Annotated in this window: 51 protein-coding genes (2 of these 51 cut by a window edge); 33 read left to right on the top strand and 18 right to left on the bottom strand. The window is 65.3% G+C overall.

What is annotated here, in order from left to right; translation table 11 throughout:
* The 16 genes from AZSI13_RS16245 to AZSI13_RS16175 all read left to right on the top strand — a co-directional run.
* Positions 1–96, top strand: partial view of a hypothetical protein gene (locus AZSI13_RS16245; RefSeq protein ID WP_109042226.1) — the final stretch only. The gene continues 135 nt to the left of window position 1, outside the view; the window shows 96 of its 231 coding nt (coding positions 136–231); its start codon lies beyond the left edge, outside the window; it ends in the stop codon at positions 94–96.
* A gap of 129 nt (positions 97–225) precedes the next feature.
* Positions 226–474 (top strand): hypothetical protein, encoded by a 249-nt coding sequence (locus AZSI13_RS16240; RefSeq protein WP_109042225.1) that lies wholly within the window; start codon positions 226–228, stop codon positions 472–474.
* On the top strand, positions 474–2,789 hold the full coding sequence (locus AZSI13_RS16235) for a hypothetical protein (protein ID WP_109042224.1): 2,316 nt from the start codon (positions 474–476) through the stop codon (positions 2,787–2,789). The genes AZSI13_RS16240 and AZSI13_RS16235 overlap by 1 nt, the downstream gene beginning before the upstream one ends.
* Before the next feature lie 10 nt (positions 2,790–2,799).
* Positions 2,800–3,465, top strand: coding sequence for a hypothetical protein (locus AZSI13_RS16230; protein WP_109042223.1), 666 nt, complete (start codon positions 2,800–2,802; stop codon positions 3,463–3,465).
* Positions 3,462–3,977 carry an HK97 gp10 family phage protein gene (locus tag AZSI13_RS16225; RefSeq protein ID WP_109042222.1) on the top strand — a complete coding sequence of 172 codons (516 nt, stop codon included), beginning with the start codon at positions 3,462–3,464 and terminating at the stop codon, positions 3,975–3,977. Before AZSI13_RS16230 ends, AZSI13_RS16225 begins: the two co-directional genes overlap by 4 nt.
* Positions 3,967–4,428, top strand: a complete 462-nt coding sequence (locus AZSI13_RS16220) for a hypothetical protein (RefSeq protein WP_109042221.1) — start codon at positions 3,967–3,969, stop codon at positions 4,426–4,428. Before AZSI13_RS16225 ends, AZSI13_RS16220 begins: the two co-directional genes overlap by 11 nt.
* Before the next feature lie 10 nt (positions 4,429–4,438).
* Complete coding sequence (locus AZSI13_RS17655) at positions 4,439–4,609, top strand: hypothetical protein (protein WP_165833590.1); 171 nt, start codon at positions 4,439–4,441, stop codon at positions 4,607–4,609.
* 12 nt (positions 4,610–4,621) lie between these two features.
* A complete protein-coding gene (locus tag AZSI13_RS16215) occupies positions 4,622–5,383 on the top strand; it encodes a hypothetical protein (protein WP_109042220.1) in 762 nt (253 codons plus the stop codon).
* Between the two features lie 9 nt (positions 5,384–5,392).
* Positions 5,393–5,725: a hypothetical protein gene (locus tag AZSI13_RS16210; RefSeq protein WP_109042219.1), complete on the top strand. Its 333-nt coding sequence runs from the start codon at positions 5,393–5,395 to the stop codon at positions 5,723–5,725.
* A gap of 111 nt (positions 5,726–5,836) precedes the next feature.
* Positions 5,837–9,358 carry a tape measure protein gene (locus tag AZSI13_RS16205; RefSeq protein ID WP_109042218.1) on the top strand — a complete coding sequence of 1,174 codons (3,522 nt, stop codon included), beginning with the start codon at positions 5,837–5,839 and terminating at the stop codon, positions 9,356–9,358.
* Positions 9,359–9,360: 2 nt separating this feature from the next.
* Positions 9,361–9,795: a hypothetical protein gene (locus AZSI13_RS16200; RefSeq protein ID WP_109042217.1), complete on the top strand. Its 435-nt coding sequence runs from the start codon at positions 9,361–9,363 to the stop codon at positions 9,793–9,795.
* Complete coding sequence (locus tag AZSI13_RS16195; protein WP_133247342.1) at positions 9,792–12,788, top strand: hypothetical protein; 2,997 nt, start codon at positions 9,792–9,794, stop codon at positions 12,786–12,788. Before AZSI13_RS16200 ends, AZSI13_RS16195 begins: the two co-directional genes overlap by 4 nt.
* 9 nt (positions 12,789–12,797) lie before the next feature.
* A complete protein-coding gene (locus tag AZSI13_RS16190) occupies positions 12,798–13,631 on the top strand; it encodes a hypothetical protein (protein WP_109042215.1) in 834 nt (277 codons plus the stop codon).
* A gap of 2 nt (positions 13,632–13,633) precedes the next feature.
* On the top strand, positions 13,634–15,712 hold the full coding sequence (locus tag AZSI13_RS16185) for a LamG-like jellyroll fold domain-containing protein (RefSeq protein ID WP_109042214.1): 2,079 nt from the start codon (positions 13,634–13,636) through the stop codon (positions 15,710–15,712).
* A complete protein-coding gene (locus tag AZSI13_RS16180) occupies positions 15,709–16,650 on the top strand; it encodes a hypothetical protein (protein WP_109042213.1) in 942 nt (313 codons plus the stop codon). The genes AZSI13_RS16185 and AZSI13_RS16180 overlap by 4 nt, the downstream gene beginning before the upstream one ends.
* Positions 16,647–16,976 (top strand): hypothetical protein, encoded by a 330-nt coding sequence (locus AZSI13_RS16175; protein WP_109042212.1) that lies wholly within the window; start codon positions 16,647–16,649, stop codon positions 16,974–16,976. Before AZSI13_RS16180 ends, AZSI13_RS16175 begins: the two co-directional genes overlap by 4 nt.
* Before the next feature lie 530 nt (positions 16,977–17,506).
* Here AZSI13_RS16175 and AZSI13_RS16170 read toward each other — a convergent pair.
* Positions 17,507–18,694, bottom strand: a complete 1,188-nt coding sequence (locus tag AZSI13_RS16170) for an FAD-dependent monooxygenase (protein ID WP_109042211.1) — start codon at positions 18,692–18,694, stop codon at positions 17,507–17,509.
* A complete protein-coding gene (locus tag AZSI13_RS16165; RefSeq protein ID WP_109042210.1) occupies positions 18,691–19,992 on the bottom strand; it encodes an aminopeptidase P N-terminal domain-containing protein in 1,302 nt (433 codons plus the stop codon). Before AZSI13_RS16165 ends, AZSI13_RS16170 begins: the two co-directional genes overlap by 4 nt.
* A gap of 119 nt (positions 19,993–20,111) precedes the next feature.
* Here AZSI13_RS16165 and AZSI13_RS16160 point away from each other — a divergent pair, with 119 nt between their 5' ends.
* The gene (locus tag AZSI13_RS16160; protein ID WP_109042209.1) at positions 20,112–20,369 is read left to right on the top strand and encodes a hypothetical protein; all 258 of its coding nucleotides are present in this window, start codon (positions 20,112–20,114) and stop codon (positions 20,367–20,369) included.
* A gap of 58 nt (positions 20,370–20,427) precedes the next feature.
* Here AZSI13_RS16160 and murU read toward each other — a convergent pair whose 3' ends face one another.
* Together murU and AZSI13_RS16150 are read right to left on the bottom strand one after the other, a co-directional pair.
* Positions 20,428–21,108 carry an N-acetylmuramate alpha-1-phosphate uridylyltransferase MurU gene (gene murU / locus AZSI13_RS16155; RefSeq protein ID WP_201262421.1) on the bottom strand — a complete coding sequence of 227 codons (681 nt, stop codon included), beginning with the start codon at positions 21,106–21,108 and terminating at the stop codon, positions 20,428–20,430.
* Between the two features lie 8 nt (positions 21,109–21,116).
* Positions 21,117–22,118, bottom strand: a complete 1,002-nt coding sequence (locus AZSI13_RS16150; protein ID WP_109042207.1) for an aminoglycoside phosphotransferase family protein — start codon at positions 22,116–22,118, stop codon at positions 21,117–21,119.
* 124 nt (positions 22,119–22,242) lie between these two features.
* Between AZSI13_RS16150 and lptD the strand changes: the two genes are divergently transcribed.
* The 3 genes from lptD (at position 22,243) to pdxA (ending at position 28,282) form a co-directional block, all read left to right on the top strand.
* The gene (gene lptD, locus AZSI13_RS16145) at positions 22,243–25,767 is read left to right on the top strand and encodes an LPS assembly protein LptD (RefSeq protein WP_235609806.1); all 3,525 of its coding nucleotides are present in this window, start codon (positions 22,243–22,245) and stop codon (positions 25,765–25,767) included.
* A gap of 8 nt (positions 25,768–25,775) precedes the next feature.
* Positions 25,776–27,080 (top strand): peptidylprolyl isomerase, encoded by a 1,305-nt coding sequence (locus AZSI13_RS16140; protein ID WP_235609805.1) that lies wholly within the window; start codon positions 25,776–25,778, stop codon positions 27,078–27,080.
* 176 nt (positions 27,081–27,256) lie between these two features.
* Positions 27,257–28,282, top strand: coding sequence for a 4-hydroxythreonine-4-phosphate dehydrogenase PdxA (pdxA, locus tag AZSI13_RS16135; protein ID WP_109042204.1), 1,026 nt, complete (start codon positions 27,257–27,259; stop codon positions 28,280–28,282).
* 105 nt (positions 28,283–28,387) lie between these two features.
* Here pdxA and AZSI13_RS16130 read toward each other — a convergent pair whose 3' ends face one another.
* The 3 genes from AZSI13_RS16130 to AZSI13_RS16120 all read right to left on the bottom strand — a co-directional run bounded on the left by AZSI13_RS16130 (position 28,388) and on the right by AZSI13_RS16120 (position 31,835).
* Complete coding sequence (locus AZSI13_RS16130) at positions 28,388–28,873, bottom strand: TssQ family T6SS-associated lipoprotein (protein WP_109042274.1); 486 nt, start codon at positions 28,871–28,873, stop codon at positions 28,388–28,390.
* 17 nt (positions 28,874–28,890) lie between these two features.
* The gene (locus tag AZSI13_RS16125) at positions 28,891–30,243 is read right to left on the bottom strand and encodes a serine/threonine-protein kinase (RefSeq protein ID WP_109042203.1); all 1,353 of its coding nucleotides are present in this window, start codon (positions 30,241–30,243) and stop codon (positions 28,891–28,893) included.
* Positions 30,244–30,371: 128 nt separating this feature from the next.
* A complete protein-coding gene (locus AZSI13_RS16120; protein ID WP_235609804.1) occupies positions 30,372–31,835 on the bottom strand; it encodes a DHA2 family efflux MFS transporter permease subunit in 1,464 nt (487 codons plus the stop codon).
* A 51-nt stretch (positions 31,836–31,886) separates the two neighbouring features.
* Here AZSI13_RS16120 and AZSI13_RS16115 point away from each other — a divergent pair, with 51 nt between their 5' ends.
* Entirely contained in the window at positions 31,887–32,390 is a 504-nt protein-coding gene (locus tag AZSI13_RS16115; protein ID WP_109042202.1) for a MarR family winged helix-turn-helix transcriptional regulator, read from the top strand.
* 97 nt (positions 32,391–32,487) lie between these two features.
* Positions 32,488–33,504 (top strand): sulfate ABC transporter substrate-binding protein, encoded by a 1,017-nt coding sequence (locus AZSI13_RS16110; RefSeq protein WP_201262416.1) that lies wholly within the window; start codon positions 32,488–32,490, stop codon positions 33,502–33,504.
* A 138-nt stretch (positions 33,505–33,642) separates the two neighbouring features.
* Here the strand turns inward: AZSI13_RS16110 and AZSI13_RS16105 are convergent, their stop codons facing one another.
* The 4 genes from AZSI13_RS16105 to ompR all read right to left on the bottom strand — a co-directional run bounded on the left by AZSI13_RS16105 (position 33,643) and on the right by ompR (position 36,493).
* The gene (locus AZSI13_RS16105) at positions 33,643–33,828 is read right to left on the bottom strand and encodes a hypothetical protein (RefSeq protein WP_109042201.1); all 186 of its coding nucleotides are present in this window, start codon (positions 33,826–33,828) and stop codon (positions 33,643–33,645) included.
* A gap of 132 nt (positions 33,829–33,960) precedes the next feature.
* Positions 33,961–34,437: a GNAT family N-acetyltransferase gene (locus tag AZSI13_RS16100; protein ID WP_109042200.1), complete on the bottom strand. Its 477-nt coding sequence runs from the start codon at positions 34,435–34,437 to the stop codon at positions 33,961–33,963.
* Positions 34,424–35,758: an ATP-binding protein gene (locus AZSI13_RS16095; RefSeq protein WP_109042199.1), complete on the bottom strand. Its 1,335-nt coding sequence runs from the start codon at positions 35,756–35,758 to the stop codon at positions 34,424–34,426. Before AZSI13_RS16095 ends, AZSI13_RS16100 begins: the two co-directional genes overlap by 14 nt.
* Before the next feature lie 3 nt (positions 35,759–35,761).
* Positions 35,762–36,493 (bottom strand): two-component system response regulator OmpR, encoded by a 732-nt coding sequence (ompR, locus tag AZSI13_RS16090; RefSeq protein WP_109042198.1) that lies wholly within the window; start codon positions 36,491–36,493, stop codon positions 35,762–35,764.
* A 293-nt stretch (positions 36,494–36,786) separates the two neighbouring features.
* Between ompR and AZSI13_RS16085 the strand changes: the two genes are divergently transcribed.
* From AZSI13_RS16085 to AZSI13_RS16055, 7 genes are all read left to right on the top strand, one after another.
* A complete protein-coding gene (locus AZSI13_RS16085) occupies positions 36,787–37,167 on the top strand; it encodes a hypothetical protein (protein ID WP_133247341.1) in 381 nt (126 codons plus the stop codon).
* Between the two features lie 513 nt (positions 37,168–37,680).
* Positions 37,681–38,370, top strand: coding sequence for a tRNA (adenosine(37)-N6)-threonylcarbamoyltransferase complex dimerization subunit type 1 TsaB (gene tsaB, locus AZSI13_RS16080; RefSeq protein WP_109042271.1), 690 nt, complete (start codon positions 37,681–37,683; stop codon positions 38,368–38,370).
* A 1-nt stretch (position 38,371) separates the two neighbouring features.
* Entirely contained in the window at positions 38,372–38,863 is a 492-nt protein-coding gene (gene rimI / locus AZSI13_RS16075; protein WP_109042196.1) for a ribosomal protein S18-alanine N-acetyltransferase, read from the top strand.
* Between the two features lie 17 nt (positions 38,864–38,880).
* Positions 38,881–39,750, top strand: a complete 870-nt coding sequence (locus tag AZSI13_RS16070; RefSeq protein WP_235609803.1) for a uracil-DNA glycosylase — start codon at positions 38,881–38,883, stop codon at positions 39,748–39,750.
* Positions 39,751–39,963: 213 nt separating this feature from the next.
* Positions 39,964–40,566 carry a LemA family protein gene (locus AZSI13_RS16065; RefSeq protein WP_165833589.1) on the top strand — a complete coding sequence of 201 codons (603 nt, stop codon included), beginning with the start codon at positions 39,964–39,966 and terminating at the stop codon, positions 40,564–40,566.
* 13 nt (positions 40,567–40,579) lie between these two features.
* Entirely contained in the window at positions 40,580–41,437 is an 858-nt protein-coding gene (locus tag AZSI13_RS16060) for a YgcG family protein (protein ID WP_109042195.1), read from the top strand.
* Positions 41,437–41,955, top strand: coding sequence for a TPM domain-containing protein (locus AZSI13_RS16055; protein ID WP_109042194.1), 519 nt, complete (start codon positions 41,437–41,439; stop codon positions 41,953–41,955). The genes AZSI13_RS16060 and AZSI13_RS16055 overlap by 1 nt, the downstream gene beginning before the upstream one ends.
* 29 nt (positions 41,956–41,984) lie before the next feature.
* Here AZSI13_RS16055 and lplT read toward each other — a convergent pair whose 3' ends face one another.
* Positions 41,985–43,250, bottom strand: coding sequence for a lysophospholipid transporter LplT (lplT, locus tag AZSI13_RS16050; protein WP_109042193.1), 1,266 nt, complete (start codon positions 43,248–43,250; stop codon positions 41,985–41,987).
* Between the two features lie 200 nt (positions 43,251–43,450).
* On the opposite strand from lplT, the gene AZSI13_RS16045 reads away from it, so the two are divergent.
* The 4 genes from AZSI13_RS16045 to radA all read left to right on the top strand — a co-directional run bounded on the left by AZSI13_RS16045 (position 43,451) and on the right by radA (position 49,834).
* Entirely contained in the window at positions 43,451–44,353 is a 903-nt protein-coding gene (locus AZSI13_RS16045) for a LysR family transcriptional regulator (protein ID WP_109042192.1), read from the top strand.
* 134 nt (positions 44,354–44,487) lie between these two features.
* On the top strand, positions 44,488–45,570 hold the full coding sequence (alr, locus tag AZSI13_RS16040; protein WP_109042191.1) for an alanine racemase: 1,083 nt from the start codon (positions 44,488–44,490) through the stop codon (positions 45,568–45,570).
* Positions 45,571–45,686: 116 nt separating this feature from the next.
* Entirely contained in the window at positions 45,687–48,434 is a 2,748-nt protein-coding gene (locus tag AZSI13_RS16035; RefSeq protein ID WP_165833587.1) for a PAS domain S-box protein, read from the top strand.
* A gap of 29 nt (positions 48,435–48,463) precedes the next feature.
* Complete coding sequence (gene radA, locus AZSI13_RS16030; protein ID WP_109042189.1) at positions 48,464–49,834, top strand: DNA repair protein RadA; 1,371 nt, start codon at positions 48,464–48,466, stop codon at positions 49,832–49,834.
* Positions 49,835–49,998: 164 nt separating this feature from the next.
* On the opposite strand, the gene AZSI13_RS16025 is transcribed toward radA, so the two are convergent.
* From AZSI13_RS16025 to AZSI13_RS16000, 6 genes are all read right to left on the bottom strand, one after another.
* On the bottom strand, positions 49,999–50,628 hold the full coding sequence (locus tag AZSI13_RS16025) for a DUF5610 domain-containing protein (protein ID WP_165833585.1): 630 nt from the start codon (positions 50,626–50,628) through the stop codon (positions 49,999–50,001).
* 766 nt (positions 50,629–51,394) lie between these two features.
* Positions 51,395–51,631 (bottom strand): hypothetical protein, encoded by a 237-nt coding sequence (locus AZSI13_RS16020; protein WP_109042188.1) that lies wholly within the window; start codon positions 51,629–51,631, stop codon positions 51,395–51,397.
* A 521-nt stretch (positions 51,632–52,152) separates the two neighbouring features.
* Positions 52,153–53,592, bottom strand: a complete 1,440-nt coding sequence (locus AZSI13_RS16015; protein ID WP_109042187.1) for an ATP-binding protein — start codon at positions 53,590–53,592, stop codon at positions 52,153–52,155.
* Entirely contained in the window at positions 53,579–54,289 is a 711-nt protein-coding gene (locus tag AZSI13_RS16010; protein ID WP_109042186.1) for a winged helix-turn-helix domain-containing protein, read from the bottom strand. The genes AZSI13_RS16015 and AZSI13_RS16010 overlap by 14 nt, the downstream gene beginning before the upstream one ends.
* A gap of 42 nt (positions 54,290–54,331) precedes the next feature.
* Complete coding sequence (locus AZSI13_RS16005; RefSeq protein WP_109042185.1) at positions 54,332–54,604, bottom strand: hypothetical protein; 273 nt, start codon at positions 54,602–54,604, stop codon at positions 54,332–54,334.
* Positions 54,601–56,536: the 3' portion of a bifunctional diguanylate cyclase/phosphodiesterase gene (locus tag AZSI13_RS16000; RefSeq protein ID WP_109042184.1), read on the bottom strand. 290 nt of this gene lie beyond the right edge of the window; the window shows 1,936 of its 2,226 coding nt (coding positions 291–2,226); the start codon falls outside the window, past its right edge — the gene reads right to left on this strand; its stop codon occupies positions 54,601–54,603. Before AZSI13_RS16000 ends, AZSI13_RS16005 begins: the two co-directional genes overlap by 4 nt.

The raw sequence follows: 56,536 nt of genomic DNA, 5'->3' as shown, positions 1-56,536 counted from the left end.
CTGCAAGAAGCCGAAGTCTGGGGCATCTCCAAGGCCGATCTTGACCTCAAGGGCTTCAACCCAGACAAGCTGCTGAAGGCGCCAAAAGCCGCCTGACACCTAGCTTTCACCGCAACAAGGCCGCCGAGTGCGGCCTTTGTTTTTCCTAAAAAGTTTTACTCGGCCACACCCGGCCCCCATCCCTAGGATGGCTCCTGTTCGTTGTTCAACCAACAGGAGCCATCCATGGGCACTCCCGCCACCTCCCCCCAAGCTTCCCCCACCTCCACCGCAGAGCAGAAGGCCTACAGCAAGGCCGAAGTCGTCAAGAAGGTCGTCCGTCTGGTACCCGAGACGGGCCCGGACGGCAAGCCCACCGGCAAGACCAAGAAGGTCCCCGTCTCCGCCGATGAAGTCCTGGACTTCGCAGTGTTCGAGGACTCCCGCGTTGTCGTGGTGACCCGCGACGGCCAGAAGCTGGAAGGGACCCTCTGATGTTCCCCCCGGCCGGCCTGCGGGGCATCGCACTCCGGGAAGCTGCCCCTGACCATATGCGGGTCATCAGCATCGTCCGCGCTGCCCTTGACGCCAAGATCAATGCCAACAAAGGCCCCTCTGCAGAGCGCAAGTGGTTCGAGCTGGAGGCGGTCTACGGCGACAAGGTGGTGATCGCCATCGACGGCAAGACCTGGTCCTACGCCTATACCCTCGACGGCGGCATGGTGACGCTGGAGGAGCCGGTGGAAGTCATGGAGACCTTCATCCCCATGAAGGAATCCACGCCCCTCCAGATGAAGGAAGCAGAAGGCCAGCCGGCCGGGGTTGAATTCAAGGCCGTGATCATCCGGGCCGGCCTGTCTTCCTCCAACGTTCTGTACCCCGAGACCCTGCTCAAGGAAGCCACCCCGCTGTTTGATGGGGTGCGGATCTACGCAATGAGCGATGAGGAGCACATCAAGGGCAAGGGCGGCCGGGACGTGCGGAAGATGGTGGGTTGGGTTAAGTCGCCGCGCTTCGTTGAAGCGAATGGGAACGAGCCCGCCCGCATCGAGGCAGACATCCGTCTGCCTGGTCTTCCTGAAAACACCCGCGCATTGATCGTTGATGCCATGGCCGAAGGCATGACCGACCTGCTGGGCCTGTCTATCGATGCCCGGGGTGCTGGTGCCACTCGAATGCTTGAAGGCAAGCGAGTGAAGGAAGCCAAGTCCATCACCCAGGTGGATTCTGTCGATCTGATTGTCGAGCCGGGGGCTGGGGGCCGCCTGATTCGACTCGTTGAGTCCGCCCCCACCCCCAACACCCATCAATCCCAGGAGGATTCCGACATGAATCTGCGTGAAAAGATGTTGCGCCTGGTCGAGGCCAAGAACCCCCAGGCCTACGCCAAGCTCAACCCCGAAACCGCCACCGACGACGAAATCGAGCTGGCCTACCGGGAAGCCCTGGTGCTGGATGCCAGCCAGCAGCGCCAGACCGCCACCCTGGATGCCGTCGCCCAGGCTGAAGAGCGCATCCGCATGGTGGAAGCCCGCGCCCAGGCCCGGGATGCCATCGCTGCCAGCACCTTGCCCCAGCCGGCCAAGGACCGCCTGCAGCGCGACTTCGCTGCCCGTGAGCGCTTCGTCGAAGCCGATGTGGCCACTGCCATCAACGCCGAGCGCGAGTACCTGGCCCGCTTCGTGGAAGGCAACCGGGTACGCATGGACCACTTTACGGATATCCAGGTCGGTGACCGTAGCGTTCAGATCGCCGGCATGCTGGATGCCTTCTTCGACCCGGCCCACCAGGACCACCGCAACGTCCAGTCCTTCCGTGAGTGCTACGTCGAGATCACCGGCGACCGCCGTGTGACCGGCCGCCTTGAAGACTGCGACCGTTCCCGCATGCGTGAAAGCCTGGGCGGCCGCTTCGCGGAAGCCGCAATGGACAGCACTACCTTTGCCCTGGCCCTGGGCGATTCAATCACCCGCCGGATGCTGGCCGACTACCGGGCACAGTCCCAGTACGACGTCTGGCGCCTGGTGGCCAACGTGGTACCGCTTACCGATTTCCGCACCCAGGAACGTACCCGCTGGGGCGGCTTCGGTGATCTGCCCGCTGTTGCCGAAGGCGCCGATTACCAGGATGGCGGTATCCCCGATGATGAAGCCGCGACCTACAAGGCTGCAAAGAGCGGCCGCCTGGCCCGGGTCACCATGGAAATGGTGCGCAACGACGATGTGGGCCTGATCCGCCAGATCCCGACCAAGCTGTCCCGGGCCGCCAAGCGCACCCTGGCTAAGTTCGTTCTGGACATGATGCGTGCGAATCCGACGATCTACGACGGCAAGGCCCTCTTCCACGTCGATCACGGCAACCTGGGCACTGCGGCCCTCAGCAGCACCGCCTGGTCCGCTGCCCGCAACGCAATGATGGCCCAGCTGGAAGCCGGCTCCAACGACCGCCTGGGCATCCCGCCGAAGTTCCTGCTGGTGTCCGCCGCCCAGGAAGAAGGCGCCTTCGAGCTGTTCAAGAACCGGGGAACCAGCAACGACCAGAGCTTCATCCAGACCCAGGCGCCCAACATCGTACCCGTCTGGTACTGGACCGACGCCAACGATTGGGTGGCCATGGCTGACAAGCTGGACATCCCCGGCATTGAAGTTGGCTTCTTGGACGGCAATGAAGAACCCGAGATCTTCGTCCAGGACAACCCCTCTGTCGGCAGCCTGTTCGCCAACGATTCCATCACCTACAAGATCCGCCACATCTACGGCGGTGCGGTGACGGACTTCCGCGGCGCTTACAAGGCCGTGGTGGCGGGCTAAGGGGACGGTCATGGCGCTGGCAGACGTGCAGGCCCTGGTGGCCGACCTGGTTCGGGATGACGGGGATCGCATTTCCCCGGAAGAACGGGATCGGGCTGTCACCCTGGCCGTGGCCCGCTACAGCGCCGACCGCCCCCGCACGGCTGTGCAGGATGTGGTGGCTCAGGGGGGCAGCATGTTGCCGCTGCCCCCTGCTTGGGAGCCCGATATTTCCCTGCTGACGGCCGTTGAAGTGCCGGTGGGGCAGGTTCCCCCGGCCTATCTCCCCGCCCGGAGCTTCTGGCTCTATGCCGCCCCCGGCGGGCTTTCCATCATGTTGGCAACCTCGCAGCCCCAGGGCCGCCAGGTGCGCCTCTCTTTCCTGGCGTCCCACGTCCTAAGCGACGTGGAGGACACCATCCCGACACTGCATCGTGAAGCCGTGGCCGCCTGGGCCGGCAGCATCCTGCTCGAGCAGCTGGCCAACCTGCACACCAACGACGGCGATAGCACCATCCAGGCCGACAGCGTTGATCGCCGTAGCAAGGGCGAGCAGTACGCCGCCCGGGCACGGGCCGCAGTGAAGCGGTACCGGGAGCTGATCGGCGTTGCCGACAAGCCGGAGCAGCTGCCGGCCGGTGTTCAGATCACCTGGGGCCCGGCCCGGCCGTTCGTGATGCCCCGGAGGCGGCTGTGACGACGGAAAACATTTTTTACCCGGCGGATATGGAGCGGCTGCTGAATCTGTTCGCCAAGGCGCCCACCGTCGTACAGCAGGAAACGCTGGTCTTCCTTGAAGGGGCCATGTCCCACCTGCGGGGTGAAGTGGTGGAGCGCACCCCGACGTCTTTCGGGCTGCTGCGCCAAAGTGTCATCGACGCCGTGCATGTCACCCCCAGCGGCATGCTGGGGGTGGTGGGTTCGCCCCTCGACTATGCCACCCCGGTGGAGCTGGGCAGCAAGCCCCACGGCGTCGGCAAGGCCGGCATCGAAGCCCTCACCGACTGGGCATCCCAGAAGTTCGGCGCTGGTCCCGTGGAGGCCGCCAACATCGCCCACGCCGTGGCCTGGAAGATCCGGCGCCACGGCACCAAGCCGGTTTTCATGTTCAAGCGTGCCCTGGAAGAAAACCGGGCCGAGCTGGCCGCCCAGTTCGCCGCAATGGTCCGCCGCATCGGCGCCCAGGTAGGGGGTCGAAATGATGCTTGAAGTGATTCGCCAGGCCATCCTGGACCGCATGAATCTGGTACCGGGCATCGGCAAATTCCACCGCTATGAGCGCTACGCCAAAGCCGAGAAGGAATTCCGTGCCCTCTATGCGGCAACTGATGGCCAGTTGCGCGGTGGCTACGCCCGCCGCCGGGCAACCCGGGAAACCACTTCAGACGGCTTCCCGGTGGAGCAGAGCCAGTGGGACATCCGCCTCTACATGGCCCTGGCCGACGGCGATGAATCGGAACTGGCCTTCGATGCCCTGATCGAGTCGGCACGCGATGCCTTCCGTGCCGACCCCACCCTGGGGCATGTCGTCATGGATCTGAACGGCCCGGAGGGCGTCTCCGGGCTGCAGCTGGAGGACTCCGTGCCCGTGATGTTCTGCGGCGTCCTGTGTCATTGCGCCAGGTTGGCGCTTTTTACCAATGTTGTTCGTTCCTCCTAGGAGACCTGACGTGGAAGTCACTTTGAAGAAGCACCACACACATGCCGGCGAGAAGAAGAAGCCCGGTGACAAGATCGACGTCGATGCCACCACCGCGAAGTGGCTGGCCGATTGCGGCGTGATCGACAAGGAAGAAATCTCCTCCGGCAGCGCCGGCAAGACTGTCGCTAACCCGAAATAAGGACAAACCACCATGAGCAAGCTTGTTTCTTACCCCTTCAAGGGCAAGGGCGACGTCTATATTGCCCCGATCAAATCTACCCTTGAAGCGACTCTGGCCGCGATGGCTATGTGGGGCAACGTACTGGACGCCAAGCTCGTGACCAAGGTGACAGAAGACAAGGTGCCTGACATGCGCCGGGGTGCCTCCGGTACTTACGCTTCCGTGAGCGAAATCGAAGAAGTGACCCTGGACATGACCTTCGTGGATTACTCCCCGGAAGTTATGGCTGCCAGCCTGAATGCCGATGTGTTCGATGTGCTGCCGGGCACGGTGACCGATGAAGTGGTGAAGTTCCGCAAGGGCATGATCCGCACCGCAAACATTGGGCCCAGTTCGGTTCTGATGACGAGTCAAGATGGCACAGAAACCTATGCCAAGGATGTGGATTACGGAGTTAGCGGCGCCGGCCTGATCGGCCTGGACGGTTCCGCCATCGCCGAAAACACCCCCATGAAGCTCGCCTATAGCTATCCGGCCCAGCACCGTGTTGAGATCGGAACCCAGGCATCTCAGGAATTCATGATCCTGATTGACGGCGCGAACTACGCCCTGGGCGGCATTCCCCAGGTCTTCGATTGTTTCCGCGCCAAGTTCAGTGCTGGCAGCGGTCTGGAGCTGATCGGCGACAAGATCGCCAAGCTGCCGCTGAAGGCCACTCTGCTGCCAGACAACAGCAAGCAGGGCACCGGGATCTCGAAGTACGCCCGCATCGTCGGCGTGAAGCCGAGCTAAGAGGTAGCTATGCGGGTCACCGAAGAAAAGGACTTCAGCGATGGCAATCGGGTTGTCAAACCAGTTGTCGTTAAGGAGCTGACGGTGGGCGAGATCCGGGCCTGGCACGCGAAGCTGGTTTCTACGCCGATTCCGGAGAAGGTTAATCCGGTCGACGTGGGCCTGTTTGAAGTTCCCATGCCTGACCTGGCCACCTTCTGCGACGTGAAGGACTTCGACGCCTACACCCAGTCCGAGATGCGGGAGCTGATCGAGGTGGCCCGCCGGCTGAACCCGGATTTTTTTCAGTATCTGGCGAGGTTTCTGGGGAATCCCTACGCAGCCTCGCCGAGTCCGCCCTGAGCAACCTGGAAGAGTCCCTCGCAACACTCTTCTGCATGGGGCACCCGCAGGCCGCCAGTTACCCCTGGCGGCTTTTCAAAGCCGTGATCAGCAAACTCAACGCCGCCGCCAGTGACAACTGAAAACCTCAAACTCGCCATCGTCGTCACCACCGACCCCGCCCAGGCCCAAGCCGGGTTGGCGGTGGTGCGGCGCTCCCTGCTTGAGAACCTGGCAGCACAGAAAGATGGCCTGGCGGCGGCATCGACAAAGCTGGCAGAGGCCCAGGCCCACGCCCAAGCGCTGGCCCAGGCCCTGAAGAACGATGGGGTGGCCGGCGAGTCGTTTGCCGCCTGGATGGATAAGGCCAGCCAGAACGTGCGGGTGGCCAAGGATGAGGTGGTGGCGGCCACCCAGGCCATGCAGCTCTCCCGCGCAGCGGCCCGGGAGAATGCCACCGCCACGGCCGCCGCCATTGCCGACCAGAAGGCCCTGGCCATCGCCCGGGCTGCGGCCAATGCCGACACCCTTGCCGCTGCCGCCAGCCGGGCCCGGGAAGAGGCCGCCACCCGCCTGGCCGCCGCTGCCCAGGCCGATTACGCTGCCCAGCTGCGCCGGCAGGCCACCGCCCGGGATGAGGCCCAGTCGAAAGCCACGGCCTTCGTTGCCGGCCTGCAGCGGGAAGTGGACACCATGGGCCTCAGCCGGGCCGAGATGATCCGCTACGAGGCCCGGCAGCAAGCCCTGACGGAAGGCCAAAAGCGCCTGGTTGAGCAGTTCGCCAAGCGCTTCGATCCGCCCAAGCTGCAGCCGGTGGACCAGGCCGGCCTGGAGGCATCCAACCGCGCCCTGGCCGACTCCCGGGCGAAAATGGAAGAAGCGGCCCGGGCCGCTGCTGTGCTGCGCTCCGCCGAGCTGCAACTGCAGGCGCAGTTCCGCGCTGGCCAGGTCACCCGCGCCCAGTACGTTGCCGCCACCAAGAGCCTGAAGGATGAGACGGCCGGCGCTGCCGGCAAGGTCCAGGAATTTCCCGGCATTCTCAAGCCCGTTGCAGCGGCGGTTGCCGGCGCATTCAGCGTCAGCGCCCTGGTGGATTTCACCCGCAAGCTGGTGGAGGCCAACCTGGCGGCAGAAGGCATTCGCCGTACCTTGAATTTCGGTGCAGGCGGCATGATCGCCGGCGGTCAGGACATGGAATACCTGCGCCAGCAGGCCAAGCTCCTGGGCCTGGAAATCAACACGGCCGGCAAGGCCTTCGCCGGGCTCAATGCGGCGGCCAATGGAACGCCCCTTGCCGGCCAGCCGGTGAAAGAGGTATTTGAGGCCGTGGCTGGCGCAGCCACGGTGATGGGACTTTCCGGGGAGCAGGCCCAGGGCGCCCTGCTGGCCCTGCAGCAGATGATGAGCAAGGGCACCGTGCAGGCCGAAGAACTGCGGGGCCAGCTCGGTGAGCGCATCCCTGGTGCCTTCGACATCGCCGCCCGGGCCATGGGAGTGACGACAGCCCAGCTCAACAAGATGCTGGAAGATGGCCAGGTACTGTCTGCTGAGTTTCTGCCGAAGTTTGCGGCAGAACTGAAGAAGACTATCGCTGCTGACCTGCCCGATGCGATGAGGGCTACCCAAGCGGAACTGAATCGCCTTAGCAATATCTGGGGGGCAACCCTGCAGAACATCGGTAATGCTGGTGCAAACGATGCTGTACGCGGCGGGGTGATGGCATTGACCGCCCTGATCGAAGGGCTGAATCAGCATGTGGATGCCCTAGGCGGTGTTGCCATTACTGCAGCCGGCGGCCTGGGGGTCCTGGGCAGCGCGGGAGTAATTGCCGGGATTTCTAAGTTGTTGCCCATGATCCAGGGTGTAGCAGCAGCCGCAATTGCGCTTGCAGCCTCCCCGCTTGGGCTAGTCCTGCTTGGCGTATCGGCAGCGGCGGGCGGTGCCTACTACGGCTTATCGCGGATGAACCGTGAGCTGGAAGCGCAAGGTGCCGAGGTCAAAAAGACCACCACCTTGATCCGCGACATGAAGCTGGCCATGCAAGCCCTGGAAGAAGCCAAGGCGCCGGAGGGCTACAAGCAAGCCATCCGCGAGATTGCAGCCGCCCACCGAGAAGGGAAGATCAGTGCAGACCAAGCGGCTCAGGCTGTCCGTTCTTACGTCAATTCTGCCCGCACCGAAGCGGGCAATCTTGCGGCGGCAAAATCACGCTTTGAAAGCTTCCTGCCTCCTGCTGACAAGGTGCAGAAAGCACTGAAGCTGCTAGAGGCCGACTACCAGGAGATGCGCTCTGCCGGACTGGCCAATGAGGCGGTGTATCAGCTGCGGCGCACCAAGATCATCGAGGAGTCGTTCAAGGACCAGATCAAGCTGCAGCAGGATCTTGCGAAAGACATTGCTGAAAAGGCACTGACCGAAGAGCAGCGCCAGATCCTGGCGATCCAGACCGAGAAGCAGAAGCGGATCACCCAGGCTTCCGGCAATGCCCAGCAGATTGCGGCGATTGAGCGTAGCTCGGTGCAGGCCGTGGCAGTGCTGGTTGCAGAGGGTGAGCGTTCAAGGCTGACTGTTGTGAAGAAAGGGGCCGAGGATCGCGTGAAAGAGACCGAGGCCGCTCTCGATAAGTCGCTCTCGCTTGAACGTGGGTTTGCAGATCAAATCAGTGCGCTGCAAGGCGCCATTCTCGGACGTCGTCAAGCCACGGACGAAAAGCTCCGAGATCTTGAGCGCAAGCGGATGTCTGCGACAGCTGCAGAAGCCGACAGGCAAGCCGAGGTCGCTGAAAAGCTCGCACAAGCCGATGACGCGCTGCGGGCTGGAAACCTTGAATCTGCAGCTGCAGCTGCAAAGCGTGCCGAATCCCTTGCAAATCTGAGCGAAAGCGTTCAGCTACAAGGGGAAACAGTACGTCGCGTTGGGGCGATTGAAGATGCAATCGACCAAAAGCGGATTGATAACGCCGAGCAGATGCTGCAAATGCAGCGTCAGAAATCGGAAGAGCTACGTAATCAGCTAGAGCGAGAGCGCTACGAAGTAGCGAAGGTTTCCGCCGAAGTCGACACACTCAACAACAAGCTGGCGGCACGGAAAGTTCTTGATATCGACACGTCCCAGGCGATGGCAAAGATCAAGGAAGTCGCCAAGGTATGGGATGAGGCCCTCAAGCGATCTGGGGCAACAAGCATTGACCTGGGCGGCTTCACGATCAATGCAGACGGAACCGAATACAGCCCGAGTACCGGGACTCGCGTTCGTCAGTACCGCGACGGTGGACGCCTGCAGGGCCCGGGCACCCCGACCTCGGACAGCCTGCTCATTCGTGCTTCCACCGAGGAATTCGTGATGCGGGCCTCGGCTTCCCGAAACATCGGGTATGACGTGCTGGACTTCATGAATCGCTACGGCCGACTGCCTCCAGCCCACGCCACCGGCGGACGGCCGGGAACGCCCGCGGTCATCGGCTCCCAGGCTACCAGCGGGTCTCCTTCTTCGGCTGCATCAGCCAGTGCCGATGGCGGCTACCACTTCTATATCGACAACCTGGTGTTGCCCAACGCGACGGACATTCAGTCCATCGCTAAGGGGCTTGAAGCCTGGTCGAAGACCACCCCGCTGCGCCTGAACACCGTTGCTGCCGGCGTGAAGAAAGGCTGACGATGCTGCGCTTTGCATATCACCTGAACGGTAAAGGCCTTTCTCATGCCGCGCTGCGCCGCTGGTGCCGGGGCGTTGTTGATGCCGGCCTGGCCGGTGTTGTCGCTCCGGGGGATGTCGTTGAGCTGACAACCCCGAGCCTTCCCTGGGCATTCGAGCAGTCGGTGGTTGCAGATGATCGTGTGAGCGAAGGGGGGAAAAGCTTTTCCCGGATCAAGTACACCGGCCGGGAAGGGGTCTGGACCTTTGCCAATGTGCAAGAGGCCGAGGTTCCGGCCTGGCGCAGCTGGTACCTTGCCACGGCCGGCGGCCGCTTACCGTTTGTTCTTGAATTTCGTGATGTGCTGCATGTAGTCGTCGCACCGGGGCCGTTCCCGCTTGTGATGCAGCGTGCCGAAATCTGGGCTGGCCAGCTGACGGTGAGGGAGGCGCTGTGACCGCATCCTTCAGCTTTCTTGTCATCACCCTGGATCTCGCCTCAGGCCGGTTGGTGCTGGCCGGACGTGGCTTGAACATACCGCGGGCTGTACTTGCGGTTGAAGCCTTCGGCGATGTGAAGCCGGATAGCACCAGTGTCTCCGTGATCGCTGCTGCTCTGCCCGCATGGGCTCGCCGAGAGTTTTGGTTGGGACGCTCTGCTGCTATCTACGAGTGCTCACCTGGTGAGGTCACTCTGTCATCAGCACGCATGGTGTTCTCTGGAATCGTCATCAGCGAGCCCGGCGAAGTGGACGGCATCCTGTCCCTGAGTCTCGAAACGCCGCAGCGGCAGGAGTCGCTGCTCCCAGCCGCTTCTCCCATCGACCAGACCCGTTATCCGGCCGCTCCTGCCGAGTCGCTCGGCCAGCTGCCGCCAACCATATGGGGTGATGTAGAAGCCGCACCCCTGATCCCGGTTATCGCCCAGCCAACCACGACCCTTGCCCAGACAGCCGCTGCCGGCGACACCTCCCTGTCGGTTAATGACGCAACCGGCCTGCCGGCCGCCGGCAGCCTGTGGCTGGATGGCATGGCCTACGACTACACAAGCCGGGCGGATGATGCGCTCTACGGCCTCACGCCGCCCGCCCTCCGCGAGCACAGGCAGGGCACTCTGGTGGCCCTGGCCGGTGACACGGTCTATCTCGCAGCTGGCCACGCAGTAACCGCCATCGACCAGGTCAAGGCAGATGGCAAGCTGCTGGCTGCGACTGTCGATCTGGCGGCATCTACCGTCACACTCTCCGGGCCGCCGGCACTCAGCGCCCGGGGAGAGCGAATGAACCTGCAGGCGCACTTTGACCAGGTGCTTCCGGCGACTACGGCCGCGAACCCGGCCAACGCGATCCGCGCGGCGCTTGGTACGCACACCCAAACCGCAATCAGCCTACCTATCGGCATCACGGCAGCTACCGACCCCGTTGCAGAAATCGTTTGGAGCCGGCCTCCTGATGGCTACCGGATCATCGGCGGCACCTACACCATCGGCTTTTTCGTGGCTGTCGGCCTGCAGGTCGGCAGAACCGAGGTGAGCATCGGTGGCCAAGTGGTCTATGTCTATGAGCCCGGCACCGGCCCCCTCTACATACAGAACCCGGCCGCCCTGCAGCTCGATGACGACACCGACCGGCTACCGGTCGAGGTGAAGGTAGCCGAAGGCGGCAACGCTGAAGTGACTATCTCAATCACAAGCGCCACCCGCCTGGTGGTTACTGGCAACATCGATGAGGCCAACTACGCCACCGTCGCACCCGGCAAGACTATCCAGGTCAAGCAGACCGACGTCTTTGCCGAGCGCGGCCCCATCGCCCGTGTCCAGCTCCTGGCCAGGTGGTTCGCTACGGCGGCCGGCCTGGGCGTTGCATCGGTCAAGATCAATGGTGCCGAGGTCGGTGTGTTGAAACAGACCCAGCTCTCGGATGCGAGCCTGACGAAGACCATCACCGTCGATGTAACCAGCCAGGGGCAAGCAAGCCTTCCCCAGCTGAGCGTCAGCACGTCGGTCTCCGGCGGTACCGCAGCAATGTCACACCTCTCTCAGGCCCAAGCCGAAAGCCTTTCGCCATCACTCAACGTTGTCGATACCGGCACCGGCGTGCTGCTGCTGCGGGGCTGGAGCCAGGCCCCGGTCTTTAACGGCTGGTCTGCCGGCGTGGATGGCGCCATGACTGTCGAGCTGGTGTTCACCGGCAAAACGCCGTTTCTCAACGAGGGCGTGGACTACGTCAAAGCGACGGTAAAAGACGCGGGCGGCGCGACGCTGCTCACGCTTGCGGCATCAAGTACTTCCTCGGCGACTGCCATTGCAACCAACACCTGGAAGGTGGCCGGAGTAATTTCTTCCGGCACCCCTGCGGCCGTGGAGTTCGAAGAGTTCTCCTTCAACGGTGCCACCGCCCTCAGCAGCCCGAACCGCATCAAGATTTCCAGTATGTCCATGCGCTGGAATGCCCGGATCACTTCCAATGCGGTGAGCCTCGCAAATACCCCCGCAAGCGGCAGCAGTTCTCCGATTTCAAGCCGCAACCTCTCGCACGCCGGCACGGCCGTTGCCGTCAATAACGGAAATATCAGCTTCTCGGTGCCGGCGCCGCCTCGGGTTGTCGATACCTTCATCCCGCTATCCGTTCGCCAGTGGGCCGACCTCACCGATCTGACTGCCGATGTATCGCTTGTCGGCGGCGCGCCAAGTGTCGCCCTGGTCGAAGTGAGCCTGCTTGTCGAGTACGACGCTCAAATCTACGAAGCGGCAGCCGGCCCGGTGACTGCCCGGATTATCAGCGGGTATGCCAACCCGGCCGACATCATCGCTGACCTGGCCGCCGCTACCGGTAGTGTTCTCGATGTCGGCAGCAAACGCCGCTTTGCCGACTGGTGCGATGCCAACAATTACCGGTTCGCCCGCCGCCTTGCAGACGCAACCGACGCCCTGCAGCTGCTGACCTATGCCATCGATCAGGCAAATGTGCAGCTATGCGAAGGGTCAGAGGGCGGGCGCCTAGTGCGCTGGTTTGATGTCTCGGGCCGGCCGATCCGCATTCACGATGAAGACCTGATGGCCCCGGCAGAGATCGCATGGGACGAGCGCATCGAGAACGCAATCACGCTGAAGTACCGCCAGGACTATGCAGGCGACGGCTTTAAAGCCGCTCTAGTTGCCGACCCCGACAACAACGCCTGGTGCCGGCGCTCGATGCGCGAGTGCGGCCAGCGCCGGCCCATTACGGTAGAGGCTGGCTGGATTCGTGACGATGCCACGGCCGCGCTGTTCCTAGCCGACTACGCCCGCCGCTATGCCCCGATGCGGCGGGTCGTTTCCCTTGAGTTGCCTTTCACCTATGCCCCAATTCGCCGGGGCTCCCTGCTTTTGTGGCGCCGCATGTGGCTCCGCGTTCTTGAAACCGCCTCGGACAACGGCTGGATCAGCCTGACTGCCGGGGAAATCCTCTAGGAGAAATCCATGCCCGGCTTGACCGACAATGCAGAAGGCCTGCTCATTGACCACCAGTTCCGTACCGCATCCTGGAATCCTCCCGGGACTGGTTATATCGCGCTCCTGAGCGCCGATCCTGGCGACCCCGGGAACGTCACGGAAATTTCCGGTGGCGGCTATGCCCGCGTCGCCGTCGCTGCTGCCGATGCGAACTGGACGGCGCCGGCCGTGGATGGAGCCGTGGATGGCCTGGGCCGGCAGCGTTACAAGGTTTCCAACGTCGCTGCTATCACGTTCCCTGCACCGAACGCCGCCTGGAACGGCGGCAACCCCATCACCCACTGGGCTTATATGGATGGTGCCTCCGGCGGTAACGCGATTTTCTACGCCCCGCTGACCAACCCGAAGACCATCTCGGCCGGTGGCGCCGCCCCCGAGTTCGCCGCCGGCGACCTGATCTTTTCCCTGGCTTCCCGTTCCGACTACGCAACCCAGAAAATCCTCAACCACATCCTGCGGACGACGAAGATGGCAAAGCCGGCCGCCATCCACTTCGCGCTCATGGCCTTGGTAGGCGGCAACTGGGTGGAAGTGGCGGGTGGCAGCTATCAGCGGGTTGTGGTGGCCACCGGAGACGCGAACTTCTCGGCCCCGGTGGGTGGCAATGGCCAGGCCTCAAATATCAACCTGGTGCAATTTGCACAGCCCACCGCGGACTGGGGCAACCTGGTGGGCTTCCGCGCCCTGGACCCGGCCGGCAACGTGTTGCACGAGCTGCCGCTGCCGGCACCGATCTACGTCAACAACGGCGACCGGGCGCCCCGCGTTCCTGCGGGCGGCTGGGTATATAGCCTGGATTGAGCATGGTCAACGCGGTCAAGTTCGACGGTACGATCGACTACCTGGCCCGTGGGGGTGACCTCACGGGCGTTGCGGATGGGAAGACCGGCATCCTTTCCGCCTGGGTCAGGCTGGATAGCTCTGACGCCTCGACCCAGCAAATACTGTTTGCTGAAGGTGGGTACTTCTATTTGACCCGCTATGGCGACAACAAGATCAAGGTGCGGGGGTATGACAGTGCTTCCACCTTGCTGCTTGAAATCTCGACGGTGGCGACGTATCAGGCTTCGGCGAAGTGGCTACATATCCTGGCATCTTGGGACTTGGCCGCAGGGGCTACACACCTCTATATCCTGGACGCAGCTGACAAAGTAACGTCGTCGGCGGTCAATGGAAACCTGGACTACACCCGGGGGGAGTGGCGGGTTGCGGCAAATAACGGTGCCGTGACGAAGTTTTCAATGGGGCTGTCCGAGCTGTACTTCGCGCCTGGCCAGTACCTCGACTTTTCCGTAACGGCAAACCGCCGCAAGTTCATCGATGCAGCGGGGATGCCGGTTTCTCTCGGCGCAGACGGCTCTACCCCTACCGGCACCGCTCCCGCGATTTATCTCCCGGGGGGGAAGGCTGACTTCCATGTAAATGCGGGCTCTGGCGGTAATTTCACGCTAAGCGGTTCCCTGGAAAATGCCAGCACCACGCCGAGCGACCCATCGGTCAATGCCGTGGATTTTGATGGGGCCAACGACTACCTTGCCAGGGGCGGCAATCTGACGGGCGTTGCTGCATCCAAGGCGGGAACGGTGTCCTTCTGGTTCAAGCGGGGGGATAACGTCGTAAACAACAATGTCCTGTCGATTGTTTCTGGTTCGACGGAACGGTTACATATTGGCTTCGGGGCGGGGTGGAATGGCCTATCGATATCTGGCTTCGACTCTTCCGGGGCCAATAATTTCTCCGTGGTTGCGCTTAATACCGGAGGTGTTGGTCCCAGCGCTGATTGGCATCACGCAATGGCGTCATGGGATATCAGCACGGGCAATACGACAAAGATTCATCTGTACATCGATGGGGTGAGTCGTGCGCAGCTCTACACACCCACGAACTCCAATATCGACTACGCCCCGGCGACCTCCCCGAACTGCTATATCTGCCAGGCCGTTGGCTCCAACATCAAGTACAAGGGGGCTATCTCCGAGCTGTATTTCGCGCCTGGCCAGTATGTTGACCTGTCGGTCCAGGCAAATCGGGAGAAGTTCAGAACTGCTGAGGGTAAGCCAGCCTCCCTGGGCGCAGATGGATCTACCCCCACTGGCATTGCCCCTGCGATTTACCTGCCGAACCGAGCTGCAAAGGTCGGGACAAACGCCGGATCAGGGGGTGGCCTTTCGATAAATGGGGCGCCGAAGGATTCACTAAGCACTCCCCTCTACTACTACGCCGAGCCCGTAAAGTTCGATGGCGCCACGGCTTATCTGGCCCGTGGCGGTGACCTGACCGGGCTGGCGGATGGGAAGGCCGGAACCCTGTCATTCTGGATGCGCATGGACGGCGGTGACGGGGTGCTGGTGCGGCTGCTCTCAAATATCGGTAGCGGCATCACCTTCCAGGTTCAGCGCCAGAGCAACAATACCGTGCGGGTTCTGGGCTTGAATGCAGCCCTCACCACCATCCTGAACATGGTTTCAACCACCAGCCATACAGCCTCATCTGGATGGGCACACATCCTGGCCGCATGGAACCTGGCAACCGGGGCTGGGCAGTTGTACGTGAATAACGTGGCGGCCCTGGCTGCATCTCCCACGCTGACGAACGACAACATTGACTACTCGGTTACGTCGGCAAACTGGGGGGTGGGGGGAACGTCTTCAGGTGGGGACAAGCTAAATGGAGCCCTAGCCGATCTATGGTTCCATCCGGCCTATCTGGATATCAGCCAGGCCGCCTCCCGCGCCTTGTTCATCGACCAGGGCTCTTTGCGGCCCGTTCCGCTTGGTGCCAAGGGAGAGCTTCCCTTGGCCGGAACTCAGCCCCTGCTTTACCTTGGCCGGGACTATGCGAACTGGGCGGCAAATCTTGGTAGCGGCGGGAGCTTCGCATGACGGGAACTATCACTCGGGCGAATACTTCGCCATCCGACGTTACCGCGACCCTCCCGGTCAAGTTCCAGGGCCGCTGCGATGCTGCAATCAGCGGAGCCATCACCACCACAGCCGGCGTGCTGCTGGCGGCCATCTGCAGTGCAGCCATCGGCGGCAGCGTCGATCTGGTGGCCGGCCGCGCCATGGCGGGCCGGGCCGATGCTGGAATCAGTGGCGTGGTGGCCATCGAAGCCGGCGCCAAGCTGCTGGGCCGGGCCGATACTGGAGTTGGCGGAAGCGTTGAAATTCTTGCGGCATCCCCATTCAACGGGAGAGCAGAAGCTGCCATTGATGGGGCTGTTGATGTTGTCGCCGGGCCGGCGATGGCGGGTAGGGCGGATTCCGGTATTGGCGGGGCGGTTGCCCTGCTGATTGCCGATCTGGCCGGTCACGCTGACAGCAGCATTGGGGGCTCGGTTGGCGTCGAATGCGGCACCCAACTGCTGGGCAGGGCCGATGCCGGCGTGGGCGGCACGGTAACGGTAACGGCAACAACACCGGCTGCAGGCCGTGCAGACAGCGGAATTTCCGGCGCCATCGCCCTGGATGTTGCCCGCCCCGTTTCCGGCCGGGCCGATGCCTCCATTGGTGGCCAGGTGACCGTGGCCACCGGCCTGCGGCTTTCGGGACGGTCTGATGTAACGGTAGGGGGATCGCTCTTCATTGAGCGTATTGAACCGATTGCGGGCCGTGCTGACACCAATATCGGCGGAAGCCTGGTACTGGATGCCGGCACCAGGCTGCAGGGCTTGGCCGGCGCCGGTATCGGTGGGAGCGTTACCTTGTGGGATGCCGCCGCCCACGCAAACGTCCGCGCCAGGTTCATTTCAATCAATACCCGTGGCCGCTTCGTTACGCCAACCGTGCGTGGCCGCTTCATTACAAAGGATGCAGCATGACCGAAGACAGTGTTCTGGCAATGCGCAAGGGTTCCACCGAGGCCATCGTTGTGGAGCTTTACAACCCCAAAACCGACCTGGCCATCGCCCTGACCGGCTATACCGATCTGAAGGCGGATGCCGTGGATGAGGACGGAACGAAAGTGGAAATTCCCCTGGTGACCTTCCAGGATGCAGCAGCTGGCCATGTGAAGCTGTCTGGCTGGGCGGAGGGGGCTTTTACAGAGGGACTCTGGAACTTGACCATCCGGGCAAAGAATCCGGCTGGGGAGGTGGTGGCTTACCCGAAGGAGGGAGGGCTGCTGCAGATTGAGGTTTTCCCCTAGGGGAGCGAGTTAAAGCGGCGGCTGGGCGCGCCCAGATGCAAAGTCCGTAGGGAATCAAGACCTGAAATCCACTGAGCCGGTATAGGCATGACGGCCAAGACAAAAAGGAACTCCAGGCCACGCCAGGGCAACCCTGGCCGCTTTGTTTCATGAGCTGGTGATAACGAACTATGAGCCCGAGGTGCTGGGAGGGTTGTTCTAGGGAATCCGGTATTTAGCGTAGTGAAAAAAGATTGCTTCCGTTGAAATTCTGATTGAAGCGATTTATCTCACAATCCCGCTTCAGTTTTCGCGCGGCGCTACACGCTTTCTTGTTGGTTACTTATTCTTGGCGAGACAAGAACAAGTAACCCGCGCGTCAGGCGCGGAACCCAGCGGTCAAATCACCCACCACGCCTGAAGAATCCACCAAGAACCGCCCGCAAACCTAGCATCCACGCGGCCATCCCCGAAACGCCGCATCCCGCTTGCCTTCCCGAGGCAACATTAGCAAGACCCGCGCCCCTATTGCCTCTCCGGCCGGTCTGATTTCAAGGCCAGGCCCGGGCGCCCCAGATCATGCGTTTGGCGACGAAATGGCGGGCGGGGGGGAAGATGTCCAGGGCGAGCAGGCCCAGGCCCCGGGCGAGGCGCAGGGGGGCGGTGTCGTTGGAGAAGAGGCGGACGATGCCGTCGGTGAACAGGGCGCTGCCCTGGCGGTCCGGCTGGCGGCCCCGGGCGTAGCGTTGCAGGGCCTCGGCGGCGCCGGGGTCGCGGCTGTGCTTGAGGATGGCGGCCAGTTCCCAGGCGTCCCGCAGGCCCAGGTTGAAGCCCTGGCCGGAGACCGGGTGCAGGGTCTGGGCGGTGTTGCCGACCCATACCGTGCGTTCTCCCAGGGTGTCGCCCCGCATACGCAGGGCGAGGGGGAAGCGGGCCCGGGGGCCGGTGCCGGTGAAGGTGAGGCGGCGGCTGCCGAACTGGGCTTGCAGGGCGGCGACGAAGGCGGCGTCGTCCAGGGCCATGAGCTGGTCGGCTTTGGCCGGCGGCACGGTGAAGACGATGGCGAAGCCTTGTTCCAGGGGCAGCAGGGCGAGGGGGCCATCGGGGGTGAAGCGTTCCCAGGCCTGGCGGCCGTGGTCTTCGGCAATGACCACTTCGGCGAGGATGGCGTGCTGGCGATAGTCCTGCACGCTGACGGCGGGGTCGTCGTAGGGGGTGCCTTCGGCGTGCACCAGCAGGCGGGTGTTGAGGTGGCGGGGGCCGTCGGCGGTTTGCAGGGTGACGGCCAGGCCGTCCCGGGTGGGGCGGCTATCCACGGCCCGGCTGTTCGTCAGCAGCCGGATGGCGGGGGTGGCGGCCACCTGCCGGGCCAGGGCGGCAGCCAGGTGGCCGTAGCGCAGGACGTAGCCGAGGGCGGGCAGGTCGTAGTCGCGGGCGGCCATGGCGGTGCGGCCGAAGCCGCCGCGCTGGGAGACGTGGATGTGCTCGATGGGCGTGGCGGCCCGGGCATCCCAGGCGGAGAGGCTTTCCAGCAGCTGCCGGGCGCCGTGGGAGAGGGCCAGGGCCCGGGGGTCGTCGGCGGCGGCGCCGGGTTGGGCGGCATCCACCAGGGTGACCCGATGGGCGCTGCCGGCCAGGGCCAGCGCCAGGGTCATGCCGACGGGGCCGGCGCCGAGGATGAGGATGTCGCTCTCGTCGGCAGCCGGAGTAGGGGAGGTGGTCTGGGTGGGGGAGGTCATGCGCCGTGCCTCATCACTTCTTCGATTTCCGCCACGCTGCGGGGGGCGGTGGTGTACACGTGGCAGCCGCTGGCGGTGACGGCCACGTCGTCTTCGATGCGGATGCCGATGCCGTGCAGGTGCTCCGGCACGCCTTCACCGGGGCGGATGTAGAGGCCGGGCTCCACGGTCAGGGTCATGCCCGGTTGCAGCAGCATCCAGTTGTCCCCTTCCTTGTATTCGCCGGCGTCGTGCACATCCAGGCCTAGCCAGTGGCCGGTGCGGTGCATGTAGAAGCGGCTGTAGGCCTTGCCTTCGATGAGGGTGTCCAGGTCGCCCTTGAGCAGGCCCAGATCCACCATGCCCTGGGTCAGCACCCGCACGGCGGCTTCATGGGGCGTCATGAAATGGGCGCCGGGGCGGATGGCGGCAATGGCGGCGGCCTGGGCGGCGAGGACGATTTCGTAGGCATCCTTCTGGGGGCCGGTGAAGCGGCCGCCCACCGGGAAGGTGCGGGTGATGTCCGAGGCGTAGCCTTCCACTTCGCAGCCGGCGTCGATCAGCACCAGGGTGCCGTCGGCCAGCAGCTTGTCGTTTTCCACGTAATGCAGGATGCAGGCATTGGCGCCGCCGGCGACGATGGGCGGGTAGGCGTGGGCGGAGGCGCCACGGCGGCGGAATTCGTAGGTCAGCTCCGCTTCCAGCTCGTATTCCGCCATGCCGGGGCGGCAGGCGGCCATGGCCCGGGCGTGGCCGGCGGAGGCGATGTCGGCAGCCCGCTGCATGCAATCCAGCTCGTGGGCGTCCTTGACCAGGCGCAGCTGATCCAGCTCGGCCCGCAGGTCGCGGATTTCTGCCGGAGCCCGTTTGCCAGACCGGCTCTGGCCGCGCACGGTGTTGAGGGCGGCGGCGATGCGGGCGTCCCATTCGCTGTCGTGGCCGATGGAGTGCCAGAGCCGGGCGCGGTCCGCCAGCAGTTCCGGCAGGCGGCTATCCAGCTCTTCGATGGGGTAGGCGGCATCGACGCCGAAGGCTTCCCGGGCGGCCTCGGGGCCGTAGCGGAAGCCATCCCAGATTTCCCGCTCTTCGTTCTTGCCGCGGCAGAAGAGCAGGGACTGGGGCTGCTCGCCCCCCGCCAGCACCAGCACGGCTTCGGGTTCGGGGAAGCCGGTGAGGTACCAGAAGTAGGAGTCGAAACGGTAGGGGTGGTGGGTGTCCCGGTTGCGCACCCGTTCGGGGGCGGTGGGCACGATGGCCACCCCGTTGCCGAGGCGCTGCAGGAGATTGCGGCGCCGGGCGGCGAAGACTTCATGGTTCATGGCGAAAGCCTCGTATTACCTTGTTTCTAGGAGCTTCTAGGACGTTTGGCTGAATGCAATCCGGGCCCGTTTTGGCTATAGTGCGCACGTTTTCGTCATATGCACTCCAGATACTTGCCATGTTGGACACCTTGAAATCGCTCGAAAGCCACCGGGAGCAGATCATCGCCCGCCTGCCCAGTTATTGCCAAGCCCGGATTCAGGACCGCTTCGGCCGCTACCAGAACGAATGCCTGGAATGCCGCCGCCTGCTGCGCAACCTGGCCAGCGACCAGGCCCTGCCGCCGGAGCGTTCCGCCGAGCGCCTGTGCGAGGTCATCATCAAGTGCGACTGCCTGGGCGGCGCCCACCTGCGGCGCCAGGCGGCCCGGCAGTAACAAGCGCCTTCACCGGCGGCCGCATTTGCCGGTCGCTGGGTTTTTACTGGTTCCCTACCTAGGGTCGGGCTGCGGACTGGCCCCGAAGTTCCCCATCCAGGGCCTGCAGCCGGGCCGGGGTGCCCACATCTTCCCAGCGCCCGCCGTGGCATTCGCCGCTCACCCGCCCTTCGGCCATGGCCTGCCGCAGCAGGGGGGCCAGCTTGGCCGGCTGGCCCGGTACCAGGCCGGCGAAGAGGGCCGGACGGTAAATGCCCAGGCCGGAAAACGTCAGTCGCTCTGCGCCGTCGGCGGCTACCCGGCCGTTGCCCAGGGCAAAGTCCCCGGCGGGATGCTGGGGCGGATTGGGCACCAGCACCAGATGGGCCAGATCGCCGTCGGCCAGCAGGGCCGGTGCCCGGGTGAAATCCCAGTCGCAGAAGACATCCCCATTGACCACCAGAAAAGGCTCAGCGCCCAGCAGGGGCAGGGCCTTGACGATGCCGCCGGCCGTTTCCAGGGCGCCGGGGGGCTCGGGGGAATAGGCGATCTCGAGGCCCCAGGCGCTGCCAGTGCCCAGGGCGGCTTCAATCTGCTGGCCCAGGTGGGCGTGGTTGATCACCACCCGGCGAAAGCCGGCGGCGGCCAGGCGTTCCAGGTGCCAGACGATGAGGGGCTTGCCGCCCACGGGCAGGAGGGGCTTGGGGCAGCTGTCGGTGAGGGGCCGCATGCGTTCGCCGCGGCCCGCCGCCAGGATCATCGCCTGCATTAGAAGGAATACCCCACTTGCAGGTCGTCCCGGGGCTCCAGCTCGTCCAGCAGCCGGGCCAGGGGGCGCAGTTCGCCGTAGCGCTCGCAGGTGCGGCGCAGGTAGGACATCACCCGGGGCATGTCTTTCAGGTAGCCGTCCTTGCCGTCCCGGTGGTAGAGGCGGGCAAAGATGCCGAGGACCTTGAGCTGGCGCTGGGCGCCCATCCACTCGTAGTCCCGGTAGAAGTCGTCGAAGCCGGCGTGCACCGGCAGGCCGGCCTTGCGGGCCTTTTCCCAGTAGCGGATGACCCAGTCCAGTTCCTCGTCTTCTTCCCACTTGATGTAGGCGTCGCGGAAGAGGGAGACCAGATCGTAGGTGACGGGGCCGATCACGGCATCCTGGAAATCCACGATGCCCGGGTTGGGAATGGTCACCATCAGGTTACGGGAGTGGTAATCCCGGTGCACATAGACGGTGGGCTGGGCCAGGTTGTTGGCGATGATCTTGGCGAAGGCGTCATCCAGGACGTGCTGCTGCTTTTCGTCCAGGGTCTTGCCCAGGTGCCGGGTGATGTACCACTCGGGGAAGAGGTCGAGTTCCCGTTGCAGCAGGGCTTCGTCGTAGGCCGGCAGTTCGGTGGCGTTGCTGGCAAGCTGGATGCGGATCAGGGCATCGACGGCTTCGCCATAGAGGGCCGGCGCATTTTCGGCATCGAGGACGGAAAGATAGGTGGTGCTGCCCAGGTCGGAAAGGAGCAGGAAGCCCTGGGCCAGATCGGCGGCGAAGACCTCCGGTACATGCACGCCGGCGCCCCGGAAAAGCTGCTCCACATGCAGCCAGGGACCGCAGTCTTCGTGGCTGGGCGGGGCATCCATGACGACGCGGCTGGGGCGCCCGTCGGCAAAGTTGATGCGGAAGTAACGCCGGAAGCTGGCATCGGCCGATGCGGGGGCCAGGGTGAAGGCAGTTTCAGGATATTGGTTTTCTAGCCAGGCTTGCAGCTGGGCGGTACGCGGCATGCCGCTTCTCCTCGGTCGATGATGCTAAAATGCGGCGATTTTAGCATCCGCGTCTGTCGTTCTCCTCGTGCCGCTTTGGCGCGTAACGCGCCGGCTGCCCACCGACTGCCCTAATTCCTCATTCATGCCTTTCGTCCGTCGCCCCCTGGCGCTTCTCCTTTGCTGCGGCTTTGCCGGGGCCCTGTGCGGCCCGCTTGCCGGTTCGGCCTGGGGCCAGGGCATGAGCCCCCTGAGCGTGGACCCGACCCTTCTCGGTCTGCCCCCTGCCCAGCCCAAACCCAAGGCGCCGCCGGCTCCTCCCACCGTTGAGCCGGCCCCCCGGGCGACGCCGATTCCGGTCGCCGCGCCCCAGCCGGCGCCGGCCCGCCCCCTGGCCAGCGATGCTGCTCAGCCGGAGCGGGTGGAAAGGGCCGAGGCGGCTGAGGCTGATGCGGAAAAGACCGCCGGCAAGTCCGTCGAACGAACAACGGCAAGCGCCCCGGAAAAGGCGCCGGAGAAACCCGCTGCTCCGGCCGTGGTCGCCAAACCTGCGGCCAAGCCGGTGCAGGCGCCGGTTGCCCGGTCGGCCGCTCCCGCTCCTTCTGCCCCTTCTGCTTCTCCTGCCCCCGCAGCAGCGCAGCCGCTGCCCCAGCGGACCCTGGAAGCCAGCGGCGGTGCCGCTGCCGTGGTGCCGGTGGTGACGCCGGCTGCTGCTCCGGCAGCAGCGGCTCCGGCGGTCCGTCCGGTGACGTCCAGCTATCCCACCCCGGCCCAGAATGCGCCCCGGGTGGCTGCCTCCGGTAACGGCGGTCTGGCCCCCCTGCGGGTGGACCCGGCCCTGCTGGGCATGCCGGCAGCGCCGGCGCCCGCCGCGACTCAGACTCAGGTAGCCCGCCCGGCAACCGCGCCGGCAGGCGCTCCCGTGGCTGGTAGCAGCACCCCGGCAGTGGCTGCGGCAACGGCCAGTGCCCCGGCTGCAGCAGGCGCCGCGCCTGTGCCGGCCCGCAGCCCCATGGTGGCTCGGACTTCCGGCCGGGAAGTGCGTCCGCCCCTGGAGGCGCCGGCCGAAGTGCTGGCCCGGGAGCCGGCCCCGGCCGTGGTGCCTTCCCGCGCCGCCGCCCTCACCGTACTCCCCGTGCCTGTGGCGGCCACGGTCGCCTCCACGGCTGCTGCGGCAGCGCCTACCGCCGCACAGAAATCCGCCCAGCCGGCGGTTGCCGCAGCCTCCCTGGGGCCCCTCAAGGTCGATCCCACCCTGCTCGGCTTGCCGGCCCTGGCCCCTGCGCCGCTGCCGCCCCAGATCGTCAATGCGGTCTCCGATCCCCAGGCCGAGGCCGAAGCCATGGCGCCGGCCCTGCCGCCTCGCCGTCGCCGGGACGATGCGCCCGCCGCGCCCGCCACCCAGACCGCCGCCCTGCCCTATGTGGAGCGGGACCCTGGCCCGGCCCTGTCCCTGCGCCGTTCCCGCAATACCGCGGCACCGAAGAACGGCGATCCCCATCCCACTTTCCTGACGGCCCGCCGGCTCTACGGCGTGGCGGACCGGGAGGCGGTGCTGGAAGGGGATGCGGAAATGCGCCGCGGCGATACCGTGCTCAATGCCGATCGCCTGGTGTACTGGCAGAACGACGATGAGGTGGAAGCCACTGGCGACGTGCTCTACAGCCAGGAAGGCACCCTCGTCAGCGGCCCGGCCCTGACCATGAAACTGGGCGAAACCACCGGGGTCTTCGACCAGGCCGCCTATTCCATTCGGCAGGAACGCAAGGTGCCGGTGTGGGGCGTGGTGGGCAATGCCCAGGCCAAGGGCACGGCCATGACCACCGGCCGGGGCCAGTCGGAGAAGCTGGAATTCCTCGGCGAAAACCACATCCGCCTCTCCAACGCCACCTACACCACCTGCGCGCCGGGCAACAACGACTGGTACGCCAAGGCGGAGTCGCTGGAGCTGGATTACGACAAGGAAGCCGGCGAAGGCAAAAACGGCACCCTGTACTTCAAGGATGTGCCGATCTTCTACATGCCCCAGGTCAGCTTTGCCCTGAACAACCAGCGCAAGTCCGGCTTCCTGGCGCCGACCTTCGGTACCGACAGCCGCAGCGGCGCCATGCTCACGGCGCCCTACTACTGGAACATCGCGCCCAACATGGACCTGACCGTGGCGCCCCGCCTGATGACCAAGCGGGGCCTGCAGCTGGGCGGCGAACTGCGTTACCTGAATTACGACTACAACGGCTACGTCCGCGGCGAATACGTGCCCACGGACAACGTGCGCAACCTGGACAACCGCTATGCGGTGAACGTCTGGCACAGCCACAACTTCGGCAATGGTTTCACCGGTCTGCTGAACCTGAACAAGGTTTCCGACGACTTCTTCTACACCGACCTTTCCAGCCGCATCGGGGTCAGTGCCCAGACCCTGCTGCCGCGCCAGGGCGTGTTGAACTACTACTCCACCTGGTGGAGCGCCACGGCCAACATCAACCGCTACCAGACCCTGCAGCCGGACATCAACAACCTGGTGACGGTGCCCTACGATGTGGTGCCCCAGCTGACCCTGAAAGCCCGGCGCCCCGACTACTTCGGTACCGACGTGGCCCTGTGGGGGCAGTACACCGCCTTCAACCACCCCACCAAGGTGACGGCGGACCGGACGGTGCTGTATCCCCAGCTGTCCATGCCCTTCACCTCGCCGTCCTTCTATGTGACGCCGAAGGTGGGGCTGCACGTCAGCCGCTACACCCTGGGCAACCAGCTGCCGGGGACTTCCGCACCGGACACCTACAGCCGCAACGTCCCCATCTTCAGCCTGGATAGCGGCCTGACCTTCGAGCGGGAGACCTCCCTCTTCGGTAGCAACTTCACCCAGACTCTGGAACCGCGGCTGTACTACCTCTACGTGCCCTATCGCAGCCACGACACGCTGTACAAGCAAAACCTGAGCTTCGACACCGGCCTGGCGGACTTCAACTTCGGCCAGATCTTCTCGGAGAACCGTTATATCGGCCAGGATTACATCGGCGATGCCAACCAGCTCACCGCCGCCGTGTCCACCCGCTTCATCAACCCCGAAACGGGCCGGGAATATGTGCGGGCCATGCTCGGCCAGCGCTACTACTTCGCCGACCAGCGGGTCATCCTGCCGGGCGAGAAGCCGCGTCAGCACAAGAACACCAACTGGCTGGCCGCCGTCACCGGCCAGGTGGCCAACAAGACCTACGTGGATAGTGCCGTCGAGTACGACCCCTTCGAGGGCCGTACCGACCGCTTCGCCCTGACCGGCCGCTACCAGCCGGAAACCGGCAAGGTGCTCAACGCCGGTTACCGCTACACCCGGGACGTGCTCGGCAACATCGACGTTTCCGGCCAGTGGCCCCTGGGCCGCGGCTGGTACGGTGTGGGCCGCTACAACTACTCCCTGAAAGAAAAGCGGGTGGTGGAAAACATCGGTGGCCTGGAATTCAACGGCGGCTGCTGGGTCGTCCGGGCGGTGGTGCATCAGTACGCCCTGACGGCCAGCACCTCGTCCACCGCCTTCTTCATCCAGCTCGAACTTAACGATTTCTCCCGCATCGGCTCCAGCCCCCTGGACATGCTGCGCCGGACCATCCCCGGTTACGGCCGCATCAACCAGCCGGTGGCCGACCCCGCCTTTGGCGGCATTGAATGAGGATTCCCATGAAATACTGGCTTTCCCTGCTGCTCTGCATCGCCGCCCTGGGCGCCGAGGCCCAGTCCGCCGGCCGCCCCCGCAGCGAGCCCCAGGAGGCAGACCGCATCATCGCCGTCATCAACGACGAGGTGATCACCCTCAACGAACTGCGCCAGCGCCTGGATTCGGTGGTCAGCCAGCTGCGCCGCCAGGGCACGCCCCTGCCGCCGGCCGACCAGCTGGAACGGCAGATGCTGGATCGCATGGTGATGGACAAGGTGCAGGTCCAGTTCGCCAAGGAAAACGGCATTCGCATCGACGACGGCCAGCTGGACATGGCCCTCAACCGCATTGCCGCCAACAACCAGATGACCCTGGCCCAGTTCCGTCAGGCCCTGGAAAAGGATGGCATCGCCTTCCCCAAGTTCCGCGAAGAAATCCGCCAGGAAATCATCGTTGCCCGCCTGCGGGAGCGGGAGGTGGAGAACAAGCTGCTCATCTCCGAAGGCGAGATCGACAACTATCTGGCGGGCGCCAGCGCCGGCGGCAGCGCCGAGGAATACCAGGTGGCCCATGTGCTGGTCCGCTCCCCGGAGGGTGCCAGCCCCGAGCAATTGCAGAAGCTCAAGACCAAGGCCGAGCAGATTCTTGACCGCCTGAAGAAGGGCGAGGATTTCGCCCAGGTGGCCGCCGCCTATTCCGATGCCCCCGACGCCCTGCAGGGCGGCAATCTGGGCTTCCGTACCGTGGATCGTCTGCCCAACATCTTTGCCGAGGCCGTGCCGAAAATGCAGCCCGGCCAGCTGGCGCCGATCCTGCGCAGCCCCAACGGCTTCCACATTCTTAAGCTGGTGGCGAAGAAGGGGGGCGCAGCCATTCCCGCTGTGCAGCAGACCCATGCCCGGCACATCCTGGTCAAGGTCAATGAAGTGGTCTCCGAGACCGAGGCCAAGCGCAAGCTGCAGGCGGTGCGGGAGCGCCTGGAGCACGGTGGTGACTTCGCCGAACTGGCTCGCCTGTATTCCCAGGACGGCTCCGCGCCCAAGGGCGGCGACCTGGGCTGGGTTTACCCCGGCGACACGGTGCCCGAGTTCGAGCGGGCCATGGATGCACTGAAAATCAACGAAGTCAGCCAGCCCGTGCAATCCATGTTCGGCTGGCACCTGATCCAGGTGCTGGAGCGCCGGGTGCAGGACGCATCCGACGACCGCAAGCGCTCCATCGCCCGCCAGGCCCTGCGCGAGCGCAAGTCCGACGAGGCCTACCAGGACTGGCTGCGCCAGCTGCGCGACCGGGCCTATGTGGAATACCGCTGGGACGACCAGTATTGAGGCATTCCAGGCCCAAGTGGGCCAGGCAAGAAGGGGGCGCAAGCCCCCTTTGCCGTTAACGCCGCAGCGGTTACGCTGCAGACCTGTCGCCCTACGGTTTCGCGCTGTTCCCGCTATTTCCCCTTAAGCTCGCCGATATTCTGCTGACGCCACTGATGTTACGGAGCCCCTCCACCATGCTGCCCACCCTGGCCATTACTTCCGGCGAACCCGCCGGTATCGGTCCTGAACTCTGTCTCTCCCTGGCCGAACACCGTTTTCCAGCCCGCCTGGTGGTCCTGGCGGACAAAAGCCTGCTGGCCGAACGGGCTGCCACCCTGGGGCGCCCGGTGACGCTGGTGGATTACGATCCGGCCGCGCCAGCGCCTGCCGCCGGGCAGCTGGAAGTCCTGCACCAGCCCCTGGCCCGTCCGTCCCGGCCCGGCCAGCTCGATGCCGCCAATGGGCCCTATGTCCTGGCGCTCCTGGAGCGGGCCTTGGCCGGCTGCCGCAGCGGCGAGTTCGCTGCCATGGTCACTGCCCCCCTGCACAAGGGCGTCATCAACGATGCGGGCATCCATGGCTTCACCGGCCACACCGAATACTTGGCGGAAAAGACCGATACCCCTCGGGTGGTGATGATGCTGGCTGGCACCTCACCCCTCGGCGGCCACGGGCCGGTGGGCCAGCCCGGCCCCCTGCGGGTGGCCCTGGCTACTACCCATCTGCCCCTGAAGGATGTGCCGGCCGCCATTACCCCCGCGGTGCTGGAGGAGACCCTGCGCATCCTCCATGCTGACATGGCCTGCAAATACGGCATTGCCGAGCCCCGCATCCTGGTGGCCGGTCTCAATCCTCACGCCGGCGAGGGCGGTTACCTGGGGCGGGAGGAAATTGAGGTCATCACCCCGGTGCTGGAGAAGCTGCGGGGGGAAGGCATGGCCCTGATCGGTCCCCTGCCGGCAGACACCCTGTTCACACCGCCCCAACTGGCGCGGGGCGACTGCGTGCTGGCCATGTATCACGACCAGGGCCTGGCGCCCCTCAAGTTCGCCACCTTCGGCCAGGGCATCAACGTCACCCTCGGCCTGCCGGTGATCCGCACTTCGGTGGATCATGGCACCGCCCTGGACCTGGCCGGCAGTGGCCGGGCGGACCCGGGGAGCTTGCAGGTGGCGGTGGCCCAGGCCATCGACATGGCCCGGCGCTCTGCCGGGGCCTGAAATAAAAAGGGAGCCTGGGGCTCCCTTTTTTACTTGCTCAGTCGGTGCCCGCCCAGCCGTGAGGCAGGGGGTCGTGGGGCGCCTGCCTTGCCTGTTCCGGCGTGCTTACTTGGCCTTCTTGCCGGCCGCTTCGGCCTTCACCTGCTGGAAGACGGGGCCCCAAAGCGGGTGCCCGGCTTCGGTCTTGCTCAGGGTCAGTTTGGGGTAGGCCGCCAGGGCTTTGCGGAAATGGGCTTTGCAGCTGTCCGTCTGGCGGGAAGCGCAGGCCATGAAAGCCAGGTGTTTGTAGGCCCGGGCCTGCTCCTGGGGCGTCGCCAGACCCAATTCCAGGGCCTGCTGCAGCGCCTGCTGGGCGGTCTTGTAGTCGCCATTCTCATAGGCGGCAACGCCGCGGCCCAGTTCGTTTTCCGCCTTGCGCACTGGCGCCGGCTTGGGGGCTTCGGCAGGCTTGGCGGCTTCGGCTGCCGGGGCGGGTTCCACTGCGGGCGGGGCTGCTGGCTTGCTGGCACAGCCAGCCAGGGCCAGCAGGGCTCCCAGCAGCAGGGCACGGGTCAGGGCGGGGCGAAAAAGCGGGGTATGAAGCTGGGTCATGCGCATGGTCGGAGGATTCACTTGAATTTATGTTTGATTTTGTAGCTTTCCCCGGGGCCGAGCTCCAGGGTCATGCGGTGGGGTTCGGACTGGCCGTTGCGGATTTCCACCTCATGGTGGCCCGGCGGCAGTTCCAGGTCGTCCAGGGGCGGCGAAACGCCCTTCACTTCGCCATTGATCACCACCTCACCCCAGGGCGCGATGGCCAGACTGACCCGGGCCGGCTTTTTCGGCTCGGCCGGAGGTGTCTCGGCGGCAATGGGGGTTGCCGTGGGGGGCGGCGGTTGCAGCGGGGCAGCGGGGTGATCGCCCCCCTTGTCTCCCGGCAGCAAGGCAAAGGCGGCACCGGCCACGGCCAGGGCGCTGAGGCCCAGCCACAGGCCCTTGCCACTTTTGCCAGACTTGGCCGGGCGGACCTGGGGGGCTGACTGTGGGGCCAGCGGGCGGGTGTCGTTGAAGGGATGGGCCAGCAGCACCGTCGGTTCGTCGGAAGGGTCGGCCGGGGCCTTGTTGGGCTGAACGGTGGCCAAGCCCAGGATCGGCCCGGTGGATACCAGCTCGGCATAGCGGCGCAGGTCGGCTGCCAGCTCGCTGGCGTTCTGATAACGCTCCTCCGGCTTTTTCGCCAGGGCCCGCGCCAGGATAGCCTCGAAGCCCGGGGGCAGGGCCGGTTGCAGGCGGGTGGGCAGCACCGGACCTTCATTGATGACCCGGTACATGATGGTGGTGACGGTATCGCCATCAAAGGGGGCGATCCCGGTGAGCCACTGGTAGAGCACCACGCCGAGGGAGAAGATGTCGGCCCGGCCATCCACCGGGTGGCCCATGATCTGTTCCGGGGCCATGTATTTCGGGGTGCCGAGCATGTGCCCGGTCATGGTCTTGGTGCCGCTTTGCAGCTGGGCGATGCCGAAGTCGGTGATTTTTACGGCGCCATCGTCCAGCACCATGATGTTGGCTGGCTTGATGTCCCGGTGCACCACGCCCTGACGGTGGGCGTAGTCGAGGCCGTCGGCCACTGCGGCGACCATTTCGGCGATGCGGGCGTAGGACTGGGGCTCGGATTCGGCGATGAACTGGCGCAGTTCCCGGCCTTCCAGGAACTCCATGGCCATGTAGGCTACCTCGTCGGCCTTGCCGGCGTCGTAGAGGGTGACGATGGCCGGGTGGCTGAGGCGGGCGATGGATTTGGCTTCCCGGAAGAAGCGGCGCTCGAAGCTGTCCCGGTCCGACAGACTGGCGTCGAACTTGATGGTCTTGACGGCCACGACCCGCTCCAGAAGCGGATCGAAGGCGCGATAAACCACACCCATGGCGCCTTCGCCGAGGATGCCGTCGATCCGGTAACGGCCGAGTTGTTCGATGGTCATGGAGCTTCTTTGAGAAGAATGGGGCCGGTAATGCCGGGACGGATGCCTGCGCTCCCGCCGTCCTGGAGTCCGAACTTAGCGGGCAAGTTTAACAGAAGCCCCGGGCCCCACCCAGCCGCCAGGCGCCCCTATTTGCCGCCGGTCCGGGCGGGGGCGGAGGTGCGCCCCATGGCCAGGGCAGCGCCCAGGGCCAGGATGAAGGCGGCGGCCACCAGGCAGAAGGCCTCGGCAAAGGCCTGGCGGGGGCCGGTCGGTAGCATCAGGTGGCTGCTGCGCCATTCCACATAGACTGCGCCCAGGCTGATGCCCAGGGTTCCCCCCAGCTGCCGCAGACAGTTGAGCAGGGCCGAGCCCTGGCCCACCAGGGCGCTGCTCAGGGGGCGCAAGGAACCCAGATTGAGGGCCGGCAACACCAGGGCCAGTCCCACCCGGCCCAGCACCACGGCGGCCATCAGGGCGGTGAGCAGGGTCCAGGGGCCGGGGCGCACTGCCAGCCAGGCCAGGGCAGCAAAGGAGAGGCCGAAAAGCAGCAGGCCCAGGGCTGTCTGCCGGTGGGGTTGCAGGCGGTCTGCCAGATAGCCGGCACCCGGGGTGCTCAAGGCCAGGGCGATGCCGCCGGGTAGGAGCGCCAGACCGGCGGTGGCGGCGTTGTAGCCGAGGACCGATTGCAGGAAAACGGGGATCAGATAGGTGGAGCCGTACAAGCCCATGCCGAAGATGAAGGCCACCAGGATGCCCATGGCAAAGGCCTGGTTGGCGAAGAGGCCCAGGGCCAGCAGCGGGGCGGGGGCCCGGCGGGCGTGATGGATGAAGGCGCCCAGCCCGGCCAGGGCCAGCAGGCTGCCGGCGGCGCTGGGCCAGGAGAAAAGGCCGTGGGCGTGGAGCCCGCCGACGGTCTGCAACAGGGCGAGGATGGCCAGGGTCAGGTAGATCAGACCGCGCCAGTCGAAGGCGTGGCGCACTGCCGGCAGGTCTCGCCTGGGCAGCAGCAGATGGCCGGCCCACAGACTGAGCAGGCAGCCGGGCAGGGTGATGGCGAAGATCGGCCGCCAGCCCCAGAGATCCACCAGAAAACCCCCCAGAATCGGGGCCGCCGCTGGGGCCAGGATGATGCCAAAACCTAGGATGCCCATGGCCCGCCCCTGGCGTTCGAGGGGGAACAAGCGCAGCACCAGCAGCGTGGACATTGGCTGCAGCAGGCCCGCCGCTGCTCCCTGGACGATGCGCATGGCCACCGCCAGGGCGAAATTACCGCTCAGGGCGCCTCCCAGGCTACCCACGGCCAGCATGACGATGGCGCCCAGGAATACCCGGCGGAAACCGTAGCGCTCGATCAGCCAGGCGGTGGGCAGCATGGCCACGGTCATGGCTGCCATATAGCCGGTCACCGCCCATTGCACACCATCCTGGCCCAGGTGGAAATCCGCCATCAGGGCGGGAATGGCCACGTTGAAGATGGTCGCCGACAACACCGCCGTGACCATGCCGCAGGCCACTGCCGTCAGCACCAGCCAGCGGTAGCGTTCGCCGTGGCGGGCTTGCAGGGCCTCGAGGCTGCGGGGATCGGCGGCGGGCATGGTGGTATCGGTCATGGCAGGTGGGGGTAAAATGATTGTATCAGAAATAATTAGCAGGCTAATGATATGACCGACACCGTCGCTCCCGGTTCCCCGGCCGAAGTGCTGTACCCCCGTTTTTCCCTGCTTCTGCACCGTACCGCCAGCCTCTGGCGCCTGGCCCTGGATCGCCGTCTCAAGCCCTTCGGCTTTTCCCAGGCCAGCTGGCGGGTGCTCATCGCCCTCAAATGGGAGACGGAAGGCTGCCTCCAGATCCGTCTGGCTGAACAACTCGGCATCGAGGCCCCCACCCTGGTGCGCCTGCTGGACCGTATGGAAAGCCAGGGCTGGGTGGCCCGCCAGCCGGACCCGCGGGACCGGCGCAGCAAGCGGGTGGTGCTGACACCCGCCAGCCTCGCCCTGGCTGCCGAGATGGAAGGCCAGGTGGAAGCCCTACGGGCCGAACTGCTGGCCGGCTACGAGCCGGCTGCCCTGGAGGCGGCCATTGCCGTGCTGGAAGGGGTGTATGACCGGGCTGCTGCCTCCCTGGCTGGCGAAGCGCCACTGGATGCGGGGAAAGAGGAAATATGATGCATTTGGTTATAAACAAGTAAAGAAACATTATTTATTTTTATAAAAGGCCCAACCTAGACTTCGCCCATCGCTTATCACCCCTCGGGAGAAATCCATGGCCAAGTCCAGCAAACTCTCTGCCGCCCTGGCAGTTTCCGCCACCGCCCTGTCTTTGCTGTTTGCCGGCAATGCCCTGGCAGACACCACCCTGCTTAACGTCTCCTATGACCCCACCCGGGAGCTGTACCAGGACTTCAACGCCGCCTTCATCAAGCACTGGAAGGAAAAGACCGGCGAAAACCTGACTATCAAGCAGTCCCATGGCGGCTCCGGCAAGCAGGCCCGCTCCGTCATCGACGGCCTGGAAGCCGACGTGGTGACCCTGGCCCTGGCCGGTGATATCGATCCCCTGGCCGAACGCGGCCTGCTTGCGGCCGATTACCAAAAGAAGCTGCCTCACAACGCTTCCCCCTACACTTCCACCATCGTCTTCCTGGTGCGCAAGGGCAACCCCAAGGGCATCAAGGACTGGAACGACCTGGTGAAGCCCGGTGTCGGCGTTATCACCCCCAATCCCAAGACCTCCGGCGGCGCCCGCTGGAACTACCTGGCCGCCTGGGGCTTCGCCCTCAAGCAGCCTGGCGGCAACGAGGCCAGCGCCAAGGACTTCGTCGCCAAGCTGTTCAAGAACGTGCTGGTGCTCGATACCGGTGCCCGGGGTTCCACCACCACCTTTGTCGAACGGGGCCAGGGCGACGTGCTGATCGCCTGGGAAAATGAGGCCTATCTGGCGGTGAAGGAACTGGGGCCGGACAAGTTCGACATCGTTACTCCCTCCCTTTCCATCCTGGCCGAGCCCCCGGTCGCCGTGGTGGACAAGAATGTGGAAAAGCACGGCACCCGCAAGCAGGCCCAGGCCTACCTGGAATACCTCTACACCGCCGCCGGTCAGGAGATTGCCGCTCAGAACTACTACCGGCCCATCGACCCCAAAGTGGCCGCCAAGTACGCCAAACAGTTCGGCAAGGTCAATCTCTTCACCATCGACCAGCTGTTTGGCGGCTGGACCAATGCCACCAAGGCCCACTTTGCCGATGGTGCCATCTACGACCAAATCCAGAGCAAGCGTTAAGTCACCGGATGACCGGAAACGGGGACCGGGAATGAGCCGATCCCCTTCCCGAGTTGGCCGCCATAAAAAAGCCCGGCCTCCAAATGGAGGTCGGGCTTTTTGCCGTTGGGGTTGAGGTCGGCGTTTTGCGGTCAGCCCTCAGGGGCGGGGCTGACTTTTTTGGAATTCCTGGCTCTGGGTTTGCGGATCACGCTCGTTGCTGCCTTCGCTGCCGCGCTTGAAGGCGGCGTTGCCCAGATAGGCCCCGGCAGAGGCCAGGCAGAAGGCGCTGGCAGTCACCAGCAGGATCTTGCGGGCATTGGCGGTCATGGTCTTGTCTTGCATGTTCTTCTCCCGGGGGCTTGTTGTTGTCGATGGAGCCATTCTAGGGAGGGGGCCGGCGGGCGTCTGTCGGCCCGCTGTAGCGGCGGGTAACCGGTGATGCCATTTGATGACGGTTTGTGACTGGCTGGCTCTTCAGCCCGCTTCCCGGGCCAGCAGAAGATAGGCGCCGTCGGCACTGTCGCCCCGCTGGCGCAGCTGCCAGCCTTGGGAAAAATAGAAGGCCTGGGCGGCCTGGTTGGCTTCCAGGCATTTGAGGGTGGGCGTAGCGCTGAAATAGGGCTGGCAGGCAGCCAGGAGCGCCTTGCCGATACCCCGGCCCTGGCAGTCAGGATGCACGAACAGGCTGTGCAGGAAGCTATCCGGCTCCCAGACGGCGGCAAACCCCAACACCTCCCCATCGGCGGTAGCGCTGGCGACGAGGATGCGCTCGCCTTCGGTGGCAATGTCGAAGTCTTGCAGCCGGTGGGCGCCGGCCGGAGCCCAGGTGAAGGCCTGATTCCGCGCCTCGACGAAAAGGCGGCGCAGGGCGGGCCGGTCAGCCTCGACGAAGGGCCGGATGTGCCAGGGGGCCACGGCGGCGGGAGGGCGCGACGCTTCAGGAATCGCCATGGGGCGCGGGCAGGTCGAGCATGCTTTCCAGGCCGCCGCCGGGCCGGTTGCGCAACTTCAGGTGACCGCCGTGCAGCCGGGCAATGCGCTCGACGATGGCCAGGCCCAGTCCCGTGCCGGTGGTGTCGCTACGGGCGGCTTCGAGCTGGGTGAAGGGCTGCTTGAGACGCTCCATCTCGGCTTCCGGGATGCCACAGCCCCGGTCCAGCACCGCCAGTTCGATACGTCCGCCAACCTGGCGGGAGGCCAGGGTGAGGGGGGCTGCACCGTATTTCACGGCGTTATCCAGGAGATTGACCAGGGCCCGCTCCAGGGCCCGGGGGCGCAGGGGGAGGGGGGGCAGAGGCGTCGTTTCCAGACTGACCTCCAGGCCCCGTTCCCGATAGCGGCGGGCCAGGGCTTCCAGCAGCAGGTTGGGGTCGGCCAGGGTTTCCGGCTCCTGGTCTTCGCCCCGGGCAAAGTCGAGGAACTGGCCGATGATGCCGTCCATCTGGCTGATGTCTTCCTGGATACCGCTGCGCAGGCTGTCGTCCTCCACGCCCATCTCGGCCGCCAGGCGCAGGCGGGCCAGGGGGGTGCGCAGGTCGTGGGAAATGCCGGCCAGCACCTGGGCCCGGTCATTTTCCAGGCGGCTCAGGTCGGCGGACATCTGGTTCATGGCCCGGGCCAGCAGGCGGATTTCCTCCGCCCCGTCTTCTGCCAGCGCCTGGGGGCGCTCGCCCCGGCCCACGGCCCCGGCGGCGTCCGCCATGGTTTTCAGGGGGCGGGCGATGCGGGCGACGATGAGCCAGGCGACCACCAGGGAGAGCACCAGGGAAAGGGCGCCCCAGCCCAGCCATTGCCAGGCCGGATTGCGTTCGGTGCGCTCCCGGGGCAGGACCAGCCAGTAGTCGTCCCCTTCCTCCATGGAAAAGCGGATCCAGAATCCCGGCTGTTCATTGACCACGCTGGCGAAGCGGGCGTCGGGGCCCATCAGTTCCCGGGCCTCGCGCTGGAAGATGTTGAGGAAATCCTTGTCCGGCAGTGGCGTGGCCCGGTCCTGCTCCTCCGCAGGGTAGAGGCGCAGGCCTTCCCGCTCGGAAAGGTCCCGCAGCAGGTCGCGGCGCAGCACCGGGTCGGAGCTGAGCAGGGCGGCGCGGGTGATATTGACCACGCTGGCGGTGAGCTGGGCCAGTTGTCGGGCCCGGGGCTCTCGCTCGGCGACGCGGAACAGGCCAACCCAGATGGAGACCGAGACGAGCAGCAACAGAGCCAGCAGGAGAAAGGCCCGTACCAGCAGGGTACGGGGCAACAGGCGGCGCAGGTGGGCGGCGAGGGCCACGGTTCAGCTGGCCGCCTGGCCGTCCGGCACGAAGACGTAGCCGAAGCCCCAGACGGTCTGGATGTAGCGCGGGGCCTGGGGGTCCGGCTCGATGAGCTTGCGCAGGCGGGAGATCTGCACGTCGATGGCCCGGTCGAAGGGGCCCTGTTCCCGGCCCCGGGCGAGGGCCATCAGGCGATCCCGGGAGAGGGGCTGGCGGGGGTGCTGCAGCAGTACTTTGAGCACGGCGAATTCGCCCGTGGTCAGCATCACCGCTTCACCCTCCTTGCCGCGGCTGAGGCGGCGGGTAGCCAGATCAATGTGGATGTCCCCCAATTGCACCGTACCTTCGGCTTCCACCGGGGCGCCGGGCGGCGGCAGGGCGCGCCGGCGCAGCACGGCGTGAATGCGGGCCACCAGTTCCCGGGGGTTGAAGGGCTTGGGCAGATAATCGTCGGCGCCCATCTCCAGGCCGACGATGCGGTCGATTTCGTCGCCCTTGGCGGTGAGCATGAGGATGGCCTGATGGGCGTCGGCGGCGCGCAGGCGGCGGCAGATGGAAAGGCCGTCTTCCCCGGGCAGCATCAGGTCCAGCACCAGCAGGTCGAAGGTTTCCCGGGCCAGCAGCTTGTCCATGGCCGGGGCGCTGTCCGCTGCCTTGACGGTGAAGCCCTGTTCGCCCAGGTAGCGCAGCAGCAGGTCCCGCAGGCGCTGGTCGTCATCGACGACGAGAATGCGTTGTTTGGTATCGCTCATGGCTGGCAATCCTAACCGCTTCCGCCGGGCTCCGACAGGGGGCGGGGGGCGGAGACGTTACGCCTCGTTGCTGACGGCGACTGGGGAAACAATTGCTTACAAAAGGGCGCCGAACCCTAACATCTGCGTGATGTTGCCGAGTGCCAGAGCGGTTAGCATTGGGGCGTCGGTTTTGCCCTGGCGGCCCTTTGATGTTCCTGTGGCATCTGGCAAGGGGCCGGCAATTTGGGCACACTGTGCGCCGCCCGCGCGGCCCACGGGCGGTTGCTGCAACCCTTTCGATCCTCCTGGCGATGAAAGCTCTCCTTTTCTCCTGTCTGCTGCTCTGTTCCGGCGCCCTCTGGGCGCAGCCGGCGGATGCTCGTGCGCCCGGACCCGGGCCGGGGCACCGCTGGGAGCAGGGCGAGGGGGCTCCCCGTTTGACCCCCGAGGAGCGTCAGGCCCGCCGGGAGGCGCGCCGTCAGTGGCTGGATTCCCGCCAGGCGGAAACCGGTTTGCCTATGGCCGGCATTCCCGGGCCGGACGACCGCCGCCGCCTGAGCCCGGAGGAACGCCAGCGCCTGCGTCGGGATGTGCATGAGGCCGGCCGGGAGTTTTATCCCCGGGACAGCCGTCGCCCCGAAGGGCCGGAAGGCCCGCCGCCGGGTTCGGCCCGCCCCCCGCGCCAGCCCTGATCGTCTGCTGGGCTGTCTTTTTTTCCGGCATCCAGCCGCAACGGCTGCGGATGTTCCCCGGAATTGGCGTCGAGACCGATGCCGCATCCCCTTTTTTTCCCCGCCCTCTTTTCTCCGTCGCCTGCGCTTCCCCATAAAAAAACCTGATCCACCCGGGACTTGCAGAGTTGTTCACACAAGCTGTGGATAACTTTGTGGGTTATTGTCGGACAGAAGCCCTAAGTGGCCTGGGGATAAGGACTTTTTTTACTCTGCCCAAAAAAGCGGCTTTTCTATAAAAATCAATAAAAACAGTATGTTGCTACATTGCTGCTGGATTCCGCCCGTCATGGCAGGCGGAGAGTGGCTAGTCTGGCTGGGGTTGAGGCTGTTTGTGCATAAGTCAAGTCTTGACACGCCATTTTTGGCGTTTTTTTTCCACCTCCTTGCGGCGGCCGCTACCAGCGCCGCCATCGCCCTCCGTCGCGGGGCGGGGAATGGGGAATGGCCCGGCCTGGGGTAAAATCCTTCCCCATGAATCTGCTGGCCCTCGAAACCGCCACCGACCAGGGGTCTGTTGCCCTCTGGCGGGATGGCCTCCTCCTTGCCCGGGAATGTCCCGCCGGCGAGCAAAGCTCCCTGACCCTGCTACCCCTGGTCCAGACCCTGGTGGCGGAGGCCGGGCTGACCCTGGCCGACCTGGACGGTATCGCTTTCGGCGCCGGGCCCGGTGCCTTCACCGGCCTGCGGGTGGCCTGCGGCGTGGCCCAGGGCCTGGCGGTAGCCCTCGACATTCCGGTGCTGCCGGTGGTGACCCTGGAGGCCCTGGCCCTGGCTGATGGCCACGATCAGGTGGCGGTCTATCTGGATGCCCGCATGGGCGAGGTCTATTGCGGCGCCTATCGGCGCCAGGGCGATGGCCTGGAAGCTCTGGGAGCCCTTTGCGTCACCCCGCCGGAGGCCGCTCCCGTGCCTCAAGAGGCCGGCTGGCATGCCTGCGGGAATGGTCCTGCCGCCTATCCCGCCCTGGCAGAGCGCCTGATGGCCCAGGCCATCCCCCTGGGGCCGGAGCGGGTACCCACGGCCGCAGCGGTGGCGCAACTGGCGGCACCCCGGCTGGCCCGGGGCGAAGGCCTCGACCCGGCCCTGGCGGCACCGCTCTACGTGCGGGACAAGGTGGCCTTCACCGTTGCCGAACGGCTGGCCCAGGGCGGCAAGGCCTGAAATGAACGTGCTGGCTTCCCTGGCGGCAGAACTGGCCCCCCTGGAATTCCTGCCCATGAACGGGCGGGACCTGGAGGCCATCATGGCCATTGAAACCCGGGTCTATCCCTTTCCCTGGAGTCAGGGCAATTTCGCCGATTCCATGAAGGCCGGCTACGCCTGCTGGGTCGCCCGGGAAGGCGGCCAGTTGCTGGGCTACATGGTGCTCATGCCCTCCCTGGATGAAACCCACCTGCTCAACATCAGCGTTGCCGCAGAACGCCAGGGCCGGGGCTACGGCGCCCGGCTGTTGCGTTTTGCCATGGAGGTTTCCCGGGTCGGCGGGGCGACATCCATGCTGCTCGAAGTGCGGCCGTCCAACGCCCGGGCTCTGGCGCTTTACAAAAACTACGGCTTTCAGGTCATTGGCCGGCGCAAGGGATACTACCCAGCCACCGAAGGTCGGGAAGATGCCCTGGTGCTGCGGCGCGACCTGGGTGAGGTGGCGGCCTGAGGCCGTCGGGAGGGACCATGAAGCGGCAAGATATCCTGCACGAAATGGGTCTGACGCCCCTGTGGGTCCTGCGGGGAGCCGAGGAGTCAGCTGTGGCGATACCGGAAGATGCGGCTGCCGATAGCGTACCCGCTACGGGTCACCAGGCCTCTGCCGCCATGCCGCTTGCCCAGGAAGGTGCTTTTGCACCACCCATGTCCGGGGCGCCTGCTCCCCGGCGCGCTTCCCCGCCCACCTTCCAACCCGCTGACGGAGCTACCGCTCCACTGGTTTCACAACCCGCCTCCAGAGCTGCCGTCGGCAGCATTGCCACCCTGGATTGGGCCGGGCTTGAGGCCGCCGTTGCTGATTGCCGGGCCTGCGGCTTGTGCGAGAAGCGCAAGCAGGCGGTGCTGGGCGTGGGGGATCGCCAACCCGACTGGCTGTTCGTCGGCGAAGGTCCGGGGGCGGACGAGGACGAGCAGGGCGAGCCCTTCGTCGGCCAGGCCGGGAAGCTGCTCGATGCCATGCTCTCGGCTGTCGACGTGGCACGGGGCCGGGGCGTCTACATCGGCAATGCGGTGAAATGCCGGCCACCCGGCAATCGCACCCCTGAGGCGGCCGAGATGGCCGCCTGCCGGCCCTATCTGGAGCGCCAGATCCAGTTGCTGCAGCCCAAGCTGATCGTTCTCCTCGGCCGCGCTGCCGTGCATAGCGTGCTGGGCCTGGAGCGTCCCCTGGGCGCCCTGCGGGGCCGCCGCCATGAATACCAGCTGGATGGTCGAGCCATTCCCGTCGTGGTGACCTATCACCCGGCCTATCTGCTGCGCAACCTCACCGACAAGGCCCTGGCCTGGGAAGACCTCTGCTTCGCCCGGCGTCTACTGGCCGAAGCCCGTCGCGCTTAGTCCCAGTTTTCTGCCGTCTCCCAAGCCCGTTAAGCTGCTTAAGTGGCAAGCCGGGGCGAGGCGCTTCTCCTCCCCTCCATGTCTTGCCGGGGTGCGCCGCTGAGGGCGGCTCCTGCTGCTGGTTTCACAAATCTTTCACCGGCCCTGGCCTGGGGAGTCGGCCCTTTGCGCTACCATGGCCCTCTTCATTCCCTGTGCATCGAGGAACCTGCGATGAACCTGCGCCTGCTTGCCCTGCTTTCCCTGGTCGCCGCCCTGTTGTCCGGTTGCGGTTACAACACCTTCCAGGCCTTGGACGAACAATCCAAGGCATCCTGGTCCGAAGTCCTCAACCAGTACCAGCGCCGCGCCGACCTGGTGCCCAATCTGGTGAATACGGTGAAGGGCTACGCCGCCCATGAGGAAAAGGTGCTGACGGAAGTCACCGCTGCCCGGGCCCGGGTGGGCAGCCTCCAGGCAACGCCTGAACTGGCCAACGATCCCCAGGCCCTGGCCCGCTTCCAGCAGGCCCAGGGTGAGCTCTCCTCGGCCCTCTCCCGCCTGCTGGTGGTGAGCGAAAATTATCCCCAGTTGAAGGCCGATGCCGGCTTCCGCGACCTCCAGGCCCAGCTGGAAGGCACCGAAAACCGCATCACCGTGGCCCGTAACCGCTACATCAAGGCCATCCAGGAGTACAACACGGCGGTGCGCAGTTTCCCCAACAATCTCACCGCCATGGCCTTCGGCTACTCGCCCAAGGCCAACTTCTCGGTGGAAAACGAACAGGCCATTTCCACCGCTCCCAAGGTGGATTTCGGCACCGTGCCGGCCAAGTAGGTCCGCCCTGGCCATGGCATTCCTGCGCGGCTTCTGCCGGCTGTTGCTCCTGCTCTGCCTGGGTAGCCTGGCGGCGGCCTGGGCCCAGGTGCCAGTGCCGGCCCTGACGGCCCGGGTGACGGACCTCACCGGCACCCTCAGCGAAGCCCAGCGCCAGTCCCTGGAAAGCCGTCTGGCGGCCTTTGAAAAGGCAAAGGGGGCTCAGGTCGCCGTGCTGCTGGTGCCTACGGTCAAGCCCGAGAGCATCGAGCAATACGGTATCCGTGTGGCCGAGGCCTGGAAACTGGGGCGCAAGGGCGTAGACGACGGTCTCATCCTGCTGATGGCCCGCAATGACCGGGAAGTACGCATCGAGGTGGGCTACGGCCTGGAGGGCGTGGTGCCGGACGTGGTGGCCAAGCGCATCATCGAAGAAACCATGGTGCCCCGTTTCCGCGCTGGCGACCTGGCTGGCGGCATTGAGGACGGCGTCGATCGCCTCCTTCAGGTGATCAGTGGCGAGCCGCTTCCAGCCCCGGCCCCGGCTGTGGCCGATGGCGGGGGCGGCGGTGCGGATGTGGACCTGCTGTTTCCCCTTTTCATGATCGCCGTGGTGGCGGGCAACGTGCTGCGGGCCCTGCTGGGGCGCCTGCTGGCAGCCGGCGTCTGCGGCGGCCTGGCTGCCGGAGTGGCGGGCCTCCTGGGAGCCAGTCTGTTCGGTATTGCCGGCATTGGCATCCTGGTCTTTATCTTCATCCTGGCTGGCGGCAGCGGTTTTTCTGGCGGCCGGGGCGGTGGTGGTGGCTGGAGCGGCGGAGGCGGCTTTTCCGGGGGAGGTTTCTCCGGAGGCGGCGGCAGTTTTGGAGGCGGTGGCGCCTCCGGGAGATGGTAATGGCTGAAATTCCGCGGCAGGGCGCCCTGGGGCGCTTCCTGCGTTACCTGCTGGTGCCGGAGTGGCTGGCCCGGCGGCGTTTTCCTGAGGCCGCCCTGGGCCGTGTCGAGGCGGCCATCGCGGCTTCGGAAACGACCCACGAGGGGGAGTTGCGCTTTGTCCTGGAGGGCTGCCTGCCCCTGGCCTATGCCCTGTACCCCGATGGTTGCCGAGCCCGGGCCCGGCAGCTCTTTGCCGACCTGAGGGTCTGGGATACGGTGCATAACAGCGGTGTGCTGATTTACCTGAACCTGCTCGACCGGCAGGTGGAAATCGTTGCCGACCGGGGCATTCATGCCCGGGTGGAGGATGGCTACTGGGAGGGGGTTTGCCGGCGTATGGAGGCGGCGTTCCAGGGTGGCGACTTCGAGGGCGGCACCCTGGCTGCCATTGCCGATATCACCACCGTGCTGCGCCAGCACTTCCCGGCCCTCAAGGCCAATCCCAACGAACTGCCGGACGCGCCCCTGGTGCTCTAGGCCCGGCGGGCCGCCCTGGCCCGTGAGCTCTAGTGGCTGTTGCAGTCGTCCAGGTGGATGACGTCGTCCCGGTCCCGCTGGTTAGCCAAATGGCGCTTGCGTACCAGCCACATGGTGCCGGCGACGAAGAGGCCGAAGAGGGTGATGACGGCGTAGATGGAGAAGTTGGCCTTGACCATGGCGGCGTAGAGGCCGGTCATGATGAGGATGGAGAGGTTCTCGTTGAAGTTCTGCACGGCGATGGAATGGCCGGCCCCCATCAGGATGTGGCCCCGGTGCTGCAACAGGGCGTTCATGGGCACCACGAAGAAGCCGGAGAGGGCGCCGATAATCACCAGCAGGGGCACGGCAATCCAGAAATCCCGCACGAAATTCATGCCGATGACGATGACGCCCATGGCGATGCCCAGGGGAATCACCCGTACCGACTTGCGCAGGGTGATCATCTTGGCCGCCACGGCGGCGCCGATCGCCACCCCCACGGCCACCACGCCCTGCAGCATGGAGGATTTGGAAAGGTCCAGGTGCAGGGCGGCTTCCGCCCACTTGATGACGATGAACTGGAGCGTGGCGCCGGCCCCCCAGAAGAGGGTGGTGACGGCCAGGGAAATCTGACCAAGGCGGTCGCGCCAGAGCAGTACCAGGCAATGGTTGAATTCGTGCAGCAGATACCAGGGATTCTTCTTCAGGGGCTTGTGCTCCACCCCTGTATCCGGGATGTAGAGATTGAAGATGGCGGCGATGAGATAGAGCACGCCGACTATGCAGAGTGCCATTTCCACCACGGTATCGATGGGCGTATCCACCCAGGGCAGGTCGAAGCCCAGCAGCATGGCCGACACCTTGGGCTGGATCAGGGCGCCGCCCAGCACGGTGCCGAGAATGATGGCGCCCACGGTGAGACCTTCGATCCAGCCGTTGGCCAGGACCAGCAGGCGATGGGGCAGGTATTCGGTGAGGATGCCGTACTTGGCCGGCGAATAGGCCGCCGCCCCCAGGCCCACCACGGCGTAGGCCGCCAGGGGATGGACGTGGAAGAACATGAGGCCGCAGCCGAAGATCTTGATGCCGTTGCTGATGAACATCACCCGCCACTTCGGCATGGAATCGGCGAAGGCGCCGACGAAGGCGGCCAGCAGCACGTAGGAGACGGTGAAGAAGAGCTTCAGCAGCGGCGCATAGGCATCAGGCGCCTGCATCTCGCGCAAGGCGTAGATGGCGGCGATGAGCAGGGCGTTGTCGGCCAGCGCAGAGAAAAACTGCGCTGCCATGATGATGTAAAAGCCGATCTGCATCCGGAAGGTCGCCCCGAAGAACAAGGGCAGAGAATTGTCTCGCGGGAATTTTGTTCTGATTGGAAGCAGGTTTATACCACGAAAGGCTTAACGTCGTGATGAATGGCTCCCAGAGCGAGCAGGCACGGGCTTCTACGACTTTCGCGGCAACCCCGTTTATGCTTGAATGCCCCTCATAAACGTAGGGAGGATATTCACTTATGGCCGATCGCCGCTTGCAGGTGTTCCATGCCGTCGCCAAACAACTGAGCTTCACCAAGGCGGCGGAAACCCTCTACATGACCCAGCCTGCGGTCACCTTCCAGATCAAGCAGCTGGAAGAACATTTCAACACCCGCCTTTTCGACCGGGGCCATGGCCGCATTTCCCTGACCCCGGCCGGGGAGCTGGTGCTGGAATACGCCGACCGCATCCTCGGCCAGTACGCCGACCTGGAGGCCCGCCTGGCGGAAATGACCGGCCAGATGCGCGGCCCTCTGCTGGTAGGGGCCAGCATCACCATCGCCGAATTCATGCTGCCCCGGGTGCTGGGGGAGTTCAACGCCCTCTACCCCAATGTGCGGGCCCGGCTCATCGTCGGTAATTCGGACACCATCGAAAACCGGGTGGCCGAGCACTCCCTGGATATCGGTATTACCGAGGCTACCGAGCACCTTTCCCAGTTGCAGGCGGAAACCTGTTGCGACGACGAGTTGCAGGTGATCTGCACCCCGGGCCATCCCCTTTCCCGCCAGGCCGCCATCACCCCGGCCATGCTGCAGGACCACGCCATCATCGCCCGGGAGCCGGGCTCCGGTACCCGGGAAGTGACCGACAACTATTTCCGCCAGGCCGGGGTGGACCCGGCCAGCCTGCGGGTACTGATGGAACTGGGCAGCCCGGAAGCCCTGAAAGGCGTGGTCAGCACCGGCCTCGGCGTGGCCATCGTCTCCCGTGCCAGTTTCCACAAGGAGCTGCAATTACGGCAACTGGTGGCCATACCCCTTTCGCCGCGCCTGACCCGGCCCCTTTCCCTGGTGACGCCGCGGGAGAAATTCCGCTCCAAGCTGGTGACCTCCTTCGTTGATTTCGCCCGCAAGAAACTGCAGGAATACGCAGCCTGAGCCGCGCCCGGGCTTTGCTTGGGCGCGCTGCTGGAGGCCGGGGCGACGCTCCGGCGCCTTTGGCGTAACATTCTGCCTTGGCCGCGAGCGCGGCCGCGCTTTCACTCCCTTTTCTTCACTCCCGGCCCACGCCCATGTCCCGTCCCATCCGCGCCACCATCGACCTGGGGGCGCTCAAGCACAATCTCGCGGTTGCCCGTCGCCATGCCGATGCCGGCGGCGCCAGGATCTTCTCCGTCATCAAGGCCAATGCCTATGGCCACGGCCTCTTGCCGGCGGCCCGCGCCCTGGCCGGCCTCACGGATGGCTTCGCCCTGCTCGAACTGAGCGAGGCCGCCCGGCTGCGGGAAGAAGGCATTCGGGAGCCCATTCTCCTGCTGGAAGGCTTTTTTCGCCCCGACGACCTGGAGGCGGTGGCCGAACTGGGCCTGATTCCTGCCATCCACCGCCTCGACCAGCTGGAAGCCATCGAAGCGGCGGCCCTGCCGGTGAAACTGCCGGTCTTCATCAAATTCAATTCCGGCATGCACCGCCTCGGCTTCACCCCCGAGACCTGGCCGGCAGCCCGGGATTTTCTCGCCCAGGCCAAGGGCATCGGCCCGGTGACCTACATGACCCATTTCGCCGAGGCTGATTCGGACCTGGGTATCGCCTGGCAGTTGGAACGCTTTCAGGACTGGAGCGCCGGCTGGACGGGCGAGGTTTCCCTGGCCAATTCCGCCACCCTGCTGCGTTATCCGGAAGGTGTGCGGGGCTGGGTGCGGCCCGGCATCATGCTCTACGGCGGCAGCCCCTTCCCGGAGGTGACGGCGGAAGCCCTGGGCCTGAAGCCGGTGATGACCCTGGAAAGCGAAATCATCGCCGTGCAGCAGGTGGCTGCCGGGGAACGGGTGGGTTACGGCGGCACCTTTACCGCCGGGCGACCCAGCCGCATCGGCGTGGTGGCCTGTGGCTATGCCGACGGCTATCCCCGCCATGCGCCCTGCGGCACGCCGATCCTGGTGGATGGCCGGCCCACGGGGACATCCGGGCGCGTCTCCATGGACATGCTGTTCTGCGACCTCACCGACCTGCCCGAGGCCGGCGTCGGTTCCCGGGTCACCCTGTGGGGCGAGGGGCTGTCTGCCGATGCAGTGGCTGCCGCTGCCGGCACCATCAGCTATGAGCTGTTCTGCGCCCTGGCGCCCCGGGTGCCGGTGCGCTGGCGGGAGGGCTGAGCCTGCCCCTGCACCGCCCCGGCGGTGCGACCTGCTTCACGGCCGTAAGGGCGGCGAGCGCGTAAAATCTCCTTCTTTATCCTCCGGGCATGGCCGGAGGCCGGGGGGATACCGTTTTGCGCCACCAATTGCTGCCGAGCCGCCGCTTTTCCTGCGGCATCCTTCTGGCGTTCCGCCTGCTGCTGGTGTTCGGCCTGGGAATCCTGGCCCGGCCAGCCCTGGCCCTTGAACCGGTAACCCTGCAATTGCGCTGGCAGCACCAGTTCCAGTTTGCCGGCTACTACGCTGCCCAGATGCAGGGCTATTACCGCGATGCAGGCCTGGCGGTGGATATCCGGGAATCCCGGCCCGGCCTGGATGTGGCCGACACGGTGATGAACGGTGAGGCCCAGTACGGCGTTGGCAATAGCGACCTGTTGCTGCGCTACCACCGCGGCTCACCGGTACTGGTGTTGGCGGTGATCTTCCAGCATTCCCCCCTTGCCATCGCCGCCCGTCGCCAGTCCGGCATCCGCAACGTGCATGATCTGGCCGGCAAGCGGCTGGCCCTGGAGGGGGGCGCCACTGAACTGGCTGCCTACCTGGGCCGGGAAGGGGTGGATCTGGACAGCCTGATTCCCGAAAGCCACGGCCATAACCTGGACGATCTTCTGGCTGGTCGGGTGGACGCCCTCTCCATCTACGTCACGGACGAGCTGTTTCAGCTGCGCAGTCTGCGCGACCAGTTCCTGGTTTTTAGCCCTGATGCGGGGGGTGTCGATTTCTACGGCGACAACCTGTTCACCAGCCGCAACGAATGGCGGGATCATCCGGAACGGGTGCGCGCCTTCCGCGAGGCGAGCCTGAAGGGGTGGCGCTATGCCATGGCCCATCCGGGTGAAGTGGTGGATTACATCCTGCAGAACTACGGGCCTCGCCATAGCCGGGAGCACCTGATGTTCGAGGCTGAGCAGATGATCCCCCTGGTGCAGGCTCAGTTGGTGGAGCCGGGCTACTTTCATCCCGGGCGCTGGCAGTACATGGCCCGGGCTTATGCCGAACTGGGTTTGCTGCCGCGGGACATGAAGGTGGACGAGATGCTCTACCGGGCCATCCCTCCGGACGAGGCAGCAGAGTGGCGCCCCTGGTCTGCGGCACTGGCAGGTGCCGGCCTGGGGGCTGCCTTGCTCTATGCCTTCCTCTTCCGCCAGTTGCGTCGGCTGCGCGGGGCGAGAACCCATAGTCAGGGACTGATGGAGTGCGCGCCCTTTCCTGTGGCCGTGACCCGTCCCGAACCGAATGGCGCATTGCTCTACATTAACCGCTGTGCCGAAGAGTATTACGGTGTTTCCCGGGCTGACGTGATCGGCAGGCCTGCCGAGGGGTTCTGGCGAAATCCCGAGCAGCGCCAGCAGATGATCGATGAATTGCGCCAGCGCGGCGGGCGTTGGCTCGGCTTCGAGGTCCAGTTGCAGGATTTGCAGGGCAAGCCGGCGTGGGTGCTGATGTCTGCTGCGTTGATCGACTTCGAGGGCGATGAGGCCATCGTCCTGTCTTTCCACGACATCACCCAGCGCAAGGTCACCGAAGCCGCCCTGCGACGCAGCGAGCAGCGCTTCCGCACACTGGCCGAGAGCGCCTACGACGTCATCTGGACCATGGACCTGACCGGCCGCTTCACCTATGTCAGCCCCTCGGTGCAGCGCCTGCGCGGCTATACGCCGGAAGAGGTGATGCAGCAGTCCATGGCCGAGGCCCTGACCCCCGATTCCATGGCCCAGGCGGCGGAAGGCTTTGCCCACCTGCTGCGCACCGGCCAGGTGCTGGATCATCACTGGGAGCTGGAACAGCCCTGCAAGGACGGTTCCACCGTGTGGACAGACGCCATCATCAACGTGCTGCGGGACGAAGAGGGGCACATGATCGGCCTCATCGGCGTCACCCGGGACATCACCGCCGAACGCAAGCTGCGCCAGGAGCTACTGAGCCGCAGCGTGGCGGTGGATGCGGCAGCGGAAGGGGTGATCATCACCGATGCCAACGGTGTCGTGGAATACGCCAACCCCGCCTTCTGCGACATGACCGGCTATGCCGCCTCGGAGGTTATCGGCCAGCGCACTTCCCGTTTCAAGAGTGGCATTCACGACAAGGATTTTTACCGCCAGCTGTGGGGCACCATTACCTCCGGCAATCCCTGGCGTGGTGAAGTGGTGAACCGGCGCAAGGACGGAATGCTCTACCACGAGTTGCTGACCATCGCCCCGGTGAAGGACGAAAATGGCGCTGTGGTGCGCTACGTGGCCATCAAGCACGACATTTCCGAGCGCAAGCGCATTGAGCAGCGCCTGGAGCACCTGGCCCATTTCGACCTGCTCACCGACCTGCCCAACCGCACCCTGTTCTTCGACCGTCTGCAGCAGGCCTTCGCCCGTTCCCAGCGTTACCAGGAAGGGCTGGCGGTGATGATGCTGGACCTGGATGGCTTCAAGGCAGTGAACGACACCCTCGGCCACCAGGCCGGCGACCTGCTGCTGGCGGCCTTTGCCTACCGCCTCAAGCAGACCCTGCGGCAGTCCGATACGGCGGCCCGCATGGGCGGGGACGAATTCACCGTGCTGCTGCACGGCATTCGCCAGGATCAGGACGCCCTGACGGCAGCGGCCAAGATACTGAGTGCCCTGGAGCAGCCCTTCGACATCCTCGGCAACCCCTGCCGTGTCGGTGCCAGTATCGGCGTGGCTCTCTTCCAGCCCGGCTACCCCAGTGCCGATGCCCTGTTGCAGGCCGCGGACGGCGCCATGTACGCTGCCAAGCGGGCCGGAAAGAACGGCTGTGTGCTGGCCCAGGCCCCGGCACAGCCACAGTCGCCGGAACGGCCAGCCTGACGGCGGCCTGGTGTATCCTGCGGCCCACTATGGCGAAGCAAAAAAGCATCTACGCCTGCACCGAGTGCGGTGCCCAGGCGAGCAAATGGCAGGGCCAGTGCCCGGGCTGCAATGCCTGGAACACCCTGGTGGAGAGCCTGGCCGAACCCAGCCGTCCCGGTAATCGGCGCTTCGAGGCCCTGGCTCCTGGCACCCCCCGGCTCCAGGCCCTGGCGGACATCGATGCCCGGGAGGCGGCGCGGCTGCCCACGGGGCTGGCCGAGTTCGACCGGGCCCTGGGCGGCGGTCTGGTGGCCGGCGGCGTTGTGCTCATCGGCGGCGACCCGGGCATCGGCAAGAGCACCCTGCTGTTGCAGGCCCTGGCCACCCTGGCGCCCCAGCACAAGGTGCTTTACGTCAGCGGTGAGGAATCGGGGCAGCAGGTGGCCCTGCGGGCCCGTCGCCTGCAGCTGGAAGTGGGCCAGTTGCCCCTGCTGGCGGAAATCAACCTGGAGCGCATTCTCGGCACCCTGCAGGCGGAAAAGCCCCAGGTGGCGGTGATCGACTCCATCCAGACCCTGTGGTCCGAAGAACTCTCCTCAGCGCCCGGCTCGGTGGCCCAGGTGCGCGAATGCGCGGCCCAGCTGACGCGGCTGGCCAAGGCCACCGGCGTTACCGTCATCCTGGTGGGCCACGTCACCAAGGAAGGCGCCCTGGCCGGCCCCCGGGTGCTGGAACACATCGTCGATTCCGTACTGTATTTCGAGGGAGACACCCATTCCTCCTTCCGCCTCATCCGGGCGGTGAAGAACCGCTACGGTGCGGTGAATGAGCTGGGGGTCTTTGCCATGACCGACCGGGGTCTCAAGGGGGTATCCAACCCCTCGGCGCTGTTTCTCTCCCAGCATGGCCAGGAAGTGGCTGGCTCCTGCGTTCTGGTGACCCAGGAGGGAACTCGTCCCTTGCTGGTGGAAATCCAGGCTCTGGTCGATGCCAGCATGGGGGGGAGCCCGCGGCGTCTTTCCGTTGGTCTGGAGCAAAACCGCTTGGCCATGCTGCTGGCGGTGCTGCACCGCCATGCCGGCATCGGCTGCTTTGATCAGGACGTCTTCGTCAATGCGGTGGGCGGTGTGAAGATCAGCGAGCCGGCGGCGGATCTGCCGGTGCTGCTGGCCATCATTTCATCCCTGAAGAACCGTCCCTTGCCGGAAAAACTGGTGGTTTTCGGCGAAGTGGGCCTGGCCGGGGAAATCCGCCCGGCGCCCCGGGGCCAGGAGCGCCTCAAGGAAGCCGCCAAGCTGGGCTTCACCCGGGCCCTGGTGCCGGAAGCCAACCTACCGCGGCAGCCGATTCCCGGCCTGGAAGTGGTCGGCGTGGGGCGCATCGAGCAGGCGGTGTCCCGCCTGCGGGAATGGGAATGAGGGGCGCTCTGCAGCCTTGTTGACTACCGTCCCGGGGTTTGGGCCGGCAGCGTCTCTCTCCAGAATCGGGGCGGCCTGTCGTAGCCTATGCAACGGAAGGCGGATGAGCCCGACCTGTGCTCGGTGCTCTGTCCTTGCTGGTGCCTTGCCCCGTCCTTGCCGCCTCAAGCCTGGGTGGCAGCGTTGCTGCCTGCCGCCGGCTTGCCGGCATCTTCCTTGGGTTTTTGCAGGTTGGCGAGGAAGTCGTCGAAACCCTTTTGCACCAGTTCGTAGGTCTTGTTAACGCCGCTTTCCACGTCGCCGTTGAAGACATTGAGGCCCTGGAGGATGTCCTTGGCCTCGTTGAAACCCTTTTCAAAGCCGCCGCGAATCAGATCGACGAAGTCCTTGGCGCTTTGTGCCTGGTCCTGATCCGGGTGGTTGGCGGCGTAGGCCGCGTAAAGGCCCGTTGCGAAGGACAGGATGCGGCCGGCGGTGGCTTCCGGGGAATTGTCCTGGGCCATGGCTTTTTGCAAAGCCTCCGGCCCTTCCTTGGTGCCAAGGACTTCATTGATGCGGTCAATGGCGGTGCGAAAGAGCAGGGCCTGGGAGTCGTTACCGGCCTGGATCGACACGTCCAGGGCCGACTCCAGAATCTGCACCTTGTATTGCTGGCTCTGGTGTTCCACCTTGAGGGCCCGGTGTTCCTCCTGGGGGTAGACCCGGGTGTGGGCCGTACTGGCCGCCTGGGACGGCTGGGCGGCCTGAGTCTCGGGGCTGCCCGGCCGCGAGACTGCGGAAATGGCGTTTGACATGATTTGCTCCTCTTGTTGTTGTGGCCCGGCACAGGTCTTTTGCGCCTGCTATTAAGGGGCCTCCAAGAGGAATAACGTCAATTCTGTCAGTGACTTGAGTTAATTGTGTAATACCCCGGAAGTGCCCGCCTGGCGGGCACCTTGGCCAGGCGCGAGGGCGAGGGGGGCGGCATGACGGCCCGGGCGGGGTTTGCATGGCCCCGGGCCTAGGGGGAGGGATAAGGGGGAAGGCACAAAAAAAGACCCCGCCAAAGTTGGCGGGGTTGGAGAGGAGGCCCATCCAGGGAGGAGAAGATGGGTCTTGGGGGAGTCATGCGCTGTCAACGCATGAGTCCATTCTAGGGGTCCCTCGTACGGCCGTCTGTAGTGATTCATGCACCCTTGTGTAACGCTATGTGAGCGTTCTCCCGTCTTTCGTATCCGTGGGCTGGAGCGCCGCCACAGGCAAAAAAAACCCCGCCGGGGGAGGCGGGGTTGGAGAGGTGCCCATCCAAGGGGGGGAGGGGGATGGGACTTTTGGGGGAGTCATGCGCTGTCAACGCAGAACCTATTCTAGGGAGGCGCAAGGGCTGCGTCTGTGGTGATTGCAGGGGCCTTGTGTAACCGGGGGTGAGTGACCTTGACGGTTTGTATCAAGGGGAAAAGAAGGGGTAAGGCGGGAAAAGGAAGGGGGTGGGAAGGGGGGGGACGGTCAGTAGGACGCTCGGCAGGGCCGTGCCGCAGGAAGGTACGGAGCACCGGTGGCGGCCCCATTGCCCGGAGAGGATCAGGGGCCCTTGGGCGGGCGGTTGCCGGAGCGGGGATGCCGCCAGATGCGCCACAGGGCGATGATCAGGGCGAAGAGGCCGGTGGCCAGCAGGGCCTTGCCCAGGTTGGCCCGGCCTTCGGTGAGCAGGTCGAAGCCCAGCACGCCAAGCAGCACGCCGAAGCATTCGGCCGTCGGTACGAGATCGGCCAGGCGGTGTTTCCAGCGCAGCAGGCGATAGCGAAGCGAAGGGGGCATGGGGTGTGGGAGAGAGAAGGCGGGGAGGTTTGCAGCGGGATGGGAACGGATGGGACGGATGAGGCAGAAAGCGGTCGTGCTGTGGCCAACTCGTGGACTGCGCTGGTTGCTTGGCATCCAGCAGGGGTGCGGCAAATCGACAAATGCGATTTTAGAGGCGGGGAGGGGCCGGCGTCATGGCCGCTAGCGTGAGCGTTTGTAACGCTCTGTAACCCGTTGCCGGCCCATGGGCGCTGGCGCCAGGGCAAGCCGGCGTGATGGTGAAGGCAGCCGGGCAGGCAGGGGGAGGCTGCGGTGGAAAGCAGTGGCGGAGAAGAGTGGTGGAAAAGCGCCGTGCGTCGCGGAGGAAGTGGGTAGGAATGACCGCTGCGAGGTGGAAAAAAGAGGCAGTGGGCGATAAATAGGCCTTGATAGCCCTGGGAACAAGGCGGGGCGCGGGGTTTGGCTGGCGTGAGGCTGATTCGGCAGATTCCAGCCAGTGGATTGGCCGGGCTGCGGGATGGCGGCCCGGGCTTTGATGCTTAGCCCGGCCAGGCCAGAGTGAAGCGGGCGCCGCCGATGCTGGAGGCGTCGGCGTAGGCTCGGCCGCCGTGGGCCTCCATGACCTGGCGGACGATGGCCAGCCCCAGACCGTAGCCGCCGCTGGTACGATCCCGGGAGCGGTCAAGGCGGGTGAAGGCGTCGAAGATGCGCTCCCGCTCGTCCTCCGGGACCCCGATGCCGTCATCTTCGACGTGGATCAGCAGTTCATCGCCCTTCACCTCCGCCGTCACCCGGACCCGGGATTTTGCGTACTTGAAGGCGTTGCGCAGCAGGTTACGCACCGCGTAGGGCATGGACTTGCGGTCCAGGCGGGCCATCAGGTTGGGCGGCAGATGGGCCAGATCTACCTCCAGCACCAGGGTGCCGGCGAGGATGCGCAGGTCTTCCACTTCCTCTTCCAGCCAGGGCACCAGGGCGATGGGGGTGAGATTGAGGGTCGGGCGCTCCCGCTCGAAGCGGGCGTGGGTCAGACTGGAGTCGATCAGGTTGTCCAGCTCCTCCAGGTCTTCCTCCATGGTTTTCCAGTGCCGTTCCCGTTCGCTGCGGTCATCGGTGTCGGCGGCCATTTCCAGGGCAAAGCGCAGGCGGGCGATGGGGGTGCGCAGCTCGTGGGAAATGGCGCTGGAGAGTTCGCGCTGGGCGGCAATGAGTTTCTGCACCCGTTCCGCCATGCCGTTGAGGGTTTCCGCCAGGAGAGAAAAGAGATTGCTGCGGGCCGCCGGGGCCCGGGCCTCGAAGCGCCCTTCACCGAGGGCCCGGGCGGTCTGGCGCAGGGATTCCAGGTCGCGCCAGATAGGGCGTATCCACAGCCATACCAGCACCGCAAAGCCTAGGCCGATCGCCGTCCAGGTCATGAGGCGAATGCGCAGCTCCAGGGGAATGGCGCGCTGGTATTCCGGGTTCAGATCGGGGGAGAGGGGGCCTACCACCAGTACTTTGTCGCCGCCGCGGATACGGTGGAACATGATGTCCCGGTGGGAATCGATGGCGATGTCGCCCAATTCCAGCTTCTCCCGCTGTTTCGGCGGTAGGAGGATTTGGTCCAGGTCTTCCAGGACCAGGCGATAGGCGAATTTCTCGTCCAGAGCCTTGATCTGCTTTTCCCACTGCTGGCGGGGAAAGCGCTGCAACTCATCCTCGATGAGGACGATGGTGCCGCGCATGAAGCGCTTGGCGTAGTCGTCTGTGATGCCCTGGAGGGCGGTGGAAATGGCGAAGTCGGCGATCAGGGCGATGCCGACAAAGGAGCCCATGGCGAGCAGGTAGAAATTAAAGAATAGCCGGGAGAGGCTATATCGGGCCCGGGCCAGGCGGGCAAAACGCTGTTCCGACTCCCGCCGTTCCTTGCCCGGGCTGTTGTCCTCTACCGGCAGCTCCACTTCCTGCTCCGGCAGGCGCCGGGGGTCAATTCCAGTCATGCCGGGAGAAGAGGTAGCCCTTGCCGCGCACGGTCTTGATGCGGGCCGGATTGTCCGGGTCGTCCCCCAGCTTCTTGCGCAGGCGGGAGATGCGGGCGTCGATGGATCGGTCCAGGCCGTCGAAACCGATGCCGCGCAGGCGCTGCAGCAGGTCATCGCGGGAGAGTACGGTGCCGGCGTGGCAGGCCAGTAGCCAGAGCAGGTCGAATTCGGCGGTGGTCAGGTCGATGGTCGCCTCGCCCAGCTCGGCACTGCGGGTGGCCTGGTTGATGCGGAAGCGGCCGAAGGTCAGCTCGTCACCGGAACCGCCGCTCTCGCCGCCTTCCACCGGGCCGGCACGGCGCAGCAGGGCGCGTACCCGGGCCAGCAGCACCCGAGGCTGCACGGGCTTGGAGATGAAATCGTCGGCCCCCAGTTCGAGGCCAAGAATCTGGTCCATGTCCTCGTCCCGGGCGGTGAGCATGAGGATGACGCCCTGGTATTGGGGGCGCACGCTGCGGCAGACGTCGAAGCCGTCCTTGCCCGGCAGCATCACATCGAGCACCACGACATCCGGGTTTTCGGCGGGGATGCGGGTGCAGGCGGTGTCACCCCGGGGTTCGATGGCGACTTCGAAGTCGTTCTTGCGCAGGTATTCGGCGGTGAGTTCGGCGAGGCGTTCGTCGTCCTCGACCAGGAGAATGCGGGGAGCGGCCATGATGTTCCAGGCGTTGGGGAAAGGCCTGAGTTTACCGCGTCTTCACTTCCCGGTGTCTGCCTCGCTTGTGGCCGGCTGGGCCGAACGCTTGCGCCGTTCCGGGTGGCCGGCGGGGGTTTCGGGCAGGGTGATGAGCAGGCATTGGCCGTCGGGCAGCGAAAGGGCGATGCTGTCCCGGGCGCCATGGCCGCTCTCCCGGCAGTGGTAGAGGCTGATTTCCGGGGTGGCCAGGGAGTCTTTGATCTTGCGGGAGTGCAGGTGCTCCGCCAGGGCCGCCCGGTCTACCAGGCGCCAGACCAGGTTCTTGCTGCTCATGGCGCATCCTCTATGCCGGCGGCGCGCTGGGCCTCCAGGTCGGCCAGGGTCTTGCCCTGGCCGATGAGCAGGGCGTAATCGGTAGCCGGTACGGCGCGACTGAAGTAGTAGCCCTGGAATTCATCGCAGCCGTGGCTTTGCAGCAGGCGCAGCTGCGCTTCCGTCTCCACCCCTTCGGCCACCACGTTGAGACTCAGGCTGTGGGCCATGGCGATGACGGCATGGGCAATCGCGGCATCGTCCGGATTGCTGTTGATGTCGCGGACGAAGGAACGGTCGATCTTCAGGCAGTCGATGGGGAAGCGCTTCAGGTAGGAAAGGCTGGAATAGCCGGTGCCGAAGTCATCCAGGGAGAGGGTGACGCCCAGATCCTTCAGCTCCCGCAGGGTCAGGGCGGCGTGGTCGGTGTCGTGCATGACCATGGATTCGGTCAGTTCGATATCCAGCATTTCGCCGGGGACCTGGTATTCCGTCAGCAGGCGGCGCACCGTTTCGCTGAGGTTTTCCTGGCGGAATTGACGGGCGGAGATGTTGATGGCCACTTTCAGGCTGGGCAGTCCCTCTTCCCGCCAGGCGCTGATTTGCTGGCAGACCATCTCCAGGACCTTCTCGCCGAGGGGGATGATGAGGCCCGATTCTTCGGCCAGGGGAATGAATTCGGAGGGGTTGATCTGGCCGATGCGCGGGTGCATCCAGCGCAGCAGGGCCTCGGCGCCGACGATGGTGCCGTCCCGCAGGGAGACCTTGGGCTGGTAGTACACCTGGAATTCGTCGGTTTCCAGGGCGCGGCGCAGATTGCCCTCCATATCCAGCCTGTCCAGCGCCATGCTGCTCATTTCCGGCAGGTAGAAGCGGTAGTTGTTGCGGCCGTATTCCTTGACCCGGTACATGGCCACGTCGGCGTTACGCAGCAGGATGTCGCCGGTTTCGCCGTCGCGGGGGAAGAGGCTGATACCGATGGAGGCGGTGACGAACAGCTCCTTGCCTTCCACCAGCAGGGGCTGGGCCAGGGCACGCTGAATCTTGCCGGCGACCACCGCCGCGTCCTCTGCATCCAGCAGGTCGCCGACGACGATGACGAATTCGTCGCCGCCCAGGCGGGCCACCGTATCGGTATCCCGCACTGCCGTCTTCAGGCGCTCGGAGACGGTTTTCAGCAGGGTGTCGGCCGGGGCATGGCCGAGACCATCGTTGACTACCTTGAAGCGGTCCAGGTCGAGGAGCATGACGCCCACCAGGCGCCGGTCCCGCCGGGCCAGGGCAATGGCCTGGGCGATACGGTCGGCGAGCAGGCTGCGGTTGGCCAGGCCCGTCAGCACATCGTGGGTGGCCTGGTATTCCAGTTGTTCCTGGTAGCGGATGCGCTCCGACACGTCATTGATGACCGAGACGAAATGGGTGGTGATCTTGCCGGATTCGTCCAGCACTGGTGCCAAGTGCAGCTCGTTCCAGAACAGGGTGCCGTCCTTGCGGTAATTGCGCAGGATGGCGTGGCCTTCCCGGCGGTCCCGCAGGGCGGAGCGGATTTCGTTGAGGCCCTTCTGCTGTAGATCATCCCGCACCAGGAAGCGGCCGTTGCGGCCGGCTACCTCGGCGGCGCTGTAGCCGGTGATGCGCTCGAAAGCCGGGTTTACATAGGTGATGGGGTGGTCCAGCTGGGTGGCCGAGGTGATCATGATGCCGTTACAGGAGGACTCCAGGGCCCGGTCGCGCAGGCGCAGGGCCTCTCCCGCCTCGCGGCGGGCAGCGGCCTCGGCCTCGCCCCCGACCCGCAGCACGGCCAGCCCCAAGGCGAGGAGGGTGGCCACGTCCTGCAGCAGTTCATGTTCTTCGCTGGAAAAGTAGGCCTGGTTGGCGGCGTAGATGCGCAGGCGGCCGAGGGCTCGGCCCCGGGCTTCCAGCGGCAGGGAAAGGGTGCCGGGAAAGGCGGCC

Origin of the sequence: Azospira sp. I13, from assembly GCF_003112695.1 — a bacterium.
Classification (GTDB): domain Bacteria; phylum Pseudomonadota; class Gammaproteobacteria; order Burkholderiales; family Rhodocyclaceae; genus Azospira.
Note: the sequence above shows the minus strand (reverse complement) of the source record. Positions and strands in the feature narration are given on the sequence as shown.

What these genes read in the sequence shown, in the direction of transcription:
- AZSI13_RS16215 (WP_109042220.1), top strand. Translation starts at nt 4,622, where the DNA reads ATGAGCAAGCTTGTTTCTTACCCCTTCAAGGGCAAGGGCGACGTCTAT.
- ompR (WP_109042198.1), bottom strand. Translation starts at nt 36,493, where the DNA reads ATGAGCGATACCAAACAACGCATTCTCGTCGTCGATGACGACCAGCGC.
- pdxA (WP_109042204.1), top strand. Translation starts at nt 27,257, where the DNA reads ATGCTGCCCACCCTGGCCATTACTTCCGGCGAACCCGCCGGTATCGGT.
- AZSI13_RS16085 (WP_133247341.1), top strand. Translation starts at nt 36,787, where the DNA reads ATGAAAGCTCTCCTTTTCTCCTGTCTGCTGCTCTGTTCCGGCGCCCTC.
- AZSI13_RS16235 (WP_109042224.1), top strand. Translation starts at nt 474, where the DNA reads ATGTTCCCCCCGGCCGGCCTGCGGGGCATCGCACTCCGGGAAGCTGCC.
- AZSI13_RS16210 (WP_109042219.1), top strand. Translation starts at nt 5,393, where the DNA reads ATGCGGGTCACCGAAGAAAAGGACTTCAGCGATGGCAATCGGGTTGTC.
- AZSI13_RS16110 (WP_201262416.1), top strand. Translation starts at nt 32,488, where the DNA reads ATGGCCAAGTCCAGCAAACTCTCTGCCGCCCTGGCAGTTTCCGCCACC.
- AZSI13_RS16120 (WP_235609804.1), bottom strand. Translation starts at nt 31,835, where the DNA reads ATGACCGATACCACCATGCCCGCCGCCGATCCCCGCAGCCTCGAGGCC.
- AZSI13_RS16160 (WP_109042209.1), top strand. Translation starts at nt 20,112, where the DNA reads ATGTTGGACACCTTGAAATCGCTCGAAAGCCACCGGGAGCAGATCATC.
- murU (WP_201262421.1), bottom strand. Translation starts at nt 21,108, where the DNA reads ATGATCCTGGCGGCGGGCCGCGGCGAACGCATGCGGCCCCTCACCGAC.
- AZSI13_RS16175 (WP_109042212.1), top strand. Translation starts at nt 16,647, where the DNA reads ATGACCGAAGACAGTGTTCTGGCAATGCGCAAGGGTTCCACCGAGGCC.
- radA (WP_109042189.1), top strand. Translation starts at nt 48,464, where the DNA reads ATGGCGAAGCAAAAAAGCATCTACGCCTGCACCGAGTGCGGTGCCCAG.
- AZSI13_RS16015 (WP_109042187.1), bottom strand. Translation starts at nt 53,592, where the DNA reads ATGACTGGAATTGACCCCCGGCGCCTGCCGGAGCAGGAAGTGGAGCTG.
- AZSI13_RS16020 (WP_109042188.1), bottom strand. Translation starts at nt 51,631, where the DNA reads ATGCCCCCTTCGCTTCGCTATCGCCTGCTGCGCTGGAAACACCGCCTG.
- alr (WP_109042191.1), top strand. Translation starts at nt 44,488, where the DNA reads ATGTCCCGTCCCATCCGCGCCACCATCGACCTGGGGGCGCTCAAGCAC.
- lplT (WP_109042193.1), bottom strand. Translation starts at nt 43,250, where the DNA reads ATGCAGATCGGCTTTTACATCATCATGGCAGCGCAGTTTTTCTCTGCG.
- AZSI13_RS16185 (WP_109042214.1), top strand. Translation starts at nt 13,634, where the DNA reads ATGGTCAACGCGGTCAAGTTCGACGGTACGATCGACTACCTGGCCCGT.
- AZSI13_RS16115 (WP_109042202.1), top strand. Translation starts at nt 31,887, where the DNA reads ATGACCGACACCGTCGCTCCCGGTTCCCCGGCCGAAGTGCTGTACCCC.
- AZSI13_RS16100 (WP_109042200.1), bottom strand. Translation starts at nt 34,437, where the DNA reads ATGGCGATTCCTGAAGCGTCGCGCCCTCCCGCCGCCGTGGCCCCCTGG.
- AZSI13_RS16240 (WP_109042225.1), top strand. Translation starts at nt 226, where the DNA reads ATGGGCACTCCCGCCACCTCCCCCCAAGCTTCCCCCACCTCCACCGCA.
- rimI (WP_109042196.1), top strand. Translation starts at nt 38,372, where the DNA reads ATGAACGTGCTGGCTTCCCTGGCGGCAGAACTGGCCCCCCTGGAATTC.
- AZSI13_RS16150 (WP_109042207.1), bottom strand. Translation starts at nt 22,118, where the DNA reads ATGCCGCGTACCGCCCAGCTGCAAGCCTGGCTAGAAAACCAATATCCT.
- AZSI13_RS16220 (WP_109042221.1), top strand. Translation starts at nt 3,967, where the DNA reads ATGATGCTTGAAGTGATTCGCCAGGCCATCCTGGACCGCATGAATCTG.
- AZSI13_RS16025 (WP_165833585.1), bottom strand. Translation starts at nt 50,628, where the DNA reads ATGTCAAACGCCATTTCCGCAGTCTCGCGGCCGGGCAGCCCCGAGACT.
- AZSI13_RS16230 (WP_109042223.1), top strand. Translation starts at nt 2,800, where the DNA reads ATGGCGCTGGCAGACGTGCAGGCCCTGGTGGCCGACCTGGTTCGGGAT.
- AZSI13_RS16005 (WP_109042185.1), bottom strand. Translation starts at nt 54,604, where the DNA reads ATGAGCAGCAAGAACCTGGTCTGGCGCCTGGTAGACCGGGCGGCCCTG.
- AZSI13_RS16070 (WP_235609803.1), top strand. Translation starts at nt 38,881, where the DNA reads ATGAAGCGGCAAGATATCCTGCACGAAATGGGTCTGACGCCCCTGTGG.
- AZSI13_RS16045 (WP_109042192.1), top strand. Translation starts at nt 43,451, where the DNA reads ATGGCCGATCGCCGCTTGCAGGTGTTCCATGCCGTCGCCAAACAACTG.
- AZSI13_RS16180 (WP_109042213.1), top strand. Translation starts at nt 15,709, where the DNA reads ATGACGGGAACTATCACTCGGGCGAATACTTCGCCATCCGACGTTACC.
- AZSI13_RS16010 (WP_109042186.1), bottom strand. Translation starts at nt 54,289, where the DNA reads ATGGCCGCTCCCCGCATTCTCCTGGTCGAGGACGACGAACGCCTCGCC.
- tsaB (WP_109042271.1), top strand. Translation starts at nt 37,681, where the DNA reads ATGAATCTGCTGGCCCTCGAAACCGCCACCGACCAGGGGTCTGTTGCC.
- AZSI13_RS16055 (WP_109042194.1), top strand. Translation starts at nt 41,437, where the DNA reads ATGGCTGAAATTCCGCGGCAGGGCGCCCTGGGGCGCTTCCTGCGTTAC.
- lptD (WP_235609806.1), top strand. Translation starts at nt 22,243, where the DNA reads ATGCCTTTCGTCCGTCGCCCCCTGGCGCTTCTCCTTTGCTGCGGCTTT.
- AZSI13_RS16200 (WP_109042217.1), top strand. Translation starts at nt 9,361, where the DNA reads ATGCTGCGCTTTGCATATCACCTGAACGGTAAAGGCCTTTCTCATGCC.
- AZSI13_RS16105 (WP_109042201.1), bottom strand. Translation starts at nt 33,828, where the DNA reads ATGCAAGACAAGACCATGACCGCCAATGCCCGCAAGATCCTGCTGGTG.
- AZSI13_RS16065 (WP_165833589.1), top strand. Translation starts at nt 39,964, where the DNA reads ATGAACCTGCGCCTGCTTGCCCTGCTTTCCCTGGTCGCCGCCCTGTTG.
- AZSI13_RS16170 (WP_109042211.1), bottom strand. Translation starts at nt 18,694, where the DNA reads ATGACCTCCCCCACCCAGACCACCTCCCCTACTCCGGCTGCCGACGAG.
- AZSI13_RS16130 (WP_109042274.1), bottom strand. Translation starts at nt 28,873, where the DNA reads ATGACCCAGCTTCATACCCCGCTTTTTCGCCCCGCCCTGACCCGTGCC.
- AZSI13_RS16165 (WP_109042210.1), bottom strand. Translation starts at nt 19,992, where the DNA reads ATGAACCATGAAGTCTTCGCCGCCCGGCGCCGCAATCTCCTGCAGCGC.
- AZSI13_RS16125 (WP_109042203.1), bottom strand. Translation starts at nt 30,243, where the DNA reads ATGACCATCGAACAACTCGGCCGTTACCGGATCGACGGCATCCTCGGC.
- AZSI13_RS16140 (WP_235609805.1), top strand. Translation starts at nt 25,776, where the DNA reads ATGAAATACTGGCTTTCCCTGCTGCTCTGCATCGCCGCCCTGGGCGCC.
- AZSI13_RS16190 (WP_109042215.1), top strand. Translation starts at nt 12,798, where the DNA reads ATGCCCGGCTTGACCGACAATGCAGAAGGCCTGCTCATTGACCACCAG.
- AZSI13_RS16060 (WP_109042195.1), top strand. Translation starts at nt 40,580, where the DNA reads ATGGCATTCCTGCGCGGCTTCTGCCGGCTGTTGCTCCTGCTCTGCCTG.